44 protein-coding genes (2 of these 44 running past the window's edge) are annotated in these 57671 nt (G+C 42.1%); 21 read left to right on the top strand and 23 right to left on the bottom strand.

From position 1 onward, the window contains the following. Nucleotides 1-1073, top strand: partial view of an amidohydrolase family protein gene (locus FPL27_RS09210; RefSeq protein ID WP_143960820.1) — the 3' portion only. It extends 268 nt beyond the left edge of the window; only the last 1073 of its 1341 coding nucleotides appear in the window; its start codon lies off the left edge, out of view; the stop codon is at nucleotides 1071-1073. Nucleotides 1074-1098: 25 nt separating this feature from the next. On the opposite strand, the gene FPL27_RS09205 is transcribed toward FPL27_RS09210, so the two are convergent. The 4 genes from FPL27_RS09205 to FPL27_RS09190 all read right to left on the bottom strand — a co-directional run bounded on the left by FPL27_RS09205 (nucleotide 1099) and on the right by FPL27_RS09190 (nucleotide 2981). Next, entirely contained in the window at nucleotides 1099-1419 is a 321-nt protein-coding gene (locus FPL27_RS09205; RefSeq protein WP_143960819.1) for a YtxH domain-containing protein, read from the bottom strand. A 130-nt stretch (nucleotides 1420-1549) separates the two neighbouring features. Next, entirely contained in the window at nucleotides 1550-2113 is a 564-nt protein-coding gene (locus FPL27_RS09200; protein ID WP_143960818.1) for a hypothetical protein, read from the bottom strand. Between the two features lie 79 nt (nucleotides 2114-2192). After that, nucleotides 2193-2501, bottom strand: coding sequence for a hypothetical protein (locus tag FPL27_RS09195; protein ID WP_143960817.1), 309 nt, complete (start codon nucleotides 2499-2501; stop codon nucleotides 2193-2195). A 57-nt stretch (nucleotides 2502-2558) separates the two neighbouring features. Next, on the bottom strand, nucleotides 2559-2981 hold the full coding sequence (locus FPL27_RS09190; RefSeq protein WP_143960816.1) for a hypothetical protein: 423 nt from the start codon (nucleotides 2979-2981) through the stop codon (nucleotides 2559-2561). A 248-nt stretch (nucleotides 2982-3229) separates the two neighbouring features. On the opposite strand from FPL27_RS09190, the gene FPL27_RS09185 reads away from it, so the two are divergent. From FPL27_RS09185 to FPL27_RS09175, 3 genes are all read left to right on the top strand, one after another. Further along, a complete protein-coding gene (locus tag FPL27_RS09185) occupies nucleotides 3230-3466 on the top strand; it encodes a hypothetical protein (RefSeq protein WP_143960815.1) in 237 nt (78 codons plus the stop codon). A 96-nt stretch (nucleotides 3467-3562) separates the two neighbouring features. Further along, nucleotides 3563-5395 carry a flavohemoglobin expression-modulating QEGLA motif protein gene (locus tag FPL27_RS09180; protein ID WP_143960814.1) on the top strand — a complete coding sequence of 611 codons (1833 nt, stop codon included), beginning with the start codon at nucleotides 3563-3565 and terminating at the stop codon, nucleotides 5393-5395. Between the two features lie 25 nt (nucleotides 5396-5420). Then, nucleotides 5421-6467, top strand: a complete 1047-nt coding sequence (locus tag FPL27_RS09175) for a glutathione synthetase (RefSeq protein ID WP_143960813.1) — start codon at nucleotides 5421-5423, stop codon at nucleotides 6465-6467. A gap of 36 nt (nucleotides 6468-6503) precedes the next feature. Here the strand turns inward: FPL27_RS09175 and FPL27_RS09170 are convergent, their stop codons facing one another. From FPL27_RS09170 to FPL27_RS09105, 14 genes are all read right to left on the bottom strand, one after another. Beyond that, nucleotides 6504-7433 carry a succinylglutamate desuccinylase/aspartoacylase family protein gene (locus FPL27_RS09170; protein WP_143960812.1) on the bottom strand — a complete coding sequence of 310 codons (930 nt, stop codon included), beginning with the start codon at nucleotides 7431-7433 and terminating at the stop codon, nucleotides 6504-6506. Nucleotides 7434-7436: 3 nt separating this feature from the next. After that, nucleotides 7437-7712 (bottom strand): hypothetical protein, encoded by a 276-nt coding sequence (locus tag FPL27_RS09165; RefSeq protein ID WP_143960811.1) that lies wholly within the window; start codon nucleotides 7710-7712, stop codon nucleotides 7437-7439. A 34-nt stretch (nucleotides 7713-7746) separates the two neighbouring features. After that, a complete protein-coding gene (locus FPL27_RS09160; protein ID WP_143960810.1) occupies nucleotides 7747-8601 on the bottom strand; it encodes an SDR family oxidoreductase in 855 nt (284 codons plus the stop codon). Between the two features lie 608 nt (nucleotides 8602-9209). Further along, a complete protein-coding gene (locus FPL27_RS09155; RefSeq protein ID WP_143960809.1) occupies nucleotides 9210-10604 on the bottom strand; it encodes a sigma-54-dependent transcriptional regulator in 1395 nt (464 codons plus the stop codon). Between the two features lie 219 nt (nucleotides 10605-10823). Then, nucleotides 10824-11345, bottom strand: a complete 522-nt coding sequence (locus FPL27_RS09150; RefSeq protein WP_143960808.1) for a helix-turn-helix domain-containing protein — start codon at nucleotides 11343-11345, stop codon at nucleotides 10824-10826. A gap of 204 nt (nucleotides 11346-11549) precedes the next feature. Next, nucleotides 11550-12980 (bottom strand): M48 family metalloprotease, encoded by a 1431-nt coding sequence (locus tag FPL27_RS09145; RefSeq protein WP_143960807.1) that lies wholly within the window; start codon nucleotides 12978-12980, stop codon nucleotides 11550-11552. A 124-nt stretch (nucleotides 12981-13104) separates the two neighbouring features. Beyond that, nucleotides 13105-14061 carry a PorP/SprF family type IX secretion system membrane protein gene (locus FPL27_RS09140; protein ID WP_143960806.1) on the bottom strand — a complete coding sequence of 319 codons (957 nt, stop codon included), beginning with the start codon at nucleotides 14059-14061 and terminating at the stop codon, nucleotides 13105-13107. Nucleotides 14062-14128: 67 nt separating this feature from the next. Continuing rightward, nucleotides 14129-19198: a YDG domain-containing protein gene (locus tag FPL27_RS09135; RefSeq protein WP_143960805.1), complete on the bottom strand. Its 5070-nt coding sequence runs from the start codon at nucleotides 19196-19198 to the stop codon at nucleotides 14129-14131. Between the two features lie 858 nt (nucleotides 19199-20056). After that, nucleotides 20057-25273, bottom strand: a complete 5217-nt coding sequence (locus FPL27_RS09130; RefSeq protein ID WP_143960804.1) for an MBG domain-containing protein — start codon at nucleotides 25271-25273, stop codon at nucleotides 20057-20059. Between the two features lie 438 nt (nucleotides 25274-25711). Continuing rightward, nucleotides 25712-27514: a hypothetical protein gene (locus tag FPL27_RS09125; RefSeq protein WP_143960803.1), complete on the bottom strand. Its 1803-nt coding sequence runs from the start codon at nucleotides 27512-27514 to the stop codon at nucleotides 25712-25714. A gap of 20 nt (nucleotides 27515-27534) precedes the next feature. Then, entirely contained in the window at nucleotides 27535-29967 is a 2433-nt protein-coding gene (locus FPL27_RS09120; RefSeq protein ID WP_143960802.1) for a heavy metal translocating P-type ATPase, read from the bottom strand. 2 nt (nucleotides 29968-29969) lie between these two features. Continuing rightward, on the bottom strand, nucleotides 29970-30797 hold the full coding sequence (locus tag FPL27_RS09115) for a hypothetical protein (RefSeq protein ID WP_143960801.1): 828 nt from the start codon (nucleotides 30795-30797) through the stop codon (nucleotides 29970-29972). Between the two features lie 129 nt (nucleotides 30798-30926). After that, the gene (locus tag FPL27_RS09110) at nucleotides 30927-31637 is read right to left on the bottom strand and encodes a Crp/Fnr family transcriptional regulator (protein ID WP_143960800.1); all 711 of its coding nucleotides are present in this window, start codon (nucleotides 31635-31637) and stop codon (nucleotides 30927-30929) included. A gap of 138 nt (nucleotides 31638-31775) precedes the next feature. After that, on the bottom strand, nucleotides 31776-33176 hold the full coding sequence (locus tag FPL27_RS09105; RefSeq protein WP_143960799.1) for an MBL fold metallo-hydrolase RNA specificity domain-containing protein: 1401 nt from the start codon (nucleotides 33174-33176) through the stop codon (nucleotides 31776-31778). A gap of 179 nt (nucleotides 33177-33355) precedes the next feature. On the opposite strand from FPL27_RS09105, the gene ccoS reads away from it, so the two are divergent. From ccoS to hemN, 8 genes are all read left to right on the top strand, one after another. Continuing rightward, nucleotides 33356-33556 (top strand): cbb3-type cytochrome oxidase assembly protein CcoS, encoded by a 201-nt coding sequence (gene ccoS, locus FPL27_RS09100; protein WP_143960798.1) that lies wholly within the window; start codon nucleotides 33356-33358, stop codon nucleotides 33554-33556. A gap of 30 nt (nucleotides 33557-33586) precedes the next feature. Beyond that, nucleotides 33587-35794 (top strand): cytochrome-c oxidase, cbb3-type subunit I, encoded by a 2208-nt coding sequence (gene ccoN, locus FPL27_RS09095; RefSeq protein ID WP_143960797.1) that lies wholly within the window; start codon nucleotides 33587-33589, stop codon nucleotides 35792-35794. A gap of 3 nt (nucleotides 35795-35797) precedes the next feature. Beyond that, entirely contained in the window at nucleotides 35798-36007 is a 210-nt protein-coding gene (locus FPL27_RS09090; RefSeq protein ID WP_143960796.1) for a cbb3-type cytochrome oxidase subunit 3, read from the top strand. After that, the gene (locus tag FPL27_RS09085) at nucleotides 36004-36888 is read left to right on the top strand and encodes a cbb3-type cytochrome c oxidase N-terminal domain-containing protein (protein ID WP_143960795.1); all 885 of its coding nucleotides are present in this window, start codon (nucleotides 36004-36006) and stop codon (nucleotides 36886-36888) included. Before FPL27_RS09090 ends, FPL27_RS09085 begins: the two co-directional genes overlap by 4 nt. A gap of 111 nt (nucleotides 36889-36999) precedes the next feature. Next, complete coding sequence (gene ccoG, locus FPL27_RS09080) at nucleotides 37000-38394, top strand: cytochrome c oxidase accessory protein CcoG (protein ID WP_143960794.1); 1395 nt, start codon at nucleotides 37000-37002, stop codon at nucleotides 38392-38394. Between the two features lie 101 nt (nucleotides 38395-38495). Then, nucleotides 38496-38924: a FixH family protein gene (locus tag FPL27_RS09075; protein WP_143960793.1), complete on the top strand. Its 429-nt coding sequence runs from the start codon at nucleotides 38496-38498 to the stop codon at nucleotides 38922-38924. 1 nt (nucleotide 38925) lies between these two features. Next, the gene (locus FPL27_RS09070) at nucleotides 38926-39633 is read left to right on the top strand and encodes a sulfite exporter TauE/SafE family protein (RefSeq protein WP_143960792.1); all 708 of its coding nucleotides are present in this window, start codon (nucleotides 38926-38928) and stop codon (nucleotides 39631-39633) included. 68 nt (nucleotides 39634-39701) lie between these two features. Beyond that, nucleotides 39702-41063, top strand: a complete 1362-nt coding sequence (hemN, locus tag FPL27_RS09065) for an oxygen-independent coproporphyrinogen III oxidase (protein WP_143960791.1) — start codon at nucleotides 39702-39704, stop codon at nucleotides 41061-41063. Nucleotides 41064-41483: 420 nt separating this feature from the next. Here the strand turns inward: hemN and FPL27_RS09060 are convergent, their stop codons facing one another. Together FPL27_RS09060 and FPL27_RS09055 are read right to left on the bottom strand one after the other, a co-directional pair. Then, nucleotides 41484-42410 (bottom strand): DUF4249 domain-containing protein, encoded by a 927-nt coding sequence (locus FPL27_RS09060; RefSeq protein ID WP_143960790.1) that lies wholly within the window; start codon nucleotides 42408-42410, stop codon nucleotides 41484-41486. Nucleotides 42411-42415: 5 nt separating this feature from the next. After that, nucleotides 42416-44761: a TonB-dependent receptor gene (locus FPL27_RS09055; protein ID WP_143960789.1), complete on the bottom strand. Its 2346-nt coding sequence runs from the start codon at nucleotides 44759-44761 to the stop codon at nucleotides 42416-42418. Nucleotides 44762-44956: 195 nt separating this feature from the next. Here FPL27_RS09055 and FPL27_RS09050 point away from each other — a divergent pair, with 195 nt between their 5' ends. The 5 genes from FPL27_RS09050 to FPL27_RS09030 are packed head-to-tail and all read left to right on the top strand — an operon-like array spanning nucleotide 44957 to nucleotide 49775. After that, nucleotides 44957-45568, top strand: a complete 612-nt coding sequence (locus FPL27_RS09050; RefSeq protein ID WP_143960788.1) for a fumarylacetoacetate hydrolase family protein — start codon at nucleotides 44957-44959, stop codon at nucleotides 45566-45568. After that, entirely contained in the window at nucleotides 45555-47426 is a 1872-nt protein-coding gene (locus tag FPL27_RS09045; protein WP_235893405.1) for a M23 family metallopeptidase, read from the top strand. Before FPL27_RS09050 ends, FPL27_RS09045 begins: the two co-directional genes overlap by 14 nt. A 21-nt stretch (nucleotides 47427-47447) precedes the next feature. After that, nucleotides 47448-47897 (top strand): thioredoxin-dependent thiol peroxidase, encoded by a 450-nt coding sequence (gene bcp / locus FPL27_RS09040; RefSeq protein ID WP_143960786.1) that lies wholly within the window; start codon nucleotides 47448-47450, stop codon nucleotides 47895-47897. Between the two features lie 14 nt (nucleotides 47898-47911). Next, nucleotides 47912-48763, top strand: a complete 852-nt coding sequence (locus FPL27_RS09035; protein WP_143960785.1) for a transketolase — start codon at nucleotides 47912-47914, stop codon at nucleotides 48761-48763. Between the two features lie 43 nt (nucleotides 48764-48806). Next, nucleotides 48807-49775 (top strand): transketolase family protein, encoded by a 969-nt coding sequence (locus FPL27_RS09030; protein ID WP_143960784.1) that lies wholly within the window; start codon nucleotides 48807-48809, stop codon nucleotides 49773-49775. A 123-nt stretch (nucleotides 49776-49898) separates the two neighbouring features. Here FPL27_RS09030 and FPL27_RS09025 read toward each other — a convergent pair whose 3' ends face one another. Further along, nucleotides 49899-50588, bottom strand: a complete 690-nt coding sequence (locus FPL27_RS09025) for a hypothetical protein (RefSeq protein WP_143960783.1) — start codon at nucleotides 50586-50588, stop codon at nucleotides 49899-49901. Between the two features lie 233 nt (nucleotides 50589-50821). Here FPL27_RS09025 and FPL27_RS09020 point away from each other — a divergent pair, with 233 nt between their 5' ends. Next, nucleotides 50822-51718, top strand: a complete 897-nt coding sequence (locus FPL27_RS09020; RefSeq protein ID WP_143960782.1) for a class I SAM-dependent methyltransferase — start codon at nucleotides 50822-50824, stop codon at nucleotides 51716-51718. 150 nt (nucleotides 51719-51868) lie between these two features. Then, the gene (locus FPL27_RS09015) at nucleotides 51869-53047 is read left to right on the top strand and encodes an aspartate aminotransferase family protein (RefSeq protein WP_143960781.1); all 1179 of its coding nucleotides are present in this window, start codon (nucleotides 51869-51871) and stop codon (nucleotides 53045-53047) included. A gap of 85 nt (nucleotides 53048-53132) precedes the next feature. Here FPL27_RS09015 and dnaB read toward each other — a convergent pair whose 3' ends face one another. Next, nucleotides 53133-54707 (bottom strand): replicative DNA helicase, encoded by a 1575-nt coding sequence (gene dnaB, locus FPL27_RS09010; protein ID WP_143960780.1) that lies wholly within the window; start codon nucleotides 54705-54707, stop codon nucleotides 53133-53135. Between the two features lie 351 nt (nucleotides 54708-55058). On the opposite strand from dnaB, the gene FPL27_RS09005 reads away from it, so the two are divergent. Together FPL27_RS09005 and FPL27_RS09000 are read left to right on the top strand one after the other, a co-directional pair. Next, nucleotides 55059-56426: a UDP-N-acetylmuramate--L-alanine ligase gene (locus tag FPL27_RS09005; protein WP_143960779.1), complete on the top strand. Its 1368-nt coding sequence runs from the start codon at nucleotides 55059-55061 to the stop codon at nucleotides 56424-56426. Further along, entirely contained in the window at nucleotides 56426-57229 is an 804-nt protein-coding gene (locus tag FPL27_RS09000; protein WP_143960778.1) for a 3'-5' exonuclease, read from the top strand. Before FPL27_RS09005 ends, FPL27_RS09000 begins: the two co-directional genes overlap by 1 nt. Nucleotides 57230-57306: 77 nt before the next feature. Here FPL27_RS09000 and FPL27_RS08995 read toward each other — a convergent pair whose 3' ends face one another. After that, nucleotides 57307-57671: the 3' portion of a M48 family metallopeptidase gene (locus tag FPL27_RS08995; RefSeq protein WP_143960777.1), read on the bottom strand. 442 nt of this gene lie beyond the right edge of the window; only the last 365 of its 807 coding nucleotides appear in the window; its start codon lies beyond the right edge, outside the window — the gene reads right to left on this strand; its stop codon occupies nucleotides 57307-57309.

Below are 57671 nucleotides of genomic sequence, written 5' to 3'. Positions count from 1 at the left end.
TCACTTATTTAGAAGACATCATGTGGCTTTACTTGGCCAATGGAGTGACCACTGTCAGGGGTATGATCGGCCATCCCAGCCATTTAGAACTTAGAGAAAAAATAAAAAAAGGAAGCATAATTGGACCCAAGATTTTTGCAGCCGGGCCCTCTCTGAATGGAAATAGTGTCAAATCCTCCGAACATGCCAAGCAACTTGTAGAAGAGCAAGCCGAGGCAGGCTATGATCATCTGAAGCTCCATCCCGGACTAAATATGGACAAGTTTCTTGCAATTGCCGAAACGGCCAAAGAACGAGATATAAAAATGGGTGGGCATGTTTCTTTGGATGTTGGTCTGGAGAATTCAATTCTTCACGGTTACCGCTCAATAGAGCATATGGATGGTTATTTGGAAGCCATGCTACCAAATGAAGATTTTAAAGATTCTGATAAAGCAGGGCCTTTCTCCATGAAATTGACTCCAGAAGCTGACTTGAACAAACTCCAGGAACTAGTTAGCCTTACTAAGAATCACGAGGTGGCTGTGGCTCCAACCATGACATTATTTGAGCATTTTTTCGGATATATTCCAGCAACCGAATTAAAAGATAGACCTGAAATGAAATACCTTCCTAAGGATCAGATTGAGAAATGGGAAGAGCAGAAACTGAAACTTGAAGCTGATGGAGTTTTAGATGAAAGCATAGTAAAGCCATATCTCGAACTTCGAGAAAAAATTCTTATGGCTTTATATGATGCAGATGTTTTGATTCTTTTGAGTTCTGATTCCCCTCAAGTTTTCAATGTGCCAGGATTTTCAACCCACCACGAATTAGCATCCATGCAAAAGGCAGGAATGAAGCCTATTGATATCTTAAAAAGCGGTTCGAAGAATGTGGCTACTTACTTTAATGTTGAAACATTTGGTGAGATCAAAGAGGGTATGGCTGCTGACTTTCTAATGGTGAGTGACAATCCATTAGATAATCTTAGCGTTTTGAAAGAACTAGATGGAATATTTCTAAACGGACAGTATTTTGATTCAGCAAAAATAAAAACTGAATTAAAGCGAATAGAGGACAAAAATAAATAAAAAAGGGGCAAAAGCCCCTTTCAATTTATACTGATTTTTTCAAAGCTGACTTGGCGTCACTATTTAAGTCATCCCCCTTTTTTTTAGCCTCTTTGGCAAGATCTTCTGATAGGGATTTACCTTTATCAGCAAGTTCTTTTATATCTTTATTAACTTTAGATACTTGACTGTTGATGTCATCTATCAGATGATTGAATCGTGATCCCAAATCATCCAAGTAATCCTCTCCTTTTTTGGACAGTTTTTTGCGTGTCTTCTTGCCTTCTTCCGGGGCGATCAGAATACCGATTTGTATACCTACCGCCACTCCAGCGGCTATTCCTAACAATACTTTTCCTGCGCTCATAGTTTATTTATTGGTTAAAGTAATAGATAAAAGAGATTATACTTTTAATAATTCTCATGATAAATAACCCACTTGAAAAAGTCGCAATTATTATACCACTGATTATTAAATCATTTAAATGGAAAATTGTTTAATGAATGTTCAATACATTGCGGTTTCTCCACTTGTTACTAATTATTTTTCTCTCCTCGTCATTCCGGGGATACACCCCAATAACAATATTTCCCTCTTTGATTCCTTTCTCATAAAGATGTGCTTTGTCTTCAGGAATGCCAAGACCGACCAGTGCCCCAATTAACCCACCTGCTAAACTTCCTGCACCGGCACCAGCCAATCCAGCGACAATCGGTCCGGCAATAACTACTCCAAGACCTGGTATCAACAAGGTGGTTCCTATGGCAGCCACCGCACCTGCAATAGCGCCCAAAGCCCCACCCACAAGGGAGCCAGTGCCTGCTCCTTCTGCGGCTTTATTCCCCAATTCGGTGTCATATTTCTCTTTTTCTTTATTATTATAATATCTTGTTCTCGTCTCTTCAGACATCAAGAGGTTGATCTCCTCATTGGTGTACCCTAGTTGATTCAAATCGTCAAAAGCTAATTCGGCATCATCTCTATTCTTGAACATTCCGACAAGCAAATCTTTTCTATCAGATTCCTTTTCAGAAACCTTTTTTTCATGGTCCTCTTTCATTTTCTTTTGAATTTAAATCTAAAGAAAAAAAATGCCAGACATAAGTCTGGCACTTTCGTTATTGTAAGAAATAAATAGATTACTTATCGTCATCTACCTTGTTTCCTTGTGCATCATATTTTTTGGTCCAAGTTTTATCTTCTTTTTGGAAGGTAACTTCATACATCATTTGACCATCTTTGGTTCTTTGATTTGCAGAAACAATTCTTGCATCCTTATCTTCAGTGTCTCTATCAATAGCATCTTTAACTTGTTGCGGAAGGTTTTCCGGAGCTACTCTAGTAGTTTCCTGATAGATTTCGGTAGTGTTCAAAACTGAAACTGGTGCAGCATTTACAGCGGTAAAGCCAAACGCTCCCAAAGCGCAGATTAACATTAGCTTTTTCATGATAAATTGTGGTTATGGTTATTAATTAATAAATTGAAAATAAGCAATTTGCTTTTCTTATTGATCAGTTCTATTACCGTCCTGATCATAGGTCACAACACTTTCTTGTCCGCCTTGATCCCTAAATGTCATTTCATAATACGTGATACCATCTCTTGTATACCTTTGAGATCTAGTCATCTCCCTATTCTGAAGGTTCGCATCATTATCAATTCGACTTTGAATATTTTGTGGCACATTAGTCCTATCAACATCTTGGCGATCCATTTCTCTCTGGGTACCTGGAGTAGTTTCCCCGCCTCTATTGGCATCGCGATCCAGATCTGTTCTATTATGGTCTACATCCGTTCTTCTGGAGGTATCCTCTAGAACAGCTCTGCCATCAGCATCGTTGGTTCTTTCCCCAGTGTTGGGAGAATTGTCGCAAGCCCCCATCATAAGGGCTATTGGAATTCCTGCTAAATACAATAACTTTTTCATGGCATTAAGTGGTTAGTTTTTCAAATAGATCAATAACTGATCTTCAGGGTACACAACATCCAAATCCTATGCCATAAGTTCTAATTTATAAATTTTCTGAGTTAAAAGATAATTTTTCAAATTGATTTAAACATTTGATGTATGTAATACATTATTATTTTGTAATATTATGTACTTTTATATTCACCTATCATTTATCACCTGTTTTAATTGTTTTATTCACTTTAACATTTAAAAAAACTATTCTAATGAAAATCAACTTATCCCTGATCCCCAACATTAAAAAACAACTTTTACTCATGGCGGCAATTCTTTATTCATTTGCTGCTTCTGCTCAAGTACCTCGGGATTTACCTACCGATACCGGACCAATGGAGGTCAACTCAACATTTGATATTATCCTTTATATAGTACTACCGATTATTGTCATCATCTTCTTCTTTGTATATAGAGCTTCTAAAAAGAAAAAAGACAGAGAGGGTTAAATCCGTGGCACTATACGCCACAGTGTTGCCAAATAACCACAATAACAGGTAAAGCCTCATGCCAACTGGTTCCTACTAATCAAATGGCCAATAATTATGACTGAAAAAACCAGAGAATCAATTCAAAAGGCTTTAAAAACAGGAAAGTCTCTCAATTTAAACCTAGAACCTCACGGGAAAGTAAAAATTGAACGGCGACTTCCCTTCCTTTTGATCTATAGAAACCCTGATCCCGACAATAAAAAAATACTGCGTTTGGTACTTGGAGAATCCTCTTATCTCGTCACCAATACTGAAAAGGACTCCAACGACAAAATGGCTGAAATAATCAAATTAATTTCCAAAACCCTTTCAGAAGAATATCGGGCAGTGATGATTATTGAAATATGGATCGGTGATGCAGAATGCAATACATTTAAAATTAAAACTTCAAAAGAAAAAGCACCTGCCACAGTGGATTCACTCTATGAGGGCTTGGTCGACTTCTGCTCACATCAGCATGACCTAAAGGCTGAGATTGAATACACTCCAAATAGACATCCTGAAGATCTACCTCCCCTCTTGACATTAGACCAATGTCAGGAAGCAGGCGCGTATTTGGTTGGTTTAGAAATCCCGCCTTTTTTCGAAGACGAGGAAAAGGACGAATTCTATTATATGGTATTCAGGGATTTCAAAACCCAATTTTCAAAAATTTTAAGAAAGTCCATCTACGAATTCATTCGTGTGCAGACCACTTTTGACATCCGAAATTATCAGGTTTTAGGTAGCACGGTAATTGGTCCTTCAGTATGGGATGTTGATAAGCAGCTGTATAAAATCCAAGAAAACTTTCAGTTTCTGCTTCTCATATCCCCTATAAACACCATGGACGCCAAGGCTGAATTCATTGAGAAAAGTTATCGAACAAATCCCAAATTTCTATATCGACTATTGCCCATAGACCCTGATCAATTGAAGGAGGAGTTATTCAAAATCAACATCCGAAGTATAGAAGATCCTACTTTGGCCATTTTATTTTCTGATAAAAGGGAAGAATTAGAAAAGCAGATAACCATGTTGAAAGAGAGGGGAACTTCCAACTTTATGTTCAGCAGTATCAGATTATATAGTTCTGTAGATAAGGATTTATATGAAACCGCACGATACCTGTTGAAGGAAATTCCACCAGAGGATTTTAGCAATTCTCGCTGGGTAGAAGCTGATGAACTTGCTGATAGATGCCGAGAAGAGGTAAAGTTTTACCAAAAGCATTACCCAAGGCTTGATGCAAAAGTTGAGGTGAAGAATGACATCGTCGGAATGTTGGTTTCTAAAGGACAGCTCTATATAGGAAAAAGTTTTAAGGTGCCTGAAGAAAGGGTTGAAGCATTGGTCCACCACGAGATTGGCACACACGTATTAACATTTTATAATGGCATGGCTCAGCCTTTTAAACAATTGAGCATCGGATTTGCTGGCTATGAAGAATTACAAGAAGGGATAGCCGTACTTGCCGAATATCTGGTAGGTGGACTTACTGGTGACAGATTACGTTTATTAGCCGCCAGAGTAGTTGCTGGCCATTGCCTCACAGAAGGGTCCACCTTTGAGGAAACTTTTATGGAGCTTACTCAACAGTACAATTTAGATAAAGAATCTGCTTTTCAAGTCACTGCCAGAATCCACCAGGGGGGTGGATGTACAAAGGATATCATTTACCTCAGAGGGCTAATTAAGTTAATAGATTATCTCAAAGATGGCGGTGAATTGGAACCACTCTTTATTGGCAAAATTGCCCTTAAGCACATTCCGTTGATAGAAGAACTCAGGATGAGAAAGATCTTAAAACCTGCACCCATGACTCCTAGGTTTTTCCTAAATGAAAATTCCTTGGAACGCTTGGAAAAAATCAAGGATGGGCTGTCCCTGATTGATATGATTAAATGAAAAACAACCACTTTATACCACAAACATGAAAATTGGAGTAGTAGTAAATGACGTAGCCACTGAGGAGGCATGGTACGACACAACGCTTTTGTTGTCAACAGCCGTTCACAAAGGACATGAAGTATACCTAATGGGTGTCGGGGACTTAAACTATATGGCCAATGGTCATATGGGTGCATTTGCAGTAAAAGTCCAAAATGGCAAAAATAGAAGCATGGAAAATTTCCTTAAAGCTATTCAAGCCAATGCCAAGGAAAGAGTGCACGTATCTTCTGAAGAACTTGATGTGATATTTTTGAGAAACAATCCCTGTGAAGATGGAGGTGATAGAGCCTGGGCACAAACTGCAGGGATGATTTTTGGACAAATCGCTTTGGAAAAAGGTGTTCTCGTGCTTAATGACCCCTATAATCTTATGACTGCATTTAATAAAATGTACTTTCAACATTTCCCTGAAGAAGTTCGTCCAAAAACCTTGATATCAAGAAATGCAGATGATATTAAAGAGTTTTATAAAGAACAGGGAGAAAAAATTATTTTAAAACCATTACAGGGTTCTGGGGGCAAGGATGTATTCCTCATGGACAATTCCACCAATTTAAATCAGATTGTGGAATCAATTAATCGATATGGCTATGTGATTGCTCAAGAATACCTACCGGCGGCTAAAGATGGGGATGTAAGAGTAATTATGCTCAACGGAAAGATCCTTGAAGTTAAAGGTAAAACCGCCGCTATGCATCGGGTCAACAAAGCCGATGATATCAGAAGCAACATCCACGCAGGTGGAGTCCCCCAAAAGGCACAAATAACGGATAATATAAAAAGGCTTTGCAATATTGTAGGACCTAAACTAAAAAGAGACGGCATGTTTATGGCCGGAATTGATATAGTGGGTGATAAGATTATGGAACTAAATCTAGATAGCCCAGGAGGAATTGTGAGTATTGAAAAGCTAGAGAAAGAAAAGTTTTCAGCAGCGATAATAAATGCTATCGAAAAAAAGATTGAATATCAAAAATACTATGATGGTAAGTTACCTAATTCTTATTTAGCGACATTAGATGTCTAATACAAAGAAAGGCCGGAAAATTTCCGGTCTTTCTTTTTATCTCACGATGAAAAACCCATCGCTCCCCTGACTTTGATAGAGGGGGAGAAATATCCTACCATCCATGGTTGAGTAGACCGGCTCATCATTGGAGTAAGCCAAAAGCTCTCCCTTTTTCACTTCCTTAAAGTTCGAATATCCAGGCTCCATCTTAAAGTCATCACCAACTTCGATATGGTGTCGATGTACTACTTCATACCCCTCATCTCCCCCAAAGGTTTCTTTCAGTTTATCAAAATAAACCTGAAAATCATTCAGCTCCTTTTCCTTAATTAAACCAGTATTAACTAATCCTAGTAAAACCATCGCTTCGTGATACTCAACAGATTCCGGAGCCTCATGTTGACCTGCCTCAACTGTGAAACCCACATGTCCAAGTAAAGTTAGATAATGATCAAAGTGTCCTGGAATATATTTCTCTATCCCTTTCGCTACAGGAAGAGGGAATTTCATCGCAAAATTATAACACTCTTCACCTTTATTTACGCTTATGTAAGGAACAGTAGGTGATGAGGTAGTATGCAGGTCCATGAAAAACAGCCTAGTAGAAAGTGGATTTTCTTCAATTTCTTCGATAACCTTGAGAAGTTCTTGAAATTCTTTGGCCTCATGAAAATCCAACTCCTCTCCCATTTCGATGCTTGAAACATTATCAGGAGTGCAAATTCTATTTAAATCCCGATCTACCAGGCGAACTTGCTCTTTTAGGGCTCTTAGATTTCCACAAACCCCAATTATTTGACCTTTTATTTGAGGCTTTTCTTTTTCTAATTTATTAAATACCTTTTTAAGGGCTATGACTCCACTCGGTTCATTTCCATGAACCCCCGCGCTGACCAGTAAAGTAGGTCCCCCAACGGGTATTTCAGGGTACTTGCCAAGTATGCGGGTTAGCGTAAGGTCATGGACTTTTTCTTGATTGCTCATATCTTAATCATTCATATATCTATCTCTTTCATCTGAAGGCCCCTCCTCAGCTTCCTTACTTCTACCCATTTTGTCATCTTTTTCTGGCTTTTTCTTTTTCTTAGGTTTGGCATTTGGGTCTGGTTCTACAAATTCTTCAATGGCTTCATCCTTTTTATGCTCGTCCCTTTGCGGTCTGTTTTCTTTGGAATCTTTTCTATCGTCTTTGTTATTCGAACCAAGTGATATAAATGGAATTGCTTGCAGAAATGGGTTGAAATTAATATTCGAATTAATCATGATTTCATGGGTTATGGTTGCTGATTGTATTTAATTAAGTATTAATAATTTCCCCACCATTAGGATGAAGAAACTGACCTGTCATATAGCTAGAATCATCTGAGGCCAAAAACACATAGCTTGGCGCCACTTCTGCAGGTTCTCCAGGCCGGCCCAAAGGCACATCCTTACCAAAATTATCTACATGCTCTTCAGGAAAAGTAGCAGGTATAAGTGGTGTCCAAATTGGGCCAGGGGCCACACCATTGACCCTAATTCCTTTGGAAGCTAAATTTTTGGAGAGGGAACGGGTAAAAGATACAATTGCTCCCTTAGTAGAAGCATAATCAATGAGGTGATGACTTCCTCGGTATGCAGTGACGGATGAGGTATTGATAATACTACTTCCTTTTCTCAGATGAGGTAGAGCTGCTTTAGTTACATAAAAAATAGAAAAAATGTTGGTTTCAAATGTCTCAACGAGTTGCTTCTCACTAATATCTTCAAAGTTTTCTTGAGGAAATTGTTTTGCGGCATTGTTGACCAAAATATCCAACTGTCCAAATTCAGCTACAGTTTGATTTACTAATTTTCGGCAATGATCCGCACTTCGCACATCCCCTCCAATTAAAATAGCTTTTTGCCCGTGATTTTCTACCAGTTGCAAAGTCTCTCGGGCGTCCTTCTCCTCATTAAGATAGGAAATGACCACATTTGCACCATGTTGGGCAAACGCCACGGCGACTGCCCTCCCAATTCCGCTGTCACCGCCAGTGATAAGAGCTACTTTTCCTTTTAGCTTTTGAACTACTACATTTCCCTTGCCTACCTGAGGTTCAGGGTTCATATCATCTTCCTTTCCAGGTTGGGTTGATTGGGATTGGGCTGGTTTGGTTTGGTTTTTCGCCATGGAATATCTATTTTTCAGTACTAAAGGTCCATTGATGCACTGTTACTTCGGATTTTCTAATTATTCTTTGTCTTTTCTTTTTCGAAGTGTTTGAAAGGTCCTGTGACATGGTTTCTGTGGTATTAAAAGGTTGGCTTGATTTTTCCATAATTTTAAACAATTTTTTATTTGAATATTCATACCAAAATTATTCCAAAGTATTAATATCCAATAGAAGACTTTGGAATTATAATTAAAAAATGGCTATAATATTGATTGGAGCCGAGCCTCAAATCATTATAAAAAACTATGAATAATTATATTTTCAACCTTTAAATTAATATAAACAAGGTTTCCATGGCGGTATTTTAAAGTTTTTTAGATAAATGTTTACCTATAAAAAGATTTTGGAATGGTTTTGGTTAATAGTATATTATCTGTGAAGGAAGCTGGGAACCTGATCAGATGCTTTTTAATATCATTTTTCATTCGCTTACAAAATATTGCCCTTTAATCAGCGAATTGGGATTGAGATTTTTTTACCTACATTTTTTTGCTGGGCAGTCTTCTTAAACAAAAAAGCCTTCATCTGAAGGCTTTTTGTTTAAGAAGACGTTTCTCCTAAAATATTAATATTCAATATTCAACATCCTAAGCTTACTATAGAGGGTTTTTCTATTGATGTTCAAGATCTCGGCAGCCTTAGTTTTATTATAATGCACCTCTTTCAACACTTCCATTATTCTTTTACTTTCTGCAATCTTAGCTGTCGATTTCAGATCTGGCTCAACACTATCTTCGTGAATTTGACTCAAATAATTATCTGTAGCATTTTCCTTTTCCTGCATTGCCTGAATGAAATGTAAAGGGAGGGTCTCTTTTTCGATCACATTATTAGAATTACTCAAAAGACACGCTCTTCGGATAAGATTTCGAAGCTCTCTGACATTTCCTGGCCAGTTGTATCTTTTGAAATATTGATAAACTTCATCAGAGAGCACTGGTTTTTCCTTATTTAGCTCCTGACTGGTTTTTTCCAAAAAGTAATCTATAAAAATCGGTAAATCACGCACCCTTTCCCTTAAGGGAGGTACTCGTAGCGTAAATTCATTTAGTCTATAATACAAGTCTTCCCTAAACATCGCTCCCCCGGACTTGTTGAATAAATCCTCATTAGTAGCAACAATAATTCGAACATCTATTGGAATTTCTTTCAAGCTACCTACCCGGCGGATCAACTTCTCCTGCAAAGCTCTCAACAAAGCCATCTGAATATCTAAAGATAGGTTTGCTATCTCATCCAAAAATACTGTACCTCCATCAGCCATTTCAAACACTCCCGTCTTAGCACAGGTAGCCCCAGTAAAGGCCCCTTTTTCATGACCAAAAAGTTCACTTGCTGCAATTTCTTTAGATAGACTTCCACAATCGATAGCCATGAATGGTTTATCACGTCTTGAGCTTTCCATGTGAATTAAGCGAGCTAAGCTTTCTTTTCCCGTACCAGTCTCTCCTTCTATGATCACGGTATAATTGGTTGGACCAACCAATTTTACATGCTGAATCATTTTCTTAGATGCCTCACTGTCTCCGTATACGTAATCAGGCATAGTCACAGATTTTTGGGACATCCGAGTCAACTCTCCATTAGTAGTTCTGGAATTCTCTTGGGAAAGTCCATGCTCAATCACTGAGATTAGCTCATCGGGATTTAAAGGCTTGGCAAGATAGTGATATGCACCACCTTTGATCAACTCTACAGCTACTCTCAAATTCACATAACCAGTTATAAACACTACAACGGTTTCCGGAGCAAGTACCTTTATTTCTTCAAATACCTGGGACCCATCCATGTCTCCAAGCCGATAATCACAGATTACCAGATCAAATTTCTCTTCTTTTAGTTGGCTTATGGCGTGTTTTCCCTGCGTTGAAATACTTACTTTATACCCTTTTTTCGTTAAAAATTTATCCAAAAGGTTACAGGTAGATAACTCATCATCTATTATCAAAATTTTACTCATAGGAATTGTGTATGGTATGTTTGCGGTTTAGTCTCATAAAGATAAGATAAATTTTACAATAAACTATCATGTAATAGTTATATAACCCTAATTTTTGTACATCAGTTTTATTTTTAAAAATAGAATTGTTATCATTATGCCCAAATTATAGGACTAACACAAGGGCACATATAAAAAAAGGGCACGTATCGGTGCCCTTGAAGTTTTGAGTAAAAAAACCTAGACCTCTATAAGGTCTCGGCCTGAATCTTTATAAAATTTCAAATATTCCTGTGGAGGCAATCCAAAATACTTTTTAAATTGCTTTCCAAAATCATCCATTTCCCTAAACCCGACTTGCCTGGAAATTTCCTCAATATTCCCAAAATTGTACTTTAATAAAAAAGCAGCCTTTTTCATGCGACTGGACACTATATAATCATCTGGGGATTGATGCATCAACTTGGTAATAATAGAATGCAGTTCGGTAGGTGAGCACCTCAACTCTCTTGCAAGGTGATCCGAGGTGAAGTTTGGATTAGATAACTGAGCACCCATGATGGAATGTATTTTCCTACCATATTTGTTTTTTAAAGATATCTGCTTTAAATCAGAAAAGTATTCATTGTCAGAATTTCTGGATTTAACCCGCTTAAATGCTTTAGGAAAATAGATTTTTTTGCTTACATATAATATGTAAAAACCCACCACACCCCAAATTAGAGTTGCAAAAATCAGATAATATGGTGTAAATCCTTCCACTTATATTTTCGTTTAAAGAATCTGATAAAATGTATTTCTTGAAAAGGACTTTTAAAATAGCAAAAAAAATTATTATTTGGAAAGTTTTGGTAAATCTAAATCATAATTTTTATTATAAAATACATTTCTATACTTTATTCCCCATAACATCCATTGAACCCAACTGAACCAGTCAAAATTTAAGAAGGCCTAAATTTCCGTTTATTATTTGACAAGCTTTATTGTCGTCCCACTTGAAACTTCTTGATCCAGATCCATCCCATTCAGTACTCCAATACTTTCCATAGCGTCCGCCTCTACTCCATTCTGGGTTAAAAAATCTCTTAACTTTATTGTTCTATTAGTCCTTTGCAAGGCAATCCTAAGTGGTTTTCTGGCCAGCTTACCCTGATCTTTCAATTCTGAAAAACTATAAAGAGTCTGCTCTATAGCCATTCGGTACCCTTTAAAATCCTGCTCACCTGCAGCACCCAACAAACTGTAGATTTGCCCTTCGTGAGAAATAACGGCTAACTGAACACGGATCTGATTTCCTTCCTGCTGCTGCACTCCTTCCACTACAGTGGCATCAAGGCCATTGATCCTTCTGTTTTCCGTTTGGGTAGAAGTCAACTTATACTGTTCAATTGCAGTTGCAGCCGCTTCTTGGGGATTCTTGCCAGAAACCAAGGTGAGCAGGATGATCGCATTTCCTTCCTTTGGTGCCAATTGCACTTGTTGAGGAGTGTTTTGGTAATTCCAATTGGCCGGAGTTTCAAATCTGAATTTTAGATCTGGATGGTAAAATATTCGATCTTCCAAAAACCCCTGCCGAGGGTCCTCTCCATAGACCATACCCTCTATCATGCTCAAATAAGCGTCCCTATTAATTTTAGGATCTTTCAGATTTTCCTTTTGCTGCCATTCCTGAGCCAACTGTCCTACCCTTTTGTTTCTATCAGCAGGAGAAGGGTGGGTGGAAAGAAAATCAGGTAAAGGTGCGGCTCCTGCCCCTTCCTGTTGCCTTTCTAAAGTCTGGAAAAATCCAGCCATCTCCCTTGCATCATAGCCCACCTGAGTGGAATAAATTACACCCAGCTCATCAGACTCCCGTTCGGCGTCTCTACCATATTTTAAAAACAGTATCCCTAACGCCTGACTGGCTGGATCTAGAAACTGGGCAAGCTCAGGTTTTGCAATCAAACCTGCCAACATCCCTACTTGCGCTAAAATCCCTTTTGACTGCTGCCTAACCGAGTGTCGCGCCGTTATATGCCCAATCTCATGCCCTAACACCCCTGCAAATTCAGCCTCATTATTAAAATGAGCCATAATTCCTCTTGTAAAATAAACATACCCCCCAGGCACAGCAAAGGCATTTAATATTGGCGAATCCAAAATTTTAAATTCGTATTCCAAATTGCTCCGATGGGAAATAGCAGCCATTTCCTGGCCCTTTTCTTCTATAAATGCCTGAATTTTTTCATCCTCATAAAGACCATATGACTGGACTATCTGAGGATCGTACTCCCTCCCCATGGCTATTTCCTGATTCTCGGAAATAAGCACAAAGTTTCTTTTACCTGTAACCGGATTCTTGGCACAAGAGGCCAAAAGAAAAATAAGAAGAGGAAGTGTTTTTAATATATATTTCATTTCGAACAATTTTATGTAAAAATAACTAATCAATTTAAAATGAAACCTACAACGATCAATAAAAAAAGCTACCCAATCAAATGAGTAGCTTTATCTAATTCAGTAAGACACAAATTGAAAGTAATCACCATATTGAGATTTGTCTTCCAGACAAATCCTTTCCTTCAAATAAATGAAAAATCACCATAAACTCATGAATAGTCCCACCCATCATAAAACTCCTGTTAACCGGCAATTCATAAACATATCCAAGTCTTAAATTTTGCATCACAAATCCCGTTTGAAAATTGTGGGCATAATTCAGACGGTGCCCCACCCCCAGCCACAGTTTGTTCATAAACAAAGCCTTAGCATTTGCCTCTAAATTGTAAGGAACCCCTTCTTGCTCCCTAAAGAACGCATTCCCAATTAAGCCTATATTCTCACTCAATTTTCCCCTGAATCCAGCCTGCACTATATAACTGACAGGCCTGCCATCCATGAAGTTGTCACCTTGCGAAAACCGACCTCTATTGACATTGTGCATTCCATAGGACAAATAATAATTTTCATGGGTTAGCGCAATTCCAATGTTAAAATCAAGTATTTGCATATCAGCAAAACTCCCCAGATACCCAACCAAGGTTTCATCACTCTGTTGTTCCGTACTGAGAGCAGTTCCGTCCAGCCTCACATTCATATAATTGACTCCCGCCCCTAATCTTAAATTATGTTCATGGGACAACCGTATTCTTGTGGCGTAACCGAGCATCAATTCGGTTTCATTGAAAGCACCATAACTGTCATATAAGAGGTTAACACTAGCTGCGTTTTTACCAGTCAGGGCCGCATTATGATTTCCAGCAAGTTCGGCAAAATCAAACTCCCCACTAAAAAACATAGTCTTAGGTGCCCCCTGAAAACCTCCCCATTGATTACGCACAAACCCTCTCAAGGTACTTCCCTCATAACCTGTCAACCCTGGGTTATAATAACTTTGAAAAAAGCTAAACTGGCTGATGTGTTTCCGCGACTGTGCTATTGAGTTTTCCTTTACAAAGCACATGATCAAAAACAGACTAAAGAAAAAAACTCTATTCATAACTCTGTTATTTAAATCTTTTAAAAATTAGGGCTGATAGGTAGACCTATCTGCCCTTTATTGTATTCTACTTTCTCAAAAGGTTCAGTGTACCCCTTCTGACGTCACCGTTGCGACCTCTTTCGATCACGAAGAAGTAAGCGCCAACCGGAAGGTCTCTACCCTGATGTTTACCATCCCAGTACTCGTTTGGATCCTGAGTCTGGAACACCTGTTTGCCTGATCTATCAAAGATGGTTATCCTCACATCTTTAACAGCTTTCAGTGCAGGAACTCCCCAAGTGTCATTCACCCCATCATTGTCCGGAGTGAAGGTGTTGAAGATTTCCAAGTCATTCAATCCCGTCACCTCGACCATTAGTGTGAAGGTTCTGCTGATTGTGTTGCCCATTCTGTCGATAGACTGAATTGAGATTTTATAGTCTACTTTGTCATGAACATTTGCAGTACTATTCCAAATTAATCTGCCACTTTGCACCTTGAAGAAGCTATTATCGGCTACTTCAGTGTTCATTGTGTATTCATGAACATCATCTGCTTCATCTACTGTATAAATATCTGCTACAGTAGCACCCGCAACGATTGACTTGGTAATCAATTCAGAACTGATTATGATATTGGTTGGTAGAGCTTTGTCTTCAACCAATACTGGAATTGTGATTGTACTGAAACTATTGCCACCTTCAATTACCTCACCTATTACCTCATAGTAACCCGGCATAAAGTGGTCATATCCATTTGCAAACCATTTTACTGTTAATGTTCTTGCAAACTTGTCTTGACTCAATTTCTCGAGCTTGTCTTGCAAAACTTCAAAAGAGGTGTTCCAATTAACAACCACCAGTTCGAAATCGTCTTCAGTTTGCGATGAATCCGCCTCTTCATCCTCAGCTCTGTAATTCACGTTACAGCTGCCAATAAATGAATCTGAGTTTGCCAAAAGAGCACTTACTGCATTTGCATTTACACAGATAGTTTTTCTATTGTTTGGATTTCCTGGAGGGACTTGACAAACTTGTACCTTATTGTTTCCATTTCCACAGGAAGCCTCTACAGAAATCACCTTAAATGTGGCGCTTGCTGCACAAACATTGTTGCTTGAAATTTCCACTGTATACTCCCTTACAAAATCACCAGAGGCATTTACCTGAAGTGTAGGTGTGGTGGTAGAAAGTGTTTTAGCACTTCCATTTTCAAAATAGGACCATTTATAAGATACACCGGCAAAGGAAGGTGTAATGGAGGAGGTCAAGGTAGTGCTTGACGGAAGCCCTAAAGAAGAAGCTGCACCTTCAAAGATCACCACATTGCCATTTCCGTTGGCAGCCACGCTTGAAGTTACTGTCGCATCCAGTACAGTGACTATGGCTGAGTTGGTAGTATTAGATCCTAAAAGATTACCAGAGCGAGGTATAAACTCGGCTTGGATATTATACTCACCCCCTGCATTTAAATTATGTAAAAAGGTGCCCTCAAATTTACCGTTTGTTACTTCCGTAGGTTCAACAAAACCAATCAGATTTCCACCGTTTTTAAACTCCACCCTTCCACCTGTATTATTAACCTCGAACAATACTGCGGAAGAAACTGTAGCAAGCAGTGTAATTTCCCCTTCGCAATCAGCTATTGCATCAGCTATACTAATGGAGGTTGGTGCAGGGTTAATGTCGGCCTGGGAAATAGCTGTGGCGTTCGCCATATAGTTGCCTGCATCCGATCCGGACTTGGATACATCAGCAGTCACTTCCTTGTCAGCACCCACATTCTTATCGTCAAACTCTCCGTTGTTCGAACTCACATCAACTTCGTCGCCTGAAACAAGGCCACTTGAGATAGAAGCTGTGGTAGAGGCATTGACATTGCCGTCATAAACCTTGTCATGGGCAGATATACCGATCACAAGAGTAGCTGGTGTAATATCAGCTATTGTTGAAGCGCTGGCGTTCGCCATATAGTTGCCTGCATCCGTTCCGGACTTGGCCACATCGGCGGTCACTTCCTTGTCAGTACCTACATTCTTGTCGTCAAACTCACCGTTGTTCGAGCTCACATCAACCTCATCGCCTGAAACAAGGCCGCTAGTAATGCTAGCAGAGGTAGTGGCTGTGACATTGCCGTCATAAACTTTATCTTCAGCAGATATACCGATCACAAGAGTAGCTGGTGTAATATCAGCTGTTGTTGAAGCGCTGGCGTTCGCCATATAGTTGCCTGCATCCGTTCCGGACTTGGCCACATCAGCGGTCACCTCCTTGTCAGTACCTACATTCTTATCGTCAAACTCACCGTTGTTCGAGCTCACGTCTACATCGTCACCAGAAATAAGACCGCTTGAGATAGAAGCTGTGGTAGAGGCAGTGACATTGCCATCATAAACTTTATCTTCAGCAGAGATGCCGATCACTAGTTGTGCAGGCGTAATATCGGCCTGGGCAATAGCTGTGGCGTTCGCAATATAGTTGCCTGCATCCGATCCGGACTTGGCCACATCAGCAGTCACTTCCTTGCCAGTGCCCACATTCTTGTCGTCAAACTCACCGTTGTTGGAGCTCACATCAACTTTGTCGCCTGAAACAAGACCGCTAGTAATGCTAGCAGAGGTAGTGGCTGTGACATTGCCGTCATAAACTTTATCTTCAACAGATATACCGATCACAAGAGTAGCTGGTGTAATATCAGCTGTTGTTGAAGCGCTGGCATTCGCCATATAGTTGCCTGCATCCGTTCCGGATTTGGCCACATCAGCGGTCACCTCCTTGTCAGTACCAACATTCTTGTCGTCAAACTCACCGTTGTTCGAACTCACGTCTACATTGTCACCAGAAATAAGACCGCTTGAGATAGAAGCTGTGGTAGAGGCAGTGACATTGCCATCATAAACTTTATCTTCAGCAGATATACCGATCACAAGAGTAGCTGGTGTAATATCGGCTTGGGCAATAGCTGTGGCGTTCGCAACATAGTTGCCAGCATCCGTTCCGGACTTGGATACATCAGCAGTCACTTCTTTGTCAGTTCCTACATTCTTGTCGTCAAACTCACCGTTGTTCGAGCTCACATCAACTTCATCGCCTGAAACAAGGCCACTTGAGATAGAAGCCGTGGTAGAGGCAGTGACATTGCCATCATAAACTTTATCTTCAGCAGATATTCCGATCACAAGAGTAGCTGGTGTAATGTCAGCTGTTGTTGAAGCGCTGGCATTCGCCATATAGTTGCCTGCATCCGTTCCGGATTTGGCCACATCAGCGGTCACCTCCTTGCCAGTGCCCACATTCTTATCGTCAAACTCACCGTTGTTCGAACTCACATCAACTTTGTCGCCTGAAACAAGACCGCTAGTAATGCTAGCAGAGGTAGTGGCTGTGACATTGCCGTCATAAACTTTATCTTCAGCAGATATACCGATCACAAGAGTAGCTGGTGTAATATCAGCTGTTGTTGAAGCGCTGGCGTTCGCCATATAGTTGCCTGCATCCGTTCCGGACTTGGCCACATCAGCGGTCACCTCCTTGTCAGTACCTACATTCTTATCGTCAAACTCACCGTTGTTCGAGCTCACGTCTACATCGTCACCAGAAATAAGACCGCTTGAGATAGAAGCTGTGGTAGAGGCAGTGACATTGCCATCATAAACTTTATCTTCAGCAGAGATGCCGATCACTAGTTGTGCAGGCGTAATATCGGCCTGGGCAATAGCTGTGGCGTTCGCAATATAGTTGCCAGCATCCGATCCGGACTTGGCCACATCAGCAGTCACTTCCTTGTCATTGCCCACATTCTTGTCGTCAAACTCACCGTTGTTGGAGCTCACGTCTACATCGTCACCAGAAATAAGACCGCTTGAGATAGAAGCTGTGGTAGAGGCAGTGACATTGCCGTCATAAACCTTGTCCTGGGCAGATATACCGATCACAAGGGTAGCAGGAGTAATGTCAGCAGTAGCAGTTCCAATGGTAGTAAGGGTGTAATTATCTGCATCATTTCCTGATAATACCATACCTGAAGGAGTGACTACTTTGTCATTATCAACGTTCTTGTCTGCAAAACCAGCTGTTCCGCCGATCAAAGCAACTTCATCACTGTCCAAAACTCCATTTAAGGTTCTTGTAAGTACTTCTGCCTCTGTAGTCCCGTCATAGGTTTTGTTTTCTACTGTAAAAGCCCCAAATACCTCTTTAGCATTTACAGTTAAAGTCGCAGTACCATCACTAGTGACTTCTCCGCAGTCATTTGCAACAACAACTCTATATTTATAACCAGACATAGCCACTGTAGGCTTAGTCAAGCTTAAAGTGGCAGCATTAACTCCAGAATAAATCCCTCCACTTGGAATGTTTTCAAAACCGTTTCCCGAGTCAACTTGCCATTGATGGGTTAGAGAACTTGTACTATTTGAAGAAACGATAAACTCCGTATTTGTTCCATATATAACAGTCTGACCTAGTACTGGTTCAATTGTTGGTTTTGGACATAATATATAATTTCCGGTAATTGTTCTAGCTTGGGATGGTGAATTATATCTAAAATCATATAGACTATTACCAGATTGTAAGGTTCCTTGAGAAACAACTACAGACGAAAGATTATATTTTTCATTATCATAAGTTATCGTTTCGGGATAAGAAAAAAACACATCATTGTTATTTCTTGAAGCAATAGTAAAAACAGTATTATCACTTCCAGTTATTGCTGTAGGCTGCCCAGTAGCCTGGGTATATTGATAGGAAACATTTGCTGATGCACCTGAAGGTAACCCACCTACTGAGAAGGTGACATTGCCATCCGTAAAAAACGTCTCTGCCACATACCCCGTCACATTTCCCGTAACCTCCAAATGAAAAGCCACACCCAAATGCCTCTCATCAATCGGAAACTCCAACATCCAGCTTCCGTCTTCACGGACCTGGATGTCGAAATCATTATGATGATCATAATGCGGTTCCTCATCAATATGGATCCGCACCGAAGTGTCCAGGGTCCACCCGGACCCCGTGATAATGGCGACCTCCCCTGGTGCATAGTCGTCCTTATCGGAGACTACCGTGGGTTCGCTGCCGACTGGATAGGCCGGCGTCTGTGCATGGGCAGCTGCTGCCCACCAGACACAGAAGAGAAAGAGTAAAATTCTTTTCATTGGATATAAAAATTAGGAATTTGTAGATTTTTTTTTGCCTTATAAAAAATGAGCCATATGAAAACCTGAAAAAATCACAGGATCTTTGTAATAAAAATATACTTTAAAATGCAATATGTAAAGACTAAAATGCTGTTTGAATAAATTTAACCGATTAATTAATTTTAATCGGTTAATATTACGACACAAAATAAAGATAAAAAAAGCCATAAATAGGTGAAAAAATTTAACTCTTAACAATTATATTCTTTTTCAAATAAAAAACAGAACTTTTACAATCCCTCAATTAATTTTCTAAATAAGGTCCTTTTTTCAATTGGCCCTAAAATTGTGGAGCTCAATCACTTGGTAGATTAGCGGGATTAGTGTCGACCTCCCACACCATCGTCCGTCCCGTAAGAAATTCAGCAGTTCCTTTGTATACTTTTCGGTAGTAATCGTTTAGAAACAATTAGCCAGACTGTTGAAGACCAGTTTCGTGTTAAAATAAACCAGGGACATGGGATTGGACAAATACAAGTAAAGGTGGTGCTGTTCCAGATTAGAATTCCGTTTACGATACTGAGGAAGCTGCTGTCCAGGCCATATTCATGCACATCATCTGCCTCATCTACGGTGCTCGGATCATGGAAAGGATTGAACAAAGGGTATAAACCCATACCATTTTCGGACCTTCTTCGGATTTAGATCGGTAGCCTTCTGGCAACCATGCGGGGGAATTGCTTTTTTATTGGGTTTTCTACTAATCCTGTCAGTTATTGTGGTTGCGTTTGCAAGAAGTTAGATTCTCCATATTAAACCTTTACCATCAGCAATTAAAGGGCAGATAGCCTTTGCCATCTGCCCTTTTTTGTCCTTCTACTTCCTCAACAAATTTAAGGTACCTCTCCTCATATCTCCATGCCCTGTTTCGATGACATAAAAGTAAGCACCTACCGGTAATGCTCTGCCCTGATGGGTTCCGTCCCACTGTACTTTTGCATCATCAGTTTGGAACACCTGCTTGCCACCTCGGTCAAAGATTGTGATACGGATGTTTTGGTAGGCTTTCAATTCCTCTACTCCCCAAGTGTCGTTTACCCCGTCATTGTCCGGTGTAAAGGTGTTGAAGATTTCGAGTTTATCCAGACCTGATTTTTCTGCATACAGCATGAAATTTCTGCTGATCATGTTGCCTACCCTATCGGTGGATTGGATGGCTACCTGATAGCTAATTCTGCTGTTTACACTTTCGGTGCTGTTCCAGATAAGTCTTCCGTTTGCGATGCTGAAGAAGCTGTTGTCCAACAAGCCGTTATCCAAAGCATACTCATGAACATCATCCGCCTCATCCACAGTGGTCAGATCCGCAATTGAAGATCCGGCTGTGATACCTTTAGCAATAACTTCACTGCTCAGGAGGATGTTAGTTGGAAGGGCTTTGTCCTCTACAAGTATCGGGATAATAATGGATCCAATATTTCTTGCATTGACGCTAATCACCTCACCGTTGATCTCATAGAATCCTGCAACAATTGGATCGTAGCCATTGCTGAACCACTTAATTTGAGCATTTTCGCCATTCATCAGCTCACTGCCGATTTTGTTCAAGCTAGTCTGCAGTTCTTCAAAGGAGGTCTTCCAAGAAACAGTTACCAAGTCGCCGAGCAGTTGGGTTGCATCTTCGAAACCAGGCTCTTCACCTTCTCTGTAGGAAACGTTGCAGCTTCCGATGAAGGAATCAGAATTGGCTAATAGTGCTTGTACTGCATTGGCATTAACGCAAATGGTTTTACGAGCATTTGGATTTCCAGGAGGCACTTGACACACCTGAACCTTATTGCCGCCATTGCCACAAGAGGCTTCCACTGAAATCACCTTGAAGGTGGCACTTGCAGCACAGACTCCGTTGTTGGAGATTTCCACATCATACTCCCTTACAAAGTCACCGGATGCATTTACTTTTAAAGTAGAACCATTATTCGTTACAGTCTTCCTGACCCCATTTTCTACATACCACCATTTATAGGACACATTGGCTAAAGAAGGTGTAAAGGATGCAGTTAAAGTGGTGCTGGAAGGCAAGCCAAATGAAGAAGCCGCCCCTTCGAATACTACAACATTTCCTTTTCCGTTTTCGGCTACGCTTGAGGTAACTGTGGCGTTGAGGACGTTTACTTCGGCAGAGTTAGTAGTAATAGAACCTTGAAGATTATTTGAGATCGGAATGTACTGTGCTGTTATATTATATACATTTCCGGCATCAAAACCATGATCAAAAGTACCCTTAAACACTCCATTTATCACTTCAGAAGGTTCTACATCCCCAATCAAATCGCCCCCCTTCCAAAACTCTACCTTGCCTCCAGTTTCATTAATTTCGAATTGGGCGGTGGAAGTAACAGTAGCGATCAGCCTTACCTTGCCTGCACAATCTGTGATGGCGTCTGCTAGAGTTATTGAGGTTAAAGCTTGGGTAACAGTTAAAGTTCCTTCATCATTGCTTACAGTATAATTGCCTAGCCTATCATCAGGATCCACCAATGTTCCAATTATGGGATAAATACCCACCGGTACATATTCTTCTTCACCGATACTACTCCTCAATACAGTAATTTGATCTCCCGCTACCACTCCAATCAAACTTCCTGTAAAATACGAATCTTCCAAACTTTCCCCGAAGCTCTTATTCTTGTCTGAATTACTGACCAACAGTGGTGCTTTAATCACTTCCAATTTCCCATCTACATATTGGACGTCATAATTTTCAAGACCTAAACCTTCTGCCCCACGGGCAACAATAATATAATTATCCCTTACTGGTGCTGTAGCTTGCGCGCCCAAACTTTCCAGCTTCACCCCCTGGATAAAATCTTCATTTACCAAAGCTCCTTCAGGAATAGTAAAAGCTGCAGTGCCAAGATCGAGCTCATCTCCATAAATTTTTACCCTGTCTGATGCGCTAATTGATATGGGTTTAGCTTCAACAGTCAAATTTCCATCATGATATTGAATCACATAGTTATCAAGGCCTTCTCCATAGGCCCCATTTGCTACAATAGAATAATTATCCCCTACTGTTGCTGTGACTAAAGCGCCCAAACTTTTCAGTTTCACCCCCTGGATAATATCTTCATTTACCAAAGCTCCTTCAGGAACAGTAAAAGCTGTAGTGCCAAGATCGAGCTCATCCCCATAGGTTTTCACCCTGTCTGACGCGCTAATTGATATGGGTTTGGCTTCAACAGTCAATTGGCCGTCAATATATTCAATCAAGTAATTTTCAACCCCTTCTCCAAAGGCTCCACTGGCTACAACAACATAATTATCCCCTACTGTTGCTGAGGCTAAGGCGCCCAAACTTTCCAACTTCACCCCCTGGATGATATCCTCATTTACCAAAGCTCCTTCAGTAACAATAAAAGCAAGAACTCCGAGATCAAGCTCATCACCATAGGTCTTTATCCGATCTTTAACTTTTAGGGCTATGGGCTTGGCGGCTACAGAAAATTTCCCCTCTAGATACTGTATATCATAATTTTCCAACCCTTCGCCCTGTGCGGCACTGGCTAAAATAGGATAAACCACTCCTTCTGGGGTAACGCTTGATGTAACATCCATTCCTAAGCTAAAAATAGAAACAGAGTGTACCCTATCATCATTTACCAGGCCTTCCACAAGATAATCGGAATCAGAAAAATTGAAAGCATCCCCATAGATTTTGTCTTGGTCTTTGGCCCTAATTAATAAACCAGCTTTTTCCACTACCAATACTCCACCTCCCTCCAAATCAGACGAGCTGTCGGAAATCATACCCGACCCGCTATAAATAGCCAATAGCTGATAGCTTCCAACTTTTAAATGGGAGGGGTCAAATTCCAATGTTGCTACTCCTTCACTAACCTTTTCGGATGTCCCGATCTTGATTTCATCCATAAAAAAATCCACAAAACCTTCCTCAATAGGAGTCGAATCATCATTTTCCCTTTCCACCTTGGCAGAGAGGATAATGCTTTCGGTACCATAAATTACAGGCTCTGGGTTTTCAACGGTAATCTTTGTAGCTACCTGCCCGCTTCCAACTGCAAAGCTGCTAAAGGAAGTCAGCCCTGTGGCTTGAATGCTGTTGGGCGATTTTGTACCGACTCCTGGATATGACCACGAGGATCCGTTGTGTTTACCCACCATGAAATTATTGTAGTTGAAAGCCTCACTCATATCGGCTGGTAAAAAAGCCAGCGAAAGATTAAAATTTTTAAACCCAACTGCGTCATTCTCGAATTCCCAATGGCGGTTAAGTATCGGCTCAAAACCCAGATCAGAAACATAGGGATGAGGCCCATCTTTGGATTTTCCTAAAATGGTTCCAGATCCTGATAACTCTTGAAATTCAAGAAATGATGGCGTAAAACCCAAAGCGGTGCCGATTGGGAAGTCATACTGTTGTTTAGCTGGTGTAATTTGCCTTCTTAAATTTCCACTTATATAGGATAAAGCAGACCCGCCTCCTATTTCACCATTACCATTCACCCTTACTTCATGCATTCCAGTGATTATCTTTCCCCGTTTAAGGTCCAGTAATCCATTGATGGAAATATTGTTACTCCCTAGCTCTAAGTCACCATCCTCCTTATCAATAATCAGATTGTTAAATGTAGTGGCCCTACCTGTTATCGTTTGCATACTTGAATTTCCACTGAAGGCAACCGTTGATGATTCTTGGTAAAAAATTCCATTATTCACAAAATTTCCTTTCAGAATCAAATTGTGATTCCCTGCCCGAATGGAGTAGTTAAGGCCAATAAAAAATCTTCCACGCACAGTGGTCGTACCGGTAAGATATTTATTCCCCGACCCTGTCAACTCCAAATTACCATAAGAAATAGCCCCAATATTTTGAGTTCCTGTGGCATATTGAACCGTGCTGTTTTTATCAATAATTACAGTGGGGAATGAATTAGACCAATGTCCCGAAAGTCTTAGTCTCGCTCCATCTTTGAGATGAAAAACCTTTCCTGGTTGACCTGACATAGATGTATTGTTTTCTAAATAAAAAGTACCTTTTTCAATAATGATATTTCCTTTAACCTTTTCAGGAGTAATATGGTCTTTCACATTCACAGTTGAATTACTTGTGATTATGACATTTCCATAAACATATCCGCCATCTAGCCTCAAAAGTTGAGCTTGAGATCCGGTATACAAAACATGACTATTTTCTGTTGCAAAAAACTTACTGTCCCCAGTACCAGTCCTGATGAAATTTCCAGTGACATCTAGCACCCCATCATCCCCTAATTCCAATTCCGACCATCCTCTGATGAATGCGTTTGAGTAATGGGAATCAATACGGAAAACATTAGTATTCACCCTCCCTGCAAGTAGGTAAACTTTAGAAAAGCCATTATTAAGAGTATTGACATTTACCTGCGTTGTGGTCAAAGTTCCTCCGTTAACATGAAGTTCGCATCTCCGTAAAGCAGAAACACTACTTGCAAGTGTCACCCACTCCGCTGCGCTTAAATGATAACCATTGAGGTCAAGTTTAGTGCTTCCTTCAACATTTCCGGATATGGTTACCCGCAAGGCAGCAGCATCTTCAGACAAAGTTACCGAATGCCCATTCAAAATAGTTGCTACATCTTTGGCACCAGGATAGCCTAATCCTTCAACATCATTTCCAGGATGTCCCCATGTCTCACCTTTATTCCATGGTCCTGATTTGACAGTAGAAAAAGAGGCGTCAGTAAAATGAACGTCCGCCATACCACCCATATCCCCCCTTGCATCAATAAATAAAGCCTTGCCTAAATGGTGCTCCTGAGTTATGAATTCCTTTGAAATCAGACTCCCCTCATTGTCCGCTATTATTGTTATGTTCACATTTGGAAGATCGGTTGGGACCTCCTTAATAGAGAGATCCACTTTTTCACCAGGTTGCCAGCCGCTTCCAGTTATTAATACCGTATCTCCAGGCATATAATCTGGTTTTTCTGTCTCAATTGTTTGGGCTGAAATACCCAAGCTGGTTAGCGTGAACCCCAACCAAAGCAGCAGGAATTGCTTTTTTTTAAAAGTTTTAAAATTTTTAGTCATTTGAGCTAAGTAAAAAAATAATATAATACCTTACGAATGGAACAGGTTGCTCCACCTACAATCGAAAGAACTTCTAATCCCCAGTAGACATACATTCTCTTATGGACGCATAGCTTTATCCTGAAGGAATCAACCTCTAAGACAACGCATGCATCCCAGAAAATGAACTACTGGAGGCCATACTACATGGAGGAATTATTCCTCATCGTTCAAAAATTAAAATCGGTAATGGAAAGGATAAGGTTAGTACTCTATAAAAAAGTGAATTCACTCTCAAATATAAAATTAGATAAATAAAAATAAAACTATAATAAAGAAAAATTACTTATATTAAACGACTAAAAAATTTTACACGGCTTTATAACCTGATATAGGTGTTTATTTAGGTGTCAGTAAATAAACCACTAGGTTTTTTTGACCTAGTGGTATCGAAATCATTTAGATAACTTCATTCAGTTCTAAGCTATCTATCTTTTTAACTAATTCCTCAAACGCTTCGAAAAGAGCTTCCTTATCCCATCCTAAACCTTCTTCCACCCGAGAAAGCAGGTTAAGATAATAAGCAATCCCTTTCTGAAGATTTTTTTCAAAATCAGCAAAATATCTTGACTGCTTGGGGGTAATGGGCACTTCCAATTCACTGATTTTGTCCTTTAGATAGTTGACATACAACGCCAGCTCCTTTACAAAAATAAATGGCCTATCCTCCCGACCAATAATATTCTTCCTTCCATAAACATGGTCTACCATTTCTAGCAAAGTTCTTTTCCCCGAATAGTACGCCATATTCGGCCCCGGACATACCGCAATAGTTGGCCCCTCTTTCTTGGTTTCCATACCTTTTTCTAGCAAGGCCGCCGTACCTAATGCCTTGCAGATACAGGCTTTATCAGTGATCCTATCATAAGCATTTTGGTATTGAACAGGTTCAAGTCCCTTTTCATCAAGTTGCTTTATCTTAAGCTGCTGATATTGGCGAGAAGCTGTACAGATGACTTTTTCGGTAAATTCTGTATCTAATGAGGCGTATTTTTTTGGACAAGAGCTACCTGGCCTTCCTTTGTCAATTAATCTTTGTTTTTCAATGTCTTCAGTATTGCCCTTTATGTTATTAAATGGCACACCCAATGGAGATATATTGCTCAAGTAAAGGTCGTCCTCCTTGGCATTGCTCAGCAATTCCATGGTCGGTTCGTCTATACTCACTGCATCGGGAACCAAAAGGAAAGGCGTGCCCCATCCTATTGAATCTAAGTCATATTCTTTCATCAAAAATTCATGCTCCTGCGAAGTCCCAACCCCACCTTGAGCAGTCACCTTTAGGGAAAGCTTATTGGCAGGAATACTCCTACCCTGTTTCTTCCAAGCCTGGGTCAAAAGATCCCAGGTGGCATCTATCAATTCTTCTCGCTTGGTCTTAAACTCTTCAAGGATAGGCCCCATCAAGTATCCATCTGTCGCAAAGGCGTGCCCTCCACAGTTTAGTCCAGATTCGATCCTATATTCAGAAACCCAAATCCCTTTTTTTGCCAAAAACTTCCCTTGAATCATCGCAGATCGGAAATCACTTACTTTTAAGGTCACCTTCTTTTTCAAGTACCCTTCTGTGTTTGGAAAGAAATCCTCAAACTTTTCGATGTAACTATAAAGTCGCGGATTCATTCCTGCGGACAAAATGATGCTACTGTTTTCCAACCTACTTTGAGCATATCCTCTCAAGGCCGCATGCGCATCGTTATACTCAACGGGCAACTTTTCATCCTTGATGTAATTGTCCTTGTCAAGTTTGGTCATGATGTTCACATCAATGCTTCCCTTGGTCAGCTGCTGTTTGGCCCAATCCCAAACATGCTTTTCCATCTTACCCTTGCTTTCCATGAGCTGCTTAAATTGCTCTTGAAACGAAGCGGGAAGCATGCGAAGGTATTTCTCACATTCTCCCTCCTGTTTTTCAAAGGAATCCTTAATCTCTTGAAATTTACGGTCCACCAACTCATCCACCAGGTTAAGGTAAGCGGTGATCCTTTTGGCCCTGAAGTCATCTACTTTTTTGGTAATGGCCTCAAAAGGCATTTTCATCTTGTCGCTATAAAACTCCCTCATCCTCTCGATTAACATGTCATCTACTAGCGACATGGCCGAGGAGATCCCATAAGGAGCCACTCGGATGGGAGTGTCGATAGTAAATCCAATGCCCATCACAGGAATGTGGAAAGTATGTTTGAATGTGTTATTACTCATAATTGAATAAAGGTTAATAATTAAGCGGTTTGTGGTATTGCTGTTGCTTGCCAATCCTGTGCGATTGGTTTTGCTTTTGGTTTTTCCAGTTTGGAAGCCCACCAATGAATCCCCAAGGTCACGAAACCTACGATAGTCACTGAACTCAGAGGCATCAAGATGGCACATACGATCGGGCTTAACTGTGCCGTAACAGCGAAACTAAGCCCTATTATATTATATAGGAATGAAAGGACAAACGCAATCTTGATCACCTTCATGCTTCCCTTGGCAAGATCCATGGCATTCTGAAGTTTTGGAAAACTCTTGGCGTCCATGATCACGTCGCAGGCAGGGCTGAAATGGTAGATATCATCACTTACACTTATTCCCAACTGGCTTTCCTGAAGCGCTCCGGCATCATTTAGCCCGTCTCCGATCATGATTACTTTCTTTCCTTGAGATTTGAGATTTCTGATATACTCAAGCTTCTCCATCGGCTGCTGGTTAAACTCCAGGCTGTCAAAAAACGGTGCCAGCGTTTCTCTCTCCTGGTCATTGTCCCCACTGAGCAGGTGAAGGTTGATGCCGGCTCTTCTCAATTTTTCCAACTGAATTAACAAGCCCTCCCTGTATTGAGGGATAAATTCAAAATACCCCTTATTTTCTCCCTTGATAGAAATGTACACACGGGTTTGATTGCCGTCGGGCTTTTCAACACCCACCCATTTGGCGGAGCCTATTTTAATGTCTAACTCGCCTACATTTGCTTTGAGCCCTGCTCCACTAGTTTCCTCAAAACCTTCAACTTTTACCAGTTCATGATCGTCCAAGTGATTGTTTATCATTTGACTGAGGGGATGTGTGGAGTTTCGGACAATGGATTTTACCAAGGTTTTTTCTCTATCGGAAAGATGCCCTACAAAAGATAGCTTGCCTTTAGACTTTTGGGTGATAGTTCCCGTTTTGTCCAAAACTACCGTATCAGCAGTGGCCAGAGCCTCCACCGAATCGGAGCTTTTCATATAAAACCCCCACTTGCCCAGCACCCTCAATACGTTTCCAAATGAAAAAGGAATCACCAAGGCCAACGCACATGGACAAGCCACAATCAATACAGCCGTCACCGTATTCCAAATTTTGGACGGATCGGCGAAGTACCAATAGCCTGCAGTGATAATGGAAAGGATGATGATGAAATATGTAAATCTCTTGCTAAGTGAAGTAACCACTTCCGTAAGCTGGAACTGATTCTTCTTTTTAAACACTTCCTGATTCCAAAGTTGTGTCAAGTAACTGCTTTCCACCGGCTTTTGGATTTCTACTTCAATCATGCCACCAGTCTGTCTTCCTCCCGCATACATGAAGTCTCCACTGTTTTTGCTAACTGGATCAGATTCCCCGGTCACGAAGGCATAATCAATTTTGCCCTCTCCTTTGATCATGATGGCATCAGCAGGGATTAGCTCTTGGTTTCGGATCAATATACGGTCTCCGACCTGAAGGTCTTTCAACAAAACGGTTTCTTCTTTGCCTTCCTTCATTACCGTGGCCGCTACAGGGAAATAGCTGTTGTAATCCCGCTCAAAACCCAAGGCCTCATAAGTTTTGCTTTGGTACCATCTTCCGATCAGTAGGAAAAACACCAACCCTGAAAGGCTGTCCATATACCCAGCCCCGGTTAGGGTGATCATTTCGTAAGCACTTCTACCAAAAATTGTCAATATCCCCAAAGCAATGGTCAGATCCAGATTCAAGTATTTATATTTCAGCCCGTTCCATGCGGATTTATAAAAATCCGAAGAGGAATAAAACACCACTGGCAAGACTAGGATTAAGTTTAAAAATGTGAAGAAAACCTGATATTCAGGATCCACCAGGTTTTTGGTATCTAAGTATTCGGGAAGGCTTAGCATCATGATATTGCCAAAGCAGAAGCCCGCGATACCAATTTTATAATAAAAACTTCTGTCAGTCTTGACCTCTTTTTCTTTTTTGTTCAAACTGATATCCGGAGCATAGCCCAGTTTGCTCATCAGCTCTACAAGCTGCCTCATAGACAGTACCTCATTTTGCCAGGTGATGGCAACTTCTTTTTTAGTGAAATTAACAGTAGCCTGTCTAATTCCACTATTTAAGATATGTAGATTTTCCAACAACCAAATGCAGGAACTGCAGTGGACCGCTGGAATATAAAAGGTAGCCTTGCTAATTTTCCCATCGGAAAATGAAAAAAGGGATTGAATCACTTCTTCATTGTCAAGAAAAGCCCAACGGTTGCCATGTTCCTCAACTCTTTTGGAACCTGGCGTGTTCTCGATTTCATAGTAATCAGCCATATCACTGCCTTGTAAAAGATCGTACACGGCAAAGCAGCCTTGGCAGCAAAATTCCCGTTCATCAGCCAAAATCGAGGCTTCCTTACAATCCTCCCCACAGTGATAACATGTGCTTTTCACCTTCACTTCTTCCATTTTCAACCTTGTTGTGTTTGGGTGTAAAGCTTGAATGGTACAATGGAATCCTCACTATTGAGCAGATTACCCAACACGGTAAGGTTTTCTGGCGAAGGGTTATTTACTACCATCAGGGTATTGGAATTCAACCCAACCGCTGAATAAATGGTATGCTCAGTATCGTGGCTAAGCTTATGCAAAGCCAGATTTTGAAAATGTTGTTTGAGATATTCTATGAAGAGCTTTTCCTCCATCGCTGAAGGACCTTCTTCACAATAGGTGGTCAGTACTGTTACAGGAAGGTTTTGCCCTAACTCCGACAAAAGATAACTAAACTGCTTGATTCCATGCATGGCTCGGGAAGTCCCATCAAAAGTCATTACCACCTGCTCAATATCCATCGTGTTGGCTGGAATCACCAATACAGGACAACCGGAACTCGCAAGCAGATTCCTAAATGGAACAAGCTCACCATCTTCATTGCCCACCTGGCCACGGTATGTTTCCTGGTTGATGATCATCAAGTCAGCATAGTGGGTCTCCCGCATCAGATCAGCAGACGAGCAGCCTTCCTCCTTATGAATGGTGTATTTGCTGTGTGATCTTTTGCAATTTTCTCCTAGATATCGGTACCAGGATTTTCTGGCCTCATTTTCCTTTTTCTGTCTGCAGGCATCTTTATCGCATTTTCCTGATTGACAAGGCGGGATTTCGCTCACACCGATCAAGTCATTGACCACCGCTCCCACAAAAAGCACCTGCTTTCTGGGAATCAGTTTAAAAATAAAGTCAATTTCTTTGTGATCAAGTTTCCCCCAAAATCCAATGATGATTTTTATCCGGTCCATTAGTTCTCCCTATTTTCGCTACCTCGGAACCGTAATCACGGTACCATTAGCAAATGTCAGGATAAGCTGTAACCTATTATATGATGGTCATCAAAGAAAAAACTGATTTATGTCAGGTAATTCGGGAGGTTAAAACAGTCCGGCTGCCCTTACAAGACCTTTTACATCGTCTACCTTTATCTTTCGACCTTTGGTGCTGATGTAATTTTCCTCTTTAAAATCGTGAAGCAGGCGAATTAAAGTTTCGGTGGCAGTCCCTACAATGTTGGCCAAATCCTCCCTGGTAAGATTGATCTCAACGGGTTCTTTGTCTCCATCGATGCCATAAGTGTCCTTTAGCATCAGCAATGTGATGGCTAAACGTTCACGCACGGATTTCTGGGCAAGGTTGGTGAGTTTTTCGGACATCACTCCAATCTCCTGGCAAACAGCCTGCAAAAGCTTTTTGTTGAAATTTGGATTGTCAGATAATAAGGTTAAAAAATCGCTTTTCGGTACAAAACAAATGGTGCAATCTTCCAAAGTCTCCGCAGTCACCGGATAAGTTTCCTCTCCGATCATGGCTTTGTAGCCAAGTACATCGCCTTCTTTGGAGATCTTCATGATTTGCTCTTTGCCATCTGCTCCTAATCTATAAACTTTTGCTTTTCCTTTATTGATGCAGAAAACACCAAGAGGTCTTGTTCCCTCATGGAAAAGCACTTGACCTTTTTTATAGTTGGTGCAGGATTTTGCGTCAGAAACTTGTGCTACTTCATGTGCGCAAAGAACACCGAACAAGGAGCTTCCTCTACTTTTGCAATCTGCACAGCTGATTTGTGGCGCTTTGTTAAAACTCATAATGGCAGTAGTATCTTCAATTCGACAAATGTATTACTTATTAGAGTTAAATACTATTTTATCTTTTATTTAAGATTTAACTCCAACCTAATCCTTCACCTCAAGTGAATTTCTAAATTTAAATATAATTAATTTAGTTCAAATCCCCTTAAATAATTCAAAGGACTCTAAATAATCCGGCACAACTGTTTGCCAGCCCAGCTCCTCGTTGATTTTGTCCGCCAAAGCTTGGGCGGGCTCCTCCTCCCCATGGATCAGAAAGGTCATCTTAGGTTTGTTGGTAAATCCTTCCAACCATTCTAGCAGTTCGGTCTGATCCGCATGAGCAGAAAGGCCCTCCACGTAATGTATTTTAGCCTTGACTTGAACATCAATCCCATACATCCTCACAGTTGATTCCCCGTTTAGTAATCTTCGGCCCCGAGTACCTTCAGCCTGATATCCAACAAATATCACACTGTCTTGCTCATTCGGAAGTCTATTGTAGAGGTGGTGCAAAATCCTACCACCAGTAGCCATCCCACTTGCCGAAATGATGATTGCATCACCCTTGATATGATTCAGGGTTAAAGAAGCTTCTTGGCTAGTATAATAATGAAGGTTTTTATGCTGAAAAGGATTGGCTCCTAGCTCATCAAAAAAAGGCCCAAGTTTATGATACTGGGGAAAATCAACATATAGTTTCGTCACATCAATAGCCATAGGGCTGTCAATATAAATGGGAATCTGGGGAATTTTCCCCTTCTTTTGGAGCCTATGCAAATAATAGAGCACCATTTGCGACCTCCCCACTGCAAAAGCCGGAATCAAGGCCACTCCTTTGTTTCGGAATGTTTCCCTTATCGCCTGTCCAAGTTGGTCCTCTGCTTTGGAGCTTATGCTCGTCCGGTTTCCATAGGTAGACTCCAAGAAAAGCACATCGGCATGGGGAAGCGTGACGGGAGGAAACATGACCGGATCAAGAAAACGGCCTAGGTCACCAGAAAAGACTATTTTCTTCTCCTGATTTTCTCCTTTTAATCGAAGTTTGAATATCGCCGCCCCTAATATATGTCCCGCGTTGAAGGCTTTGAGAATAACATTTTCTGCGAGTTTGGTTTCCTTTTCAAAAGGAACCGGCTGAAACAACGTAAAAACCCGTTCCGCATCCTCAATAGTAAATAAGGGCTCTGGCTTTTCGTGACGGGAAAAGCCTTTTTTTCTGGCATAATCTGCTTCCTCCTCTTGTAGCTTCCCCGCATCTTTAAGCAAAATTTTAGCCACCGCAATTGTAGCATCAGTAGCATAGATTGGACCGGAAAAGCCCCCTTTTACGAGTTTTGGCAAGTAGCCGCTGTGGTCAATATGGGCATGGGTCAGCAATACCATATCGATTGTACTTGGATCCACCGGAAATTCATCCCAGTTACGCTCCCTGAGTTCCTTCAGTCCTTGAAACAGACCACAGTCGACCAAGATCCTCAATTCGTCAATCTCCAAAAGATACCTGGAACCTGTCACAGACTTGGCCCCACCCAAAAATTTAACTCTTACGTCCATAAATAAATGTTCAAATTTTAAGCTTTCCCCAAAAATGGATTGGCAACATTATATGTACTGCAAAGGAAGTTAACTATTATTTTTTAAAACCTGATAAAAGTCATATTTCTCTCTGATGACCATCATAATAAAACTTTACATCTTCCTTCAAATTTGCATGACTGATAAATCTAAAAATCATGAGTGCACTATTTGTTCTGATAATCATAAGTATAATGGTCGCCTTCGGGTTTCTGTTTGCTTTTTTCTGGGCCACGGGCAGCGGGCAGTTTGAAGACGACTACACCCCCGCGGTGCGAATGCTTTTCGACGACAAGGCACCAGCCTCTAAAGACAAGGCCTCATCTTTCAGCAAACCATCATCAAACACTAAAAAATAGAAACATTTTACCATCAATAATTTAATCTCTATGAGCACGGAAGCTGCAATTCTAGAAAGGCCAAACAGTGACCGGCAATCCAGCCTGGGACTGGATCGCTTTTCATACGACAATGAAATTGTCAAAATGTTTGCCGTCGCCACCATGGTATGGGGCGTGGTAGGCATGTTGGTAGGGCTCCTGGCGGCCTTACAATTGGTATTTCCCACCATGAACTTCAACACCGAGTTTACCACCTTTGGAAGGATCAGGCCACTGCACACCAATGCGGTGATCTTCGCCTTTGTGGGCAACGGTATTTTTACAGGGGTGTACTATTCACTCCAAAGGCTCTGTAAGGCCAGAATGTACAACGACATGCTCAGCCGTATCAATTTCTGGGGCTGGCAGTTGATTATCCTTTCTGCAGTGATCACCCTTCCGTTGGGCTTTACCACATCAAAGGAATATGCAGAATTGGAATGGCCTATCGATATCGCCATTACACTGATATGGGTGGTATTTGGATGGAACATGTTTGCCACCATCATCAAAAGAAGAACCAGACACCTTTATGTAGCCATTTGGTTCTACATAGGCACATTTGTAACGGTAGCGGTTTTGCACGTGGTTAACTCTTTCGAGCTACCGATCAGCTTCATGAAAAGCTACAGCTTTTACGCTGGTGTTCAGGATGCTCTAGTGCAGTGGTGGTATGGCCACAATGCGGTTGCATTCTTCCTTACCACTCCTTACTTGGGCTTGATGTATTACTTTGTACCAAAAGCCGCTAACAGACCGGTTTATTCTTATAAACTTTCCATCATCCACTTCTGGGCCCTGATCTTCCTTTATATCTGGGCTGGTCCTCACCACTTGCTTTACAATGCTCTACCTGACTGGGCTCAGTCTTTAGGGGTGGTATTCAGTATCATGCTATTGGCTCCAAGCTGGGGCGGTATGCTTAACGGACTCTTGACCCTGAGAGGGGCGTGGGACCGAGTGAGAGAAGACGCAGTCTTGAAATTCATGGTAGTGGCTATCACTGCTTACGGTATGGCCACCTTTGAAGGACCTATGCTTTCATTGAAAAACGTAAATGCCATTTCCCACTTTACTGACTGGACAGTGGCTCACGTACACATCGGCGGATTGGGCTGGAACGGCATGTTGACTTTCGGTATGTTGTATTGGCTTTTCCCAAAACTATACAGAACCGAGATTTATTCTAAAAAACTTGCCAACACCCACTTCTGGTTGGCCACTCTCGGGATCTTGTTCTATGCCCTTCCACTTTACTGGGCCGGTTTTACTCAGTCCCTAATGTGGAAAGAGTTTACCCAAGAAGGACTTTTGGCTTACCCTAACTTCCTGGAAACTGTAACTCAACTTAAGCCAATGTATGCGCTTAGAGCTGGAGGTGGAGCAATCTACATCATCGGTGCTTTGATCATGGGTTACAACTTATACAAGACCGCCAAGAAAGGATCATTCCTGAAAAACGAAGAAGCAGAGGCAGCGCCATTGAGCGATACTTATGTGAAGCACAAAGGTGAGCACTGGCACAGATGGATCGAAAGAAGACCTGTTCAATTGCTAGTAGGTTCTTTGATCGTAATCATGATTGGCGGTGCGGTTGAGATGGTACCAACATTCCTGATCGACTCCAACATTCCTACAATTGAAAGTGTGAAACCTTATACTTCTTTGGAACTACACGGTCGTGACATTTATATCAAAGAAGGATGTAACAACTGCCACTCCCAGATGGTAAGGCCATTCCGAAGCGAAACCGAACGCTACGGTGAATACGCTAAAGCTGGGGAGTTCGTATATGACCACCCATTCCTTTGGGGATCCAAACGTACCGGACCTGACCTGTTGAGGCTGGGCGGTAAGTACCCCGACAGCTGGCACTACCACCACATGCTGGATCCGGAGTCAATGTCTCCTGGCTCGATCATGCCAAGCTACCCATGGTTGTTTGAAAAAGATATCGAGGTGGAAACTACCGAGGCCAAAATCAATGTGATGAGAAGATTGGGTGTACCATACCCTGAAGGTTATGAAAACCAAGCTGTATCTGACATGTACATACAGGCTGATGAAATCACTGCCAATCTTGCCAAAAGCGGCATCGAGGTGAAAAACGACAGGGAAATCATAGCCCTGATTGCTTACATGCAGCGCTTGGGTACTGACATAAATCCTGAAGGCAAAGAGGCTAAACCTTACCACATCCAACCAGATAAAAAATAAGCCATGCTGAAATTTGTAAAACAACATATGGATTCGATCATAGGGATAGAGATATACCCTATGATCTCCCTGCTGATCTTCTTTATTTTCTTTACCACGTTGATCCTGTGGGCATTTTATACCAAAAAAGAATTCTTCAACGGTATAGCAAACTTGCCCTTGGATGAAGACGAGACTACTCCAAAGACTGGCAATAAAATCAACTTACCATGAAAAAATCTTTCTTAACCTCGATTATCAAAGGCTCGGGACTCACCCTAGGACTGGTGGCCCTACCTTACCTATCGGCCTTCGCACAGGCTACCCCTACCCTGGATTACGCCAGCTGGACCACAGCTGACCTAATGCTGGGGGCGGTGATCATGCTTGGAGGTTTCGTGGTGTTGGCACTGCTCGGACTGGCTTATGCACTATTAGCTTTGAAGAATGTGATGGATGCACAGAAAGCTGCCGAGCTTGGAATCATACCCGAACAAGTGGGATTCTGGAAAAGGCTTGAGTTTAGACTTACTGACGCCGTACCGGTGGAGCGTGAGTTTGAGGTCATGACTGACCACGAATACGACGACATCCGGGAGCTTGACAACAGCCTTCCTCCTTGGTGGAAAGCGATGTTCTATGTGACAATCGTCTTTGCAGTGGTATATATGGCCAATTACCATATTTTCGGATGGGGGAAATTGCAGGCTGAGGAGTATGAGCATGAAATGGTTACTGCCAAAGCTGAAATTGACGCCTATTTTGAGTCTATTGGCGGTGCACTGAACGAGACTAATGTAACATTCCTTTCTGACGAAGAAAGCTTGGCCGAAGGAAAGAGCATCTATGACGGTAACTGTGGAGCCTGTCACGGACAGGAACTTCAAGGAACGGTAGGTCCAAACTTGGTAGATAATTTCTGGATTCACGGTGGGGAAGTCGGTGATATCTTCAAAGTTATCCGCGACGGTGTGCCCTCAAAAGGTATGATCGCTTGGAAAGGCCAGTTATCAGCTGAGCAGATCCAGATGGTAACCAGCTATATTATGAGCAAGGAAGGTTCAGAACCTGCCAACGCCAAAGCACCGGAAGGTGACGAGTTTATCAGACAATAAACCCATTTTTTTGGGCCGGGGGCGACTGACCACGCCTTCGGTCCTATTTCTTTCCCGCTTCACCTGACAATTACCCAAAGCAACCATACCTATTAAGCCCAGGAATACGCAATGAAAACCGTCGAGAAAACAGATTTCCGTGACAAAATTTCAACAGTGGACCAATCCGGGAAGCGGTTATGGATTTATCCCAAAATGCCAAAGGGCAAGTTCACCAACTGGAGACACATTGTCAACACCATCCTTTTGATCATTCTTTTTGCGGGTCCATTTCTCCGTATCAATGGACAACCCGTGCTGATGTTGAATATTCTAGAAAGGAAATTTATCATCTTTGGACAAATCTTCTGGCCTCAGGATTTTTATCTCTTTGGCCTGGCAATGATGGTGGGGGTTATTTTCATCGTTCTTTTCACAGTCGTTTATGGCAGGATTTTCTGCGGTTGGATCTGTCCTCAGACTATCTTTATGGAAGGGGTTTTCCGTAGGATTGAATATTGGATTGAGGGTGATTGGACAGCCCAAAAGAAACTTGACAAACAGGAATGGAACACCGAAAAGGTCTGGAAGAAAGGGCTAAAACACAGCATCTTCTTTCTGATATCATTCATCATTTCCAACACCTTCCTAGCCTATATCATCGGGAGTGAGGAATTGCTAAAAATCGTAACCGAACCTCCAACAGAACACCTTTCTGGATTTATTGCTATTCTGGTATTTACCGGAGTGTTTTATGGGGTCTTTGCCTTTTTCAGAGAACAAGTTTGTACAAATGTTTGTCCTTACGGCAGACTGCAGGGCGTACTTTTGGACAAGAAATCCATAGTGGTTGCCTATGATTACAAAAGAGGTGAAAACCGCGGGAAATTCCGCAAAAACGAAAACAGATCGACCGCTCTAAAAGGGGATTGTGTAGACTGTAGCCTTTGCGTCAGCGTATGCCCCACCGGAATCGACATCCGAAACGGCACCCAGCTGGAATGCATCAATTGCACAGCATGCATCGACGCCTGCGATAGCATCATGGATAATGTGGGACTGGAAAAAGGGCTAATCCGCTATGATTCGGAGGAAAATATAGCTGAGGGCAAAAGCGGATTCAACTGGAACGCCAGAAGCATTGCCTATACCATTGTATTGATTGCTATCACCGGGTTACTTACCGGATTGCTTTTCTTGAGAACGGATGTGGATGCCACCATCCTTCGTACCCCTGGCATGATGCCCCAGTCCCACGAAGACGGCAGGGTAAGTAACCTTTACAATTACAAAATCATCAATAAGACCAACAGGGAAATAACCCTCGAACTGGAAAGCCTGACCGGCACTGCCACCTTGGTCGGCAAAAACCAGATCACCCTTCCCGCTCAAGGCACGGCGGAAGGCGCGCTCTTCATTTATATGGAAAAAGGTGAAATGAGTGGCATATCCCAACCAGTAGTTCTGCAAATTTTTGAGGACGGACGACCACTCAAAAAGGTGAAAACCAAGTTTATCGGAAGGTAACTACCACGGAAAAACCTGACATAAATCAGGTTTTTCCGTGACACCTCTCATAACCTACCTTGGCAAATTGCCGCACCTTTGTAATGTAAAATTTAAACATTATGAACTGGGGACACGGAATCGCAATTTTCTTCACCTGCTTTGTAGCTTTCATGATTTTCATGGTGGTCAAAAGCTTTCAGCAAAACATTGATCTGGTGACGGATAATTACTACGAACAGGAGCTGAAATTCCAACAGCAGATCGACAAAATCAACAATGACAAGGGACTGGAAACTCCGGTAGCTGTCAAGTTCAAAAGCAATACGGTTAACATCACCTTCCCTGCCCTTCCTGGAATCGAAGGCAATATTCATATCTTCCGTCCATCTGATTCCATGTTTGACTTGGAGAAAACCATTGAGTTAGATGAAAATTTTCACCAGTCCATTCCCGTAGACAATCTCCCGGCAGGCTTCTATCGGGTAAAAATCAACTGGCAGGCACAAGGGATGGAATATTACACCGAAGAAACCCTAAACTTCCGTTAAGATGGAAATCTGGACAGCCCTTACATTAGGTTTTGTGGGAAGCTTCCATTGCGTGGGCATGTGTGGTCCTATCGCATTGGCACTGCCCGGCAAAAACCAAAACAGGTTTGCCTTTTTCCTCAACCGGCTGAATTACAACATTGGCAGGGTGACCACTTATGCCCTGTTAGGGTTGGTATTTGGTCTTCTGGGAACAGGGATAGCCCTGGCTGGTTTTCAAAAAAGTCTATCGGTAATACTTGGCGTCTCTATCCAATTGGTAGTCTTTCTCCCCGCTGCAGTTCAAAACAAAATCAGCCCCAGCAGCAAACTGGCCAAAATGGTCAACTGGCTCAAAGGGCAAATCAGGCAGCAATTTCAGAAAAGAGGAATGCTATCCGCTTATTCGATCGGATTTCTCAATGGGTTTTTGCCTTGTGGCTTAGTTTACCTTGCCATGGCAGCATCCCTGTTGCAAAATACTCCTGCTGAAGCTTCCATTTACATGGCCACATTTGGCTTGGGCACGCTACCCGCCATGCTGGTTCTGGTTTTTGCGGGAAATTTTGTGAGTCTAAAAATTAGAAACCAAATCCGCCAAACCATCCCCTTTGTCTCAGCAGCCTTTGGACTTGTCCTCATCGTAAGGGGGCTGGAACTTGGAATTCCCTTCTTAAGCCCAGTGCTTGAGTTTGTGGAAGCAGGGATGACAATGTGTGGGTTAAAATAATTTAATACAATCACCGGTCATCCGACATCAATCATCGGACATCGGACATCGGACAAAACATAATCACTATGAGTCAATCTTTGATCACCAAATATAACGTACCAGGGCCACGATACACGAGCTATCCGACAGTGCCCTATTGGGAAACCTCTCCTACAGAGGAAACTTGGAAAAGCCATGTTAAAAAGGCATTTACCGTTTCGGGAATTACCGGGGCCGGTTTGAGCCTTTACATCCACCTTCCTTACTGCGAAAAGCTTTGTACTTACTGCGGCTGCAACAAAAGGATTACCATCAATCATAAGGTGGAGGAACCCTATATCGAAACATTGCTGAAAGAATGGAAAATGTACTTGGCTCTTTTTGGTGAAAAACCATTGATCAAGGAAATCCACTTGGGCGGAGGCACACCTACGTTTTTTTCTCCCGAGAATCTTCGAGTTTTGATCGAGGGATTATTTGAAAACAGTGAATTGGCAGATCAGCCTGAAATGAGTTTCGAAGGCCATCCCAACAACACTACCGAAGATCACCTTCAGACCTTATATGATTTAGGCTTCCGGAGGGTGAGTTTTGGCATCCAGGATTTTGACGAAAAAGTCCAACGGGTAATTCACAGGATTCAGCCTTACGAAAATGTGGAACGGGTGACCAGGCAGGCCAAAGAGATCGGCTACACCTCCATCAATTTTGACCTGATCTATGGATTGCCTTTGCAGACTTTGGACAGTATCATTAATACTATTGAAAAGGTAAAAATCCTACAACCGGACAGGATAGCATTTTACAGTTATGCCCACGTGCCTTGGAACAGTCCCGGACAGCGGTCTTATACAGAGGCTGACCTTCCCAAAAACGAAGAAAAGCGGACCTTATATGAAACAGGCAAAGCGCTTTTGGAAGAAGCTGGATATGTAGAAATCGGAATGGATCATTTTGCCAAGAAAACTGATGAGTTGTACATCGCTTCTCAAAACAGATCACTTTACAGAAACTTCATGGGGTACAGTTCAAGCCCTACCGGTTTGCTAATCGGACTGGGGTCATCATCTATCAGTGACACCTGGACGGCATTTGGACAAAACCTAAAAAAGATCGAAGATTACAAAGCAGCGGTCAATGAAGGAAGGTTCCCGATTTTCAGGGGACATCTGCTGACCGACGAGGATCTGATCATCAGACAGCATATACTGAACCTGATGTGTTCCTTTCATACCAATTGGGATGAGGAAGGCACCTACACTCCTGCCATAATGGAAGGTTTGGAAAGATTAAAGGACATTGAAAATGACAATTTAATTGAAATCGATGATTACAAAATCACCGTCCGCGAAGAAGGCAAGCCTTTCATTCGCAACATCTGCATGGCCCTGGATGCCAGGTTATGGAGAAACAAACCGGAGACAGAGCTGTTTAGCAGTACGGTGTAAATAGGGTTTAAGGGGTTAAAGGATTAATGGTTTAACGATTGTAAAGGTAATGTCGGGAAGGGCGTTGCTTTTTTTATGGAGGGGAAAATCCTTATACCCTTCCCACCATAACTTCCAAATAACGCTTCATCATCTCTTCCCTTAGGCAGGGTGAACCTAGGGCTAAGGCAGTCTGCTTCGCACCCACTAGGAATCCACTTGGGACCCACTTTGCTCCCAGTAGGGGTGTGAGCCTAGTGCCACCCTAGATCCTACGGACATTATAAAGGGTCAGTTCCTAGTCCTATCTCCTGATCCATAATTAAGCATTCAATGTTCCACTTTTCAGTCACAAAATTGATTTAGGGGGTCGCCGTCTGGATGAGCGAACAATAATAAGTTCCATGTGTTCGGGGTTTACATGTAATAAATCCTGAGTGCTTAATTCCCCTGAGCCCCAGAAAAAACAAACGGTATTTTCTCCTTGGAAACAACACCAGCCTTGATGATACCCCTACCCCCGTTGACATTATTATGAACCGCTACAGGCTGGGCAAGGGGGTCACCTCCGGTATGCCTTTGCAGACCGCGCGTCACTTCATATTGGTAGTAATCCTCAGTTACATTTTTGAGCACCACGGTTACTTCCATTATCAATGTATATCGCAAATTTGTCGAAAATTCTATGGTAGCTTCATTTCCATTGAATAACTGGTCGTCTATCAATAATCCACTTTCATATCCACTCCCAACTTGAAAGTCCCTTTGATAAGCCGGACTGAGGGCTTCTAATCGAACTGAGCTACTGTCAAAAAGCGTATCTATTCTACCGTCACTACTAAACTCATAAGTCCTGTACCCCTCATAAAAGACAGTTATTTCATAAAAATTCTTATCCGTAGGATCATCAAATTTCAATGCAAACTCAACATTATCGCCCCCGGTCTCCCTTATCTCCACGGACTTGATCGGCACCTCTTGGGGGATAGTTACAGTTGTGCTACTTGAGGGAAACTTCCCGTCCACATTTACCTGATAAGTCTGTCCAGGTTTTATTTCAAGCTCCTCTGAGACGTATCCATTTTGGATATTATTAAAGCGACCTTCAAACTCCTGAAAACTAAAAGGGTACGCTTGTCCCCCTTCTTCTAATATCTCCACCTTGGCATCCCGTACGGGTGAAAAATCACTATCCACCAAAACTCCTCTTGTTTGGGTCACAAAAACGGTGACTGGTTTGCCTGGCTCCAAGTCAGTATTGACTACAAACTTTGGGGTATGGGTTGGCATTTCGATCTCCATATATCTTTCGCAGGAAGCCAATCCAATTACCATGAAAATGGCTAAAACAAATCTAAAATTCACCATCAAAATCAAAATTTAAATCCATAAGAAAAAGAAGGCAATACCGGAAAGAGGGAATATTGGGCCAGCACTTTTTGCTGTGTTTGCCGATTCCGTGTTATATCCATATAGAATGGATTCATTCTATTATAAGCATTGTAAACGGAGATGTTCCAAACCCTTTCCCCCCAGCGCTTTTGCTTGATGAAATTCACACCCAGATCTAACCTGTGGTAATCCCTCATCCTGAAATTATTTCTTGCATCATAGTGCTCCACTTGCCCCATCATGTGTCCGTAAAATTGATGATTCTCGTAACTCTGATATATCTCTGTTGGAATGGATATGGCATTACCTGTTCCATAAACCCAGGTTCCGGAAAGGTGGATTTTTGGAGTGATGTGATGAGAAATTGTCAGGCTAAGGTCATGTCTTCTATCATAGCGAAATGGAAACCATTGGTTACGGTTGAGATTTTCAAATTGGCGTTCCGTTTTGGGAAGTGTGTAACCCAGCCATCCTGTGGTTTTGCCGATTTTCTTTTGCAAGAGCATTTCCACACCATAGCTTCTGCCCCTTCCTACTTCAACTTTGTCTTCCCAGTTTTCACCCATATTTAAAAAGGACGCTCCGTCTTTATACTCGATCAAGCCTTCCATTTCCTTATAGTAGCCTTCTACACTGTACTCAAATCCGCCAGGTAGGGACTTGTAATAACCCAAACTTGTCTGCCAGGACTGTTGGGGACCAATATTGGAAGTGGCCGGCACCCACAGGTCAGTTGGCAACCCAAGTCCCGCGTTGCTTAACAAATGGATAAACTGGGTCATGGTGGCGAAAGAAGCCTTTACCGAACTGCTTTCATTGACAAGATATCTGGAGGAAATTCTAGGCTGCAGGGAATTGTAATGCTCCCCATCTACCAAAAAACCTGAATAGTGGAGGCCTGCATTTAATTTGAATTTTCTTCCCAACTGAATATCATCTTCCACATACAGCGCATATTCCTGACTATCATAAATATCTCCACTTTCCATATCAAACCATTCGGCCCTTTCCGTTGCGGTAAAGACTCCCGGGGTAAAGCGGTGGAAAATATGGTTTGCCCCAAAACGGACATAATGATTGGTATTTGGGATGTAGTCAAAATCGGCCTTCAAGGCGTAATCCCTAATTCCTGACCGATAATCAGCCTGATAAAACCTATCTTCATTCAGACCATTCCCTACCCTGCTGTAGTCATATTCATCAAAGATCCTAAAGTGATATTTGGTGTAAGTGCCTGAAAAGTTGGCGAAAAGTTTATTGTTAAAAATATGATTCCAGCGGAGGGCCGTGATAAGATTACCCCATCCCAGTCCGGTTTCTGACTTACTTTTAATACGTTCATTGTTATTATTTGCCGAATAATCAGACCTGGTGTAACCCACGTCTTCTCCTCCATAAACACTTAAGTAAAGCCTGTTTTTGTCATCAAAAATATGATTTACCTTAGCATTGAGGTCATAAAAATAATATCCAGCACTCTCTTGACCTCCTGTTTCCCTTCGGATGAAAGGTCGGGCCAACAAATCAATATAAGTCCGTCTTGCCGACACCAAAAAGGAGGTTTTGTCCTTTACAATTGGACCCTCCAAAGTCAGTTTTGAAGCAATCAACCCAATTGATCCCTCTCCGTGAAATTCCTTCATGTTGCCTTCCTTCATACTGATGTCGATCACTGAAGAAAGCCTACCTCCAAATCTAGCCGGAAACCCTCCTTTGATCAATTCCACATTGTTCAGCGCATCAGCATTGAAAACAGAGAAAAAGCCGAAAAGGTGGGTAGCATTGTAGACCGGGGTACCGTCGAGCAAGATTAGGTTCTGGTCAGGCCCTCCCCCTCTCACATACATGCCACTTGCGCCTTCGGTCCCCGACTGCACGCCTGGCAAAAGCTGCAATACCTTCAATACATCCACCTCCCCAAAAAGCGCAGGCATATCTTTGATCTGCCTCAAGGGCACGTTGATACTTCCCATCTGGGTATTTTCCTGGATAAGCTCCTCTCTTGAACCTTCTACCACAAATTCTGAAAGGGAGGCCGGAGTCAATTCCACATTGAGCGTGATGTCTTCAGTAAGGTTTTGCTTTAAAATATAGGGTTTGTAGCCCACATAACTAAAGAGGATCTCCACCTCACCACCCTGACTGGTGTAACTGTAAAAACCGTAATTATTGGAAACGGCGCCTCTTTGTGTGTTTTTGTCGAAGACATTAACGCCAATGAGGTTTTCACCTGTTTCTTTGTCTTTCACAGTTCCATTCAGAGTAATTTTTTGGGCAAAAGAAGCTGTGGCAAACAAGGTTAAGAGGAGGGTAAAAATTTTACTCATATAGAGATAGCTAAAATAAGAATTCAAAACTGGGATTCCAAAACTAGACTAAAACCTTAAAAATTAAAACTAATTTTGATTTTTTTGAAAATCAATAGCTCATTTCCCCCATCACCTTTTTCACCCTATCCCTTTCAAAATCAACCCGAATTAAGTTTCTTTGCATACCAGATTCCGCACCTTAAAATCACACCCATGAAAGTCATTGCCATAGGCAGAAATTATACCGAGCATATTGCTGAGCTTGAAAACGAGAGGCCTTCCGAACCGGTGGTTTTTCTGAAGCCTGACACGGCCGTTCTAAAGAACAATATGCCTTTTTACCACCCTGATTTTTCTTCAAACATCCACCATGAAGTGGAACTGGTGTTAAAAATTAACAAGGAAGGCAAGTACATTAAAAAAGAGTTTGCTCATCGATATTTCGATGAAATAGGTATTGGTATTGACTTTACCGCCAGAGATCTCCAGCAGAAATGTAAGGACAAAGGCCTTCCCTGGGAAATCGCGAAAGCTTTCAACGGTTCAGCACCTATCGGGGAATTTTTACCGGTTTCTGAGTTCAAGGATTTTTCGGACATCAATTTTCATTTGGATATCAACGGTGAGGAAAGGCAAAAAGGGAACACCAAGTTGATGCTTTTTGATTTTGCCACCATTATAGAATATGTTTCACAGTTTTTTACGTTAAAAAAAGGAGACCTCATATTCACCGGGACTCCAGCCGGAGTCGGCAAGATCAGCATCGGGGACAGATTAGAGGCGTACATAGAAGATAAAAAGCTGCTTGACTTTGAAATCAAATAAATTTCTTTTTGCAATTGCATTAATAGCCGGGGCTGTCCTGATAGCCTCGGCAAATATTGAAAAAGGGTATTATCTATTTCCCGTTAAACCTGGCCACCAAAATTTCCTGGCCGGAAACATGAGTGAGATCAGACCCAATCACTTCCACAGCGGCATCGACATCAAAACTGAGGGTCGCCAAGGCCTGCCAATTTATGCCGCGGCCGACGGATATGTTTACCGCATGAAGGCTTCTACCTTCGGCTACGGCAACGTCATCCACCTCCGCCATCCCAACGGGCAGATTACCACGTATGCCCATCTCCGAAACTTCAACGATGAGATTGGAGATTTCATCCGGAATGAAGCCTATGCCCTACACAAAAATGAAATAGAAATCTATCCAGACCCAACTGCCCTTCCGGTAAAAAAGGGCGATATTATAGCTTATAGCGGTAACACAGGCAGTTCTGCCGGTCCGCACCTACACTTTGAAATCCGGGATTCCCTCGACAGGGCCTTAGACCCTTTGAAATTTGGCTTTTCCGAAATAGTGGACAACACCCCTCCCACTGTCCAAAGAGTCGCGATCACTCCACTTACTATTGAAAGTCGAGTAAATGGCAAGTTTCAGCGTACCGAATTCCCTGTAATTTATGACGGGAAAAAGTTTACAATTAGGGAAGAAGTTGAGATCACCGGCAAGGTAGGCATTGAGGTGCTTGCCTATGACAAGCTGGATGAAATGCATAACCCGAATGGCTTCCCAATTTATCAAATCTATGATCAAGGAGAAAAGATTTTTGAAAGCAATGTGGATGTGATCGATTTCAATATAGGTCGCTACCTTTTGGTCCATACTTATAGAAATAAATACACCAAGCTTTATAAGGCGAAAAACAACCTTTTCCCTTTCTACACTCCAAGCGAACCCTGGAGTGGAGGCATTGTGGCTGAGCCTGGAGAAAAACGCTCCATAGAGGTATTGCTGGAAGATGTGTACAAAAACAGGTCAAATCTACAATTGACTTTCAAAGGTGTTGAATCAAAAAGCCAATTGACAGGCAGCAACAACACTGCTGGCAAAGAGAAAATCTCCTACCAAAACAACATTATGGTACTCAATGGTGAAGGAGCCGCAGAGGGTGTATTGGCCAAGTTTTTCGTCAATGGATTCGTTCTTGAGCTACCTCCTGCATATGTGGGTTCCAACAAACGAACATACCTTTGGAATATGGATTACGGAATGCCTGATTCGGTAGACCTTTGCACAGAAAAACTTTTTCCTGACGTGAAAGCCAAAGTTCCTTTTCAAGAAGAACTCCGTTATACTGATGGAAAAACAGGTTTCCGCTTTGCCGAAAACACCCACTTTGACGATTTATACTTAAGATACAGCTATCAAAAAATCGGTCCTGAAAGAGAACTGACCGTCAATTCCCCTCATGAATACTTATGGAACAATTTTGAAGTGGACATGGATGCCAGTCATTTTGAGGGTGCAAGGGACAAAGCCCACGTCTACCTTAAATACGAAAATGGCTGGAAGTCTTTTATAGGAGGAAAATGGAGTGGGAATCAAATCACCTTCAAAACCAAAAATTTTGGTACTTTTGTAATCGCGGAGGATAGCACCCCGCCCAGGATCGTTCCGGTGAGAGTTAATTCTTCCGGCTTGAGGTTTTCCATTACGGACAATCTTTCGGGCATTGACAGCTTTGAGGCCTATGTGGACGGCGAGTGGGTATGGATGCGATATGAGCATAAGCAATCTGTGATCTGGTCCGAAAAGCTGGATGCCAAACCTTTCAAAGGAGAAGTTTTGCTGAAAGTCAGGGACAAGGCCGGCAACGAGGCCGAGTTTACTTCCAAGATTTGACAAACCAAAAAATAAAAGCATATGTCACTAGAAAAAGGAATGCAAGCACCTGATTTTGAAGTGAAAAATCAGGATGGAGAAACAGTCAAACTTTCTGACTACAAGGGAAAAAAAGTTATACTTTATTTTTATCCAAAAGACAACACCCCTGGCTGTACGGCACAGGCTTGCAACCTTCGTGACAATTATTCAGAGCTTCAAAAAGAAGGATTTGAAGTGTTGGGCATAAGCACCGATACTGAAAAAGCACACCAGAAATTTATAGAAAAACAAGAGCTTCCATTCACCTTACTCGCTGACACTGAAAAGATTGTTCACGAGAAATATGGAACTTGGGTGGAAAAAAACATGTACGGTAGGAAGTACATGGGCACGGCACGCAAAACCTTCATCATAGATGAGGAAGGAAACATCGCCGATATCATCGAAAAGGTGAAGACAAAAGAGCATACAAATCAAATACTTAAATAAACTATTCCACCAAAATGGAAAAACTCTCAATCGATCAACTTAATAAAACCTGTTCTCAAGTAAGAAGAGACATCCTGCGCATGGTTCATGCGGTCAATTCAGGTCACCCAGGAGGTTCTCTTGGCTGCACTGAGTTCTTTGTGGCGCTATATTTCAACCAAATGGAGCACACTACCGACTTTGACATGGACGGCAGAAACGAAGACTTGTTCTTCCTTTCCAATGGCCACATCTCTCCGGTGTGGTACAGCGTACTTGCAAGAAGCGGATATTTCGGCGTAGAGGAACTGGCTACTTTCAGAAAGATCGACAGCAGGCTTCAGGGCCACCCTACTACTGAGGAAAACCTTCCTGGAATCAGAATCGCCTCAGGTTCTTTGGGACAAGGTATGTCTGCAGCAATCGGTGCGGCTCAAGCCAAAAAAATCAATGGCGATGACAAGACTGTGTTTGTGTTGATGGGAGATGGAGAGCAGCAAGAAGGACAGGTTTGGGAAGCAGCCATGTACGCAGCTCACCACAAAGTGGACAACCTAATTGCCACCATCGATGTGAATAGGCAACAAATCGACGGACTAACCACCGAGGTGATGGATCTTCAAGATTTGCGCAAGAAGTATGAGGCTTTCGGCTGGGAAGTCGTGGAAACCAAAGATGGTAACAACATGGAAGAAGTGATCTCTGTGATTGAAAAAGCAAAATCCCTTCTTGGAAAAGGTAAGCCAGTAATGAATCTCCTGCATACTGAAATGGGATATGGTGTGGACTTTATGGTCGGCACTCACAAATGGCACGGCGTGGCTCCAAACGATGAGCAGCTGGAAAATGCATTAGGCCAACTTGAGGAATCCCTAGGAGATTATTAATTGAAAAATCCTTTTCCCAAGGAAGAGGCAAAAATTTAGCACAATGGAAAAGACTTTGAATACAAAATTCACCTATACAGAAAAAAAAGACACGCGTTCAGGTTTTGGTGACGGCTTATTGGAAGCTGGAAGGAAAAATCCTGAAGTAGTGGGACTTTGCGCTGACCTTATCGGTTCCCTCAAAATGGGAGCATTCCAGAAGGAGTTTCCGGAAAGATTCTTCCAGGTTGGTATCGCTGAGGCCAACATGATGGGCCTTGCAGCGGGGATGACTATTGGTGGCAAGATTCCTTTTACAGGAACTTTCGCCAACTTCTCCACTGGCCGTGTTTATGACCAGATCCGTCAGTCGATTGCCTACTCTGGCAAAAACGTGAAAATCTGTGCATCTCACGCTGGTGTGACACTAGGTGAAGACGGTGCAACCCACCAGATCCTTGAAGATGTAGGCATGATGAAGATGCTTCCACACATGACAGTGATCAACCCTTGTGACTACAACCAGACCAAGGCGGCCACTATGGCCATCGCTGAGCATGAAGGACCGGTTTACTTGAGATTTGGACGCCCTAGCTGGCCAATATTCACCGACAAGGACCAAAAATTTGAGATCGGAAAGGCTTGGAAAATGATTGAAGGCAAGGACGTTACTATTTTCGCAACCGGACACTTGGTTTGGGAAGCGGTAGTTGCCGAAGCCATGCTTGCCGAAGAAGGCATTTCTGCAGAAGTAATCAACATCCACACCATCAAACCTCTAGATGAGGAGGCTATCCTGGAATCAGTTGCCAAAACCGGCTGCTGTGTTTCCGCTGAGGAGCATCAGCTCAACGGTGGGCTTGGAGATAGCATCGCACAGACATTGGTAAGAAACAACCCTGTTCCTATGGAGTTTGTCGGAGTAGACGATAGCTTTGGAGAATCAGGCACGCCAATGGACTTGATGAAAAAATACGGTTTGAAAGCTGAGAATATCGTAGAGAAAGCTAAGAAGGCATTGGCCAGAAAATAAGTCTTATTTTCAATATTTCATTAAATAAGAACTCCCGAACCTAATAAGCCTCGGGAGTTCTTTTTTTTCTTTGGTCTCCCGTGTTCCGTTTTCAAATATCGGTCATCCGACATCCTACATCGGTCACCCACCTAATTCTTTCGACTTCAAATACACCTGCCTCATATCAGCCGGATTCCCAAAATCCAGTTTACTGTCCTTCATATAGCTTCGCAAAGTTTTCCAGTGATCGGAAGATATTGTTTTTAGGCCAGAAGACCCTTTTTTCACTTCATGTTCTTGGCCGTCCTTTACTATAAAATACTTTATCACATCCTGAAAAACATCATAGGCATTGATGGAATATGCTTCAACTTGAGCGGGTAAAAACCTTTTTTCATGATAGGCCACTAGCTTTTCATCTTCCTTCTCATACAGCACCTCTCCTATCATGTAGATATCTTTGATCTTTAAGTAACGGAAAATCCTATCCCCATCTTCTAATACCACCTTATCCAGTTTTCTGTTATCCATTACAATAGTCTTATTACTCTTCCCTTCCCCATCAGGCAACTCCTCACCAATAAACACCTGTGCTTTTTTAGGGTAAATGTTGAGACTGACATTTTGGTAGTTTTTCCCATCCGTCATTATAATATCTCCCTTTACCATCTCTTCAAAAACAAAAGGAGTACCCTTCACCCCTTTGGACTTGGATGTCTTACCATACTCTGTGACAAAAAGATATTCATTTTCATTTACATCCGCTCTTTCCTGGGCAAAAATTGAAAAATAGACTGAAAGGCAAAAAATCAATAAGACAACTCTTTTCATAACCGTATAAAGTTTATACTTATAAATTTAACCTTTTCGCATAAGAATAACAATGTATTCTCTTCCTCTTTTGATTTCATTTTTATTCACACAAACTTATTTGCTGCACCAGTACAAAATAGAAAGTATCACTTTTTTTTGGGTCGGCTCCTTCTGTGACTCTGAGTCCTCTGTGGTTAAAGGAGTATTTGACATTGGCAGGTTGTTTATAATAATATCCCTATTTTTGCACCATGAAAGAAACCATCTTATCCCTGAGTCCGCAGAATTGGAAGGACTATGAACTGATTGACAGTGGAGCCTTTGAAAAGTTAGAACGCTTTGGCCCATATATCATAAGCCGCCCTGAACCACAGGCCATCTGGGACAGAAGCATGGACGAGAAGGAATGGAGGGAGAAGGCACATGCGCATTTCGCAAAAGAGAAAAGCAACCCCGAAAAGGGTCAATGGAAAGAATTCCAGAAGATCCCCCACAAGTGGCAGATAACATACGACAACCCGTCGGGCATGAAATTGACCCTGAATCTGGCCATGACCTCATTCAAGCATATCGGCTTGTTTCCAGAACAGGCAGTCAATTGGGACTACATTGACGAAACTATCGCGAAAATGCCGGTGGAAACACCAAAAGTACTAAACCTATTTGCCTATACAGGAGCCGCATCCGTAGCAGCCAAAGCCGCCGGTGCAGATGTAACCCATTTGGACTCGGTGAAGCAGGTGGTCACCTGGTCCCGGCACAACATGGAGTCCTCAGACCAAGAGGGAATCCGTTGGGTAGTAGACGATGCCATGAAGTTTGTTAAAAGAGAAATCAGAAGAGGTAACAAATACCACGGAATCATCCTTGACCCTCCAGCCTACGGTCGTGGTCCAAATGGGGAGAAATGGGTGTTGGAAGAGGAGATTAACGAATTGCTTAAACTTTGCTCGGAGATCCTAGAGCCCGAGCACCATTTCTTGATTTTGAACATGTATTCCCTAAGTTTCTCCAGCATAATCGCAGCAAATTTGGTCCGCTCGAACTTTGGGGAAGTAGAAAATGCCGAACACGGTGAGCTGTATTTAGAAGACAATTTTCAGAAAAAGCTTCCATTGGGAATTTTCTTTAGGTTTAGGAAATTGTAGTACGGAGGGAAAAATAAAGTGAACCGCAGAGGCACTGAGGGCGCAGAGAAATAAATGAAGACTGCCAAGGTCAATATCCTTACTCTCTACGCCCTCCGGCCCTCTGTGTTTTTTTTTCGGAAGCTCGTCATTTTAATAAATAAATCAACTATGCACAACAGACAACTATTCCTTTCCCATTTAGCTCAGACTACCGATTTTCCATTGATGATCGAGATAGAAAAAGCGGAAGGAATATATATGTATGGCCCCAATGGGGAAAGGTATATAGACCTGATTTCAGGCATTGGAGTTAGTAACGTAGGTCATAGACACCCAAAAGTCCTTCAGGCAATGAAGGATCAGATGGACAAATACTTACACCTGATGGTTTATGGGGAATACATTCAAACTCCACAAACCAAACTTGCCGAGGCTCTTGCTAATACCCTTCCCGCCGAATTGGATAATGTGTATTTGGTCAATAGCGGAAGTGAAGCGGTGGAAGGTGCACTCAAGCTTGCCAAGCGTTATTCAAATCGAAGAGAAATTATTTCCTGTGTGAATGCCTACCATGGTTCTTCCCACGGCTCTCTCTCTGTGGGAGGGAATGAAATCTTTAAAAGGGCTTATCGACCCTTGCTCCCTGGTATCTCGCACATCCATTTTGGCAAAGAAGACGATTTAAAAAACATCACTACGGATACCGCAGCCGTCATTATGGAAACGGTTCAAGGTGAAGCAGGAATCAGGGTAGCTAGCGAATCCTATTTTAAGGCCCTGCGGAAAAGATGTGATGAGACCGGAACCTTGCTGATATTGGATGAGATTCAGGCAGGTTTTGGCCGAACGGGGAAGTTCTGGGCATTTGAGCATTATGGAATTCAACCCGACATATTGGTTTGTGCCAAAGGAATGGGCGGTGGAATGCCTATCGGAGCTTTTATCTCAAGCAAGGAAATTATGGGGCACTTCAAAAATGATCCCCTACTAGGCCACATCACCACCTTTGGAGGCCATCCAGTAAGTGCAGCCGCATCTTTGGCGACAATCAATATTCTAAAAGAGGAAAATATCATCGAACAAGTGGAAATGAAAGCCGACTTATTCAAAAAATTGCTCGTCCATCCCAAGATCAGGGAAGTTAGAAATAAAGGCTTGATGATGTGTGTGGCATTTGAATCATTTGAAGAACTCAAACCGATTATAGATAGAGCTATAGAGATGGGTGTGGTCACCGACTGGTTTCTATTCTGCGATGACTCCATGCGCCTCGCCCCTCCCCTCGTGATTACGGAAGACGAAATTAGGGAAGCCTGCACAAAAATCTTAAAAGCTATCGAAAGCTGAAAGTAACACTACTTATTAAACCCTTAAACTTCCGAAATTAGACAATGCGCAGCTATTGTCTAATTTCGGAAGTTAACTTTTAAGCCTAAAAAGGAGCATCATCCTTACTTCCAAATCCTCCAGGGAATGGCTCATCATTGTTGTTGGCTTTACTTTGATGCCTGATCATACCACCATCGTCAAAACCTTGTCCACTAGAGGCGCTTGGGAATTTATGGCCATACATGGCATCCTGTGGCTGATAAGGAGCATTGAGTTCCAGGTCACAAAACTTGGTGTATTTACCAATAAACCTCAACTTAACATTTTCCAGCGAGCCGTTTCTGTGCTTAGCGATGATAACTTCACCCACGCCGGCAGTGGTGTTTCCCTCTTCATCTTCGGTGATACCGTAGTATTCAGGTCGATAAAGGAACATTACCATATCAGCATCCTGCTCGATGGCTCCTGATTCCCTCAAATCCGAAAGCTGGGGTCTCTTGTCTCCTCCTCTTGTTTCTACTGAACGTGACAACTGGGAAAGTGCAATTACAGGAACCTCAAGTTCTTTGGCGATCATTTTCAAAGCACGGGAAATACTTGCAATTTCCTGCTCACGGTTACCTCCTCCTTTACTGTCACCAGACATCAGCTGAAGGTAGTCGACTACGATCATCTGTATGTCACTTTGTGCCTTCAATCTTCTACACTTGGCCCGAAGTTCCAAAATGGAAAGTGCTGGGGTATCATCCACAAATAAAGGAGCGGAGGAAAGTTTGCTAGTTTTATGGATAAGCTGCTCCCACTCGTAGTCAGCAAGGTTACCCTTCTTGATTTTTTCAGAGTCAAGTTCTGCCTCAGAAGAAATGAGACGGTTGACGAGCTGTACGGAGGACATCTCCAGGGAGAAAATTGCAACCGGTCTGTTGTGGTCTACCGCGGCGTTACGCAGGGTAGAAAGTACGAAGGCTGTCTTACCCATGGCAGGTCGGGCGGCTATAATCACAAGGTCAGATTTCTGCCAACCAGAGGTCACGCGGTCGAGTGCTGTAAACCCACTTGGCACCCCGGTAAGCCCATCTTTCTGGCCTTTTTTGCCTTCCAGTTCAGTAATGGCCAATCTCATGATTGAGCGCATATCCGAATAGTTTTTTCTAATATTTCTTTCGGAAATCTCAAAAAGTGAGGATTCCATTTTGTCCAAGAGTTCAAACACGTCGGTGGTCTCTTCGTAAGCTTCCTTTTGGATGTCAGAGGAGATCCGGATCATGTCCCGCTTCATGGCTTGTTCGGTGATAATCCTGGCGTGGTATTCGATGTTGGCAGCAGAGGAAACCTTGGAGGTCAGCTCGGTGATATGATAGGCTCCACCGGCAATTTCAAGTTTACCGTTTTTCCTCAGCTGATTGGTGACTGTCAGAAGGTCAATAGGCTCACTACCGTTGAAAAGGTCCAGTATGGCCTGGTAAATAACTTTATGGGAGTCTTTATAAAAACTGTCGGGGCTCAGGATATCCACCACCGTCGTGAGGGCATCCTTTTCCAACATCAATGCACCCAGCACCGCCTCCTCCAACTCGGGGGCCTGGGGTGGCAACTTGCCTACTCCAATATTCTGCTTTAAGGAATTACCTCTCCTGGAAGGACTCCAATCTTTACCTGCGGGTTTGTTCTCTGCCATAGAAACAAATGTAGGACGTTTAATCCAGAGTTAATAAACAATTTATGCACTAGGTTATCAACAGAGGAAAACGAAAATTTTATAAACTTCTCATAATGAATAGGGTAAAAAATTAAACATAAAAACCACTACAACCACAATAACCAAGCATCTCAAAAATATTTTTAAAAGTGATGAATTAGAGGAGGGAGCAGTTAGATTCAAAATGGAACTCCCTATCCCACACACCACTAGTTTATAAATGCTTATAATCGGATAAGCCCAATTAGTCCATATTATTTCAAACAAAGCCTTTAAACACAAATAGGTTATCCATGAATTTCTTATTTTTGAACTTCTTAACTTTACCCTATGTCCAAAAAATATCATTTTATCGCCATTGGAGGCAGTGTGATGCATAATCTGGCTCTTTCAATGGTTGCGAAGGGCTACGAGGTTAGTGGATCAGATGATGAGATCTACGAACCTTCCCGCACCCGACTCGATAACGCCGGAATCCTCCCCGCAGAAAAAGGCTGGTTTCCAGAAAAAATCCATCCAGGTCTTGACGGTATCATTCTCGGCATGCACGCCCGAGAGGAAAATCCAGAACTGCAGGCAGCACTTGAGCTTGGCATCCCTATATTTTCCTTTCCAGAATTCATCTTTGAGCAAAGTAGGGAGAAAAAACGCATCGTAATCTCAGGAAGCCATGGCAAAACCACCATCACTTCCATGATCCTTCATGTGCTCAAATACCATGGATTAAATTTTGACTACCTGGTCGGAGCACAGATTGAAGGTTTTGATCTAATGGTCAAACTATCCGATGCACCCATTATCATCATCGAAGGGGATGAATACCTCACCTCCCCTATGGACAGGCGGCCAAAGTTCTTCCATTACCATCATGACATCCTGCTCATGAGCGGCATTGCCTGGGACCATTACAATGTATTCCCCACTTTTGACAACTACCTACAGCAATTCAAGACTTTGGTTGAAATGACTCCCGATGAAGGGAAGTTTATCTATTGTGAGAGGGATCCTGAGGTCAAAAAGCTAGGCGAAGCCAATTTTGGTAAATACCAAAAAACTTCATACGAAGCCCACCCATACGACATTGTAGAAGGCATCACCTACCTGAAAACCTCGGAAAGAAATATTCCGATTGCCGTTTTTGGGGAGCATAATCTTCAAAACCTTCAAGGTGCCATGGAAGTTTGTCAAGCAATTGGGGTAAGCGCCCCGGCTTTTTATGACGCCATTCAGCACTTTAAAGGTGCGGCGAAAAGACAGGAAATCTTGGCCAAGGCAGAAGACAGAATCTTTTTCCGAGATTTCGCCCATGCTCCCTCCAAGTTAAAAGCTACTGTAGAAGCTGTCAAATCACAGTTTCCCAACAGAAAATTGATAGCCGTTCAGGAGCTCCATACTTATAGCTCCCTGAACAAGGATTTTCTTGCCAATTATGCCCATACTTTTGATGCAGCCGACGAGGCCTTGATTTATCTCAACCCAAAAGCAGTAGCTTTAAAAAAACTTGAATTAATGAGTGAGGAAACCCTGCAAGATGGGTTTAAGAGAAAAGACCTCAAACTCTTCACCGTGATGGAAGAGTTGAAAGATTATCTGGAAAGCAAGAGTTTTGACAGCACCAATCTTTTGCTGATGAGTTCCGGCAATTACGATGATATGGAATTGACTTTATTGAAAAACAAATTTAACCAAGCTGAATAATGAATCTTAATCTAAGAACACCTATTGCATTTTTTGACCTAGAGGCCACTGGCACCAATATATCCACCGACCGCATCGTGGAATTCAGCGTGGTTAAAGTTCAGCCTGATGGCACTGAGGAGATCTTGACCAAAAAGGTAAATCCAACCATACCTATACCTAAGGAAGTCTCCCTGATTCACGGGATTTATGATGAAGATGTGAAAGATGCGCCTACCTTCAAGGACGTATCAAAAGAGCTTTACAGGTTTCTGGAAGGTGCCGACTTGGCCGGGTTTAATGTTTTGAAGTATGACATTCCTCTATTAGTTGAGGAATTCCTACGTGCAGGACTGGATTTTGACATTGAAAAAAGAAGTCTACTGGATGCCCAGAAGATTTTCCATATGATGGAAAAAAGAAACCTAACGGCTGCTTACCAATTCTACTGTGGCAAATTGCTAGAAAACGCGCACAGCGCAGAAGCAGATACGATTGCCACCTACGAAATATTCAAAGCCCAAATCGAGAGATATGACGGAAAAGAAGTAGAAGACCTATTGGGTAACAAACTCGGTGTGATTGAAAATGATGTTAAGAAGCTACACGCACTCTTCAATGAAAAAATGGTAGACTTGGCTGGAAGGTTTATATTCAATGACCAAGGTGTAGAGTGCTTCAATTTCGGTAAACACAAGGGTAAACCAATTGAGCAAGTATTGAAAGAAGAACCTGGCTACTACGATTGGATGATGAAAGGGGACTTTCCACTAGATACCAAACGTAAGTTCACACAGGTAAAATTACGAAGCTTCAACAAATGATTTAAAAGCACGAAATACGAAGTACGAAGTACGAGAAGCTGAAACCAACTTCGTACCTCGTACTTCGTACCTCGTACTTATCTCTTATTCTTATTATAGTATTCCATCGCATCAGGCATCATCTTGTTAAGCTGATCGATACGTCTATTTGGTCCTGGGTGTGTCGAAAGAAATTCCGGCGGTCTTTGTCCTCCTCCTGAGGCGGCTTCCATTCTTTGCCAGAATACCGGTGCTTCCCTTGGGTCATAGCCAGCAATGGCCATAAAGGTAAGTCCTAATTCATCAGCCTCAAGTTCTTGGTCACGAGAGAACTTAAGCATCCCCACTTGTCCACCATATCCTACAGCTTGTAGGAAAATAGACTGAGTCATGCTTGGGTTTTGCCCCATAGCAGCTTGAAGCCCTCCCACAAGACCATTAGCCACCAAACCTTGAGACATTC

Origin of the sequence: Litoribacter populi, from assembly GCF_007483685.1 — a bacterium.
GTDB lineage: Bacteria > Bacteroidota > Bacteroidia > Cytophagales > Cyclobacteriaceae > Litoribacter > Litoribacter populi.
This window is presented reverse-complemented; position numbering and strand designations above follow the sequence as displayed.

Coding starts and splice junctions, on each gene's coding strand:
- FPL27_RS09205 (WP_143960819.1), bottom strand. CDS start 1,419: ATGAGCGCAGGAAAAGTATTGTTAGGAATAGCCGCTGGAGTGGCGGTA.
- FPL27_RS09200 (WP_143960818.1), bottom strand. CDS start 2,113: ATGAAAGAGGACCATGAAAAAAAGGTTTCTGAAAAGGAATCTGATAGA.
- FPL27_RS09195 (WP_143960817.1), bottom strand. CDS start 2,501: ATGAAAAAGCTAATGTTAATCTGCGCTTTGGGAGCGTTTGGCTTTACC.
- FPL27_RS09190 (WP_143960816.1), bottom strand. CDS start 2,981: ATGAAAAAGTTATTGTATTTAGCAGGAATTCCAATAGCCCTTATGATG.
- FPL27_RS09185 (WP_143960815.1), top strand. CDS start 3,230: ATGAAAATCAACTTATCCCTGATCCCCAACATTAAAAAACAACTTTTA.
- FPL27_RS09180 (WP_143960814.1), top strand. CDS start 3,563: ATGACTGAAAAAACCAGAGAATCAATTCAAAAGGCTTTAAAAACAGGA.
- FPL27_RS09175 (WP_143960813.1), top strand. CDS start 5,421: ATGAAAATTGGAGTAGTAGTAAATGACGTAGCCACTGAGGAGGCATGG.
- FPL27_RS09170 (WP_143960812.1), bottom strand. CDS start 7,433: ATGAGCAATCAAGAAAAAGTCCATGACCTTACGCTAACCCGCATACTT.
- FPL27_RS09165 (WP_143960811.1), bottom strand. CDS start 7,712: ATGATTAATTCGAATATTAATTTCAACCCATTTCTGCAAGCAATTCCA.
- FPL27_RS09160 (WP_143960810.1), bottom strand. CDS start 8,601: ATGGCGAAAAACCAAACCAAACCAGCCCAATCCCAATCAACCCAACCT.
- FPL27_RS09155 (WP_143960809.1), bottom strand. CDS start 10,604: ATGAGTAAAATTTTGATAATAGATGATGAGTTATCTACCTGTAACCTT.
- FPL27_RS09145 (WP_143960807.1), bottom strand. CDS start 12,980: ATGAAATATATATTAAAAACACTTCCTCTTCTTATTTTTCTTTTGGCC.
- FPL27_RS09140 (WP_143960806.1), bottom strand. CDS start 14,061: ATGAATAGAGTTTTTTTCTTTAGTCTGTTTTTGATCATGTGCTTTGTA.
- FPL27_RS09135 (WP_143960805.1), bottom strand. CDS start 19,198: ATGAAAAGAATTTTACTCTTTCTCTTCTGTGTCTGGTGGGCAGCAGCT.
- FPL27_RS09130 (WP_143960804.1), bottom strand. CDS start 25,273: ATGACTAAAAATTTTAAAACTTTTAAAAAAAAGCAATTCCTGCTGCTT.
- FPL27_RS09125 (WP_143960803.1), bottom strand. CDS start 27,514: ATGAGTAATAACACATTCAAACATACTTTCCACATTCCTGTGATGGGC.
- FPL27_RS09120 (WP_143960802.1), bottom strand. CDS start 29,967: ATGGAAGAAGTGAAGGTGAAAAGCACATGTTATCACTGTGGGGAGGAT.
- FPL27_RS09115 (WP_143960801.1), bottom strand. CDS start 30,797: ATGGACCGGATAAAAATCATCATTGGATTTTGGGGGAAACTTGATCAC.
- FPL27_RS09110 (WP_143960800.1), bottom strand. CDS start 31,637: ATGAGTTTTAACAAAGCGCCACAAATCAGCTGTGCAGATTGCAAAAGT.
- FPL27_RS09105 (WP_143960799.1), bottom strand. CDS start 33,176: ATGGACGTAAGAGTTAAATTTTTGGGTGGGGCCAAGTCTGTGACAGGT.
- ccoS (WP_143960798.1), top strand. CDS start 33,356: ATGAGTGCACTATTTGTTCTGATAATCATAAGTATAATGGTCGCCTTC.
- ccoN (WP_143960797.1), top strand. CDS start 33,587: ATGAGCACGGAAGCTGCAATTCTAGAAAGGCCAAACAGTGACCGGCAA.
- FPL27_RS09090 (WP_143960796.1), top strand. CDS start 35,798: ATGCTGAAATTTGTAAAACAACATATGGATTCGATCATAGGGATAGAG.
- FPL27_RS09085 (WP_143960795.1), top strand. CDS start 36,004: ATGAAAAAATCTTTCTTAACCTCGATTATCAAAGGCTCGGGACTCACC.
- ccoG (WP_143960794.1), top strand. CDS start 37,000: ATGAAAACCGTCGAGAAAACAGATTTCCGTGACAAAATTTCAACAGTG.
- FPL27_RS09075 (WP_143960793.1), top strand. CDS start 38,496: ATGAACTGGGGACACGGAATCGCAATTTTCTTCACCTGCTTTGTAGCT.
- FPL27_RS09070 (WP_143960792.1), top strand. CDS start 38,926: ATGGAAATCTGGACAGCCCTTACATTAGGTTTTGTGGGAAGCTTCCAT.
- hemN (WP_143960791.1), top strand. CDS start 39,702: ATGAGTCAATCTTTGATCACCAAATATAACGTACCAGGGCCACGATAC.
- FPL27_RS09060 (WP_143960790.1), bottom strand. CDS start 42,410: ATGGTGAATTTTAGATTTGTTTTAGCCATTTTCATGGTAATTGGATTG.
- FPL27_RS09055 (WP_143960789.1), bottom strand. CDS start 44,761: ATGAGTAAAATTTTTACCCTCCTCTTAACCTTGTTTGCCACAGCTTCT.
- FPL27_RS09050 (WP_143960788.1), top strand. CDS start 44,957: ATGAAAGTCATTGCCATAGGCAGAAATTATACCGAGCATATTGCTGAG.
- bcp (WP_143960786.1), top strand. CDS start 47,448: ATGTCACTAGAAAAAGGAATGCAAGCACCTGATTTTGAAGTGAAAAAT.
- FPL27_RS09035 (WP_143960785.1), top strand. CDS start 47,912: ATGGAAAAACTCTCAATCGATCAACTTAATAAAACCTGTTCTCAAGTA.
- FPL27_RS09030 (WP_143960784.1), top strand. CDS start 48,807: ATGGAAAAGACTTTGAATACAAAATTCACCTATACAGAAAAAAAAGAC.
- FPL27_RS09025 (WP_143960783.1), bottom strand. CDS start 50,588: ATGAAAAGAGTTGTCTTATTGATTTTTTGCCTTTCAGTCTATTTTTCA.
- FPL27_RS09020 (WP_143960782.1), top strand. CDS start 50,822: ATGAAAGAAACCATCTTATCCCTGAGTCCGCAGAATTGGAAGGACTAT.
- FPL27_RS09015 (WP_143960781.1), top strand. CDS start 51,869: ATGCACAACAGACAACTATTCCTTTCCCATTTAGCTCAGACTACCGAT.
- dnaB (WP_143960780.1), bottom strand. CDS start 54,707: ATGGCAGAGAACAAACCCGCAGGTAAAGATTGGAGTCCTTCCAGGAGA.
- FPL27_RS09005 (WP_143960779.1), top strand. CDS start 55,059: ATGTCCAAAAAATATCATTTTATCGCCATTGGAGGCAGTGTGATGCAT.
- FPL27_RS09000 (WP_143960778.1), top strand. CDS start 56,426: ATGAATCTTAATCTAAGAACACCTATTGCATTTTTTGACCTAGAGGCC.